Below are 57,671 nucleotides of genomic sequence, written 5' to 3'. Positions count from 1 at the left end.
TATGCATTAATTATACCCTAAGAACCACCTATTTATACCCTGTATAGGGGTTAATTTTTTAAAAAAGCGCGTGGGATACGCTTAGCCCCTATTTATACCCCAAATTGATTGAACAACTTAATCTACGGTTGTTTCCATAAATTAACATAACTTTGGTGGTAAATTTTGATAACCTTCCTTGTAAAGGGGATTGGGTATTGGAGATTGGCGACTGGGCATTGGGTAAGGGAAGAAATTTCTTGCCCAGTCTCCAATCCCCAGTACTTAGTACCCAACATAATCAATTTAGTTGCGGCGACTGGATGTATGGCTTACAAGATTGCAATTTTTAATATGAAGGGAGGAGTGGGCAAATCTGCTACTGCAACTAATCTGGCGGATGGCATTTCCCGATTTAAGAAAAAGAAAGTTTTGTTAGTTGATATCGATCCCCAAGGAACCTCTGGGGCTTCTCTTGGTATCGAAATTTGGAAACTAGAGACTCAACTGAAAGATGTCCTTCAGAGTGATTCGCCAATTGAGCGAAAGCAACGCTTCAAGCAAGCGATCGCAAAGGTATGCTCTCCCCAATTTGATGTCTTGCCATCGAATATAATGCTTGCGGTTGAGGAACTACAAATTTCTGGATTACCAGGGCGAGAGAATCTGCTGAAGCGAATGTTAAATGAAATTGACAGTGAGTACGAATTCACTCTGATTGATTGCCCGCCTAACATTGGTGTCTTCTCAATTAACGCGCTCAAAGCAAGTGATGGTGTTATTGTCCCTGTGGATATGAGCTATGTTGGGCTATTAGGAGTTCAAGGGGTAGAATATGCCTTTAATCTGGTGAAGAATTTTTTAGACCATCAAGTGAATGTTTTGGGTGTACTTGCCACTAAATTTGACGGACGGCAGAAAATCAGTAAAGATGTGTTGGCATCTTTACAAGAGCATTTTCCCGAACGGATGTTCAAAACAGTCATCCCCACAACTGTACGTATTTCAGAAGCTCCCAGTTTTGGGGTATCGATTTTTGAACACGATCCAAAAGGCGTAGGAGCAAAAGCATACAAAGACTTGATGAATGAAGTGCTAAAACGCATTTAAAATACTTCTGAGAACCACAGCCCCTAATTTTCAGTCACATTTGGTTACGACAACGTTGTCGGAAAAGTCTCAAGGAGTGATGAGTTTTTATGTCTAAACGAGGTCTCGGCAACAATCCTTTCAAAGCTGACTCGGCAGCAAGCATTTTTAGTCCAACTGAATTGGCTCGAAGAGAGCAGGAAAATTCTATAACCGTTAACATATCAAGCATTCAACTACCAACTCAACAACCCCGCCGCTACTTTGACCCGGAGAAATTGCAGCAGTTAACCGAGTCAATTAGAACTTATGGGATACTCGAACCATTACTAGTTCGCCCAATATCGGACAAGTCCTACGAGTTAGTCGCAGGAGAGCGCCGTTATCGGGCAGCAAAGGAAATAGGACTTCGTGAAATTCCCGTGGTCGTTAGGGAAATGACCGCTGTGCAGGCGATGGAACTGGCGCTGATTGAAAATTTGCAGCGAGAAGACCTCAATCCAGTAGAAGAAACAGAAGGAATCATCAACTTATTAGCGAATCAGCTGGATATTCCTTCCACAGAAGTTTCTCAACTCCTACATCGCCTAGCCAAACAAAGTTCCAACAACGTTGTCGGAAATGAAGAAACGCTCAATGTCGTTGAATCCGTCTTTCGCACCGTGGGGAAAATGAGTTGGGAATCCTTTGCTTCTCATCGCTTGCCTTTACTCAACCTACCTACCCCCATCCTAGAAGCACTTCGAGCCGGAAGAATTGAGTATACAAAGGCGAGAGCACTTGCCCGAATTAAAGACCCAGATTTACTGGAGGAGCTTTTAAACCGGGCAATTGCAGAAAAATGGTCGCTCAGTCAAATTCGTGTAGCGATTCAAGAGAAGACTCAATCAAGTCAGCCAAAAGAAATTTCCTTGAAACAACAATTTACTCAAATCTCTAAAATCTTGAACTCATCTGCGATTTGGGACGACCCTAACAAACGTCAGCAACTACAGCAACTGCTCAACGAACTTCAACAATTAGCAAAAGAAGTCACAGACAAGTAGAGACAAGGTAGGGGAGGCGGGAGAGGTGGGGATGCTACAAATCCATATCATTATTATGAGTCGGAGAGAATTGGTATTGCTGTTGTCTCGCTGCAGCTATTTCCGCCGGAGTGTCAAATTCGGTAGCCCTTGTCCCAAGGCGCAATTCCTGATACAACAGAACACCATCACCACCGCGATCGCTTAGAAGAACCAAGTTAACAATCTCAGCTGGTGCAACTTGTGCAAGCCGATTAACTACGTTAGCAACAAATTCATTAGATGCATTAGAACTATATAGATATTTGAGAAAAGCATCGACATCAACACTAGTCATTTCCGCAGGGTTTTTTACTCCGGTCTCAGAAAGAAAATCATCATATATAACGAGTTCGTTATCATTAAAACTTTCGGAACGAGCTCGCTCGATAATTGATTTAACCTGCTTCTCGTGTTTTTGTAATTCCATAAAAAAATCATCTTCAATAAGATTGATTTTTCCGAGCGATTTCCGATCGCAGGGTACTTTCAATTTCTTCAAGGAGACTCAGTGTTTGCAGCAGCTTTTGTTTCTGCTTTTGAACGGCTTGCAAATCTTCTTGTAGGTAAGTACCGTTTTTAATTGACGCACAATACGCTTGAAATTGTTGTGCCATTATTGGCTGTCCTGAAATAGCACTACTATCAAGTTCATCTAAACGCTGCCATTTTTTGATATGCTCTGCATCAATATGCAAGCTATCTGTTTCTGATATATAATCTCCTTCTAATCAAGTCCCTGCCGTCGCAACTGCTGGTTTTCTATAAATTCTTGTGCTGCTGACTCAGTCAGTACCATTTCACTTGAACCGTCTGGATTTTCAACAAACCCAACTTCTAAATAAAACGGTTTTGCTCCCATAAGCGATTGTGTTTTTACAATACCATTATATTTAAGTTTAACGCTCTCCTGAACAATTCCTTACTTGACCGCATCACCAGAAGTGGACAAACCCTTTATTTGGCTTCACCAATGAGAGTAAATGCAGCCCAGTGCCCAGGCTGAGGATATTGAGCCTTAGTATCCAACATTGCTTGACGTAACGCCTTAGCTTGATCTCGCTCCTTTTCAGGCTGGCGTTCAAGATTTTTGTAAAATTCAGTCATTAGATAGGTTGGGGAACTATCGAAGATAGACCACAAAGAAATCACTACGCTGGGAGCACCGGCTGCTAGTAAAGAACGAGAAAGTCCAATAACTCCATCCCCTGTAAGCCTCCCACTTCCAGTTGCACAGGCACTTAGAACAACTAACTCAGCATTGAGTCTGGTATCTGCCTGATGCCCCATGTTTAGAATTTCTTCAGCAGTTAGCAAACCGCTGTCATTAGCAGATGGAGCTAAGGCTATGGTACTTTGTAGTCCTTGCATGTCATCCAAAATACTGTGAGTTGCCAAGTGAATAATTCTTGCTTTTGGTAGCCTTTTGAGGATGACAGTTTTTATTGCTTGACTACCAGTAATTGCTTCGGCGTTGAACATATGAGCAATTTTCTCAGCTTCTGTTTGTGTGCCTGGTAGTTGAACTAACTGTTCAGGAGGTTCACCAGGGACCCAGGATATCTTAGGCATGGTAGGATTACCAACTACCACTATGTCTTTGGCTGATCTAGAAATTTGCTGTCGTCTTTGATGGGTTGTACCTAAAACTTGAATCGAAGGAGCAGTGCGAATAGTGTGTTTATCAATTAGGTATTTTCCATCTTTATCCACAAGGGCTGGAAAGGGAACTAAAAATAAATCTTCCTGTGGAATAAGAACGATATGAGAGTTTGAGTCTTTGGGTAGAAGGTCGGAGATTGGTTGAATAAGTATTCGATGAAGTTGACGTAACCCATCTACATTTACGTCACTGCCAGTAATTAAAGATTCCTTAATAGAGAGATGAGCTTGTATGACAAGTTCCTCTAAAGGATGAAGACCTTGTTGAAGAGACTTAAGGTCTACCTGGCGCAATTGCACATCACCTTTAGGACTCACCACCCATATGAAAAGCTTTGATTGCTTTCCTTTCTGTCTACCTTGAGTTATAAAATCTTCATAAATAATTGAGTATTCAATAAGTGTGGCATTTTGCTCTCTAGCAATTCGTTGAATTTGTTCAAATTTTATTGAGGATGTATTGGGTTGAGTAGTCTGCCGAGAGGTGAAACGTGTAGCTAAAAGCTCTAGCAAGGCTTGAGCACGACTTTGTTCAGCAACTTCTAGAGCAGCAGCAGGTTTATCTTGAAGAACTAAAACCTTTTGTAGTAAACGATAGGTACGAATCTGGTCGTCAAAAATGGACACTTTGTAGGTATCGTTATCTCCTAATTGTTTCCTAAGGGACTCCCAAACTTGCAATCCCTTGCGTAGTGCTCTCTCCGCCTCCGTAAGCTTATTAAAGCGAAATAAAATACTACCAAAATTATTTAAAGCCTGCCCTTCTAGTGGAAGGTCTTTTATCTCTCTTGCAATCGCCAATTGCTGCTGTATATAGCTGATGGACAAGTCATAATTCTCTAACTCACCATAGGCAACACCTAGATTTCCTAGAGATATTCCTTCGCCTTGACGATCTTTGAGGTTACGGGCAATAGATAGACTCTGCTGATAATATTCAATTGATTTATTATAGTTGGTGAGCCTATAGTAATTGTTACCCAAGTTTCCTAAAGCTTTGCCCTGTAAATCGAGGTCATTGAGTTTACGAGCAATTTCTAAACTGCTTTGAAGATAAGCGATCGCTTTTTCATACTCTTGGAGCGTTTGGAAGGTAGTACCCAAATTATTTAGCGCATTGCCTTCCATTTTGCGGTTCTTCAAATTACGTGCAATTGTCAAATAACGTTGATGAAACTCAAAGGCTTTGTCATAGTCACCTAATTTGTCATAAACAATTCCTAAACTTCCATTAGCTTGTCCTTCAGCACTGGGATTTTTAAGTTCCTGAGATATGGCGATACTCTGTTTAAGGATTTTAATTGCTTTAGCATAATTACCTGAATCACTATAAGCAATTCCTAAATTGTTTAGAGCGCTCTGCTCCATTAATCTATCTTTAACGCTAAGTGTAAGATCAAGCCATTGTTGATAATAGTTTATTGCTTTGTCGTAATTGTTTAAGGCCAGATAGGTGTTCCCCAAAATACTTATAATTCTAGTTATTATCTGATAATTTTCGTTTCCTTGAATAATTGAGAGACTCTGATTAAGATAATTAATTGCTTGCTCATAATCTCTAAGTGAGTAATAAGTTTCTCCTAAACCTCCAAAAATATAAGCTTCCAGTCTTTGATCATCAACCTTATTTAGAATAGGCAGACTTTGTTTAAAATAGTTGCTTGCCTTGTTGTAGTCTCTTAGTTGAAGATAGATATTTCCCAATTTTCCAAGGGTTTTTACTTCTGCACGATGGTCCTGAACCTTCTGGGCAATTAATAGTCGCAGCTTAAAATATTCAATTGCTTTAGTATAGTTTCCTAATTCTCGGTAAGCATTACCCAGGTTATCAAGAGCAACAGCCTCTCCCTGATGGTTTTGAAGTTTACGTGCTAGCAACAAAAACTGTTGATAGTATTCAGCGGACTTGCTATAGTTTTTTAGAAGATAGTAAGCAGATCCTAAACCTAATAGAGCGGAACTTTTCCCAGGGTTATCATCTAATCCTTGCGAAATAGTTAGTTGTTGCTGAAGGTAGTCAATTGCTTTGTTTGAGTCTTTTAGGGCCAAGTAAGTTGCTCCTAAACTTCCTAATACTCTCACTTCTAATATTCGATCCTTAAGTTCACGTGCAATTACTAAGCTTTGTTGATGATATTCAATCGCTTTAGCATTTTTCTTGAGAAAGAAGAAAGCGCTACCTATCTTGGCTAAGATTTGTCCTTCGAGCGAGCGAGCGCGAAATTCTCGTGCAATTACCAAATGTTGCTGGTAGTACTCAATTGCTTTGGCATTGTCCCCCAGTGAGTCATAAACGAGTTCCAATTCCTCTAGAACAGCTCCTTCTCCTTTGCGATCCCGAATTGTCTGCACAATGCCTAAAGCCTGTTGAAGGAATGGAATCGCTTTGGTATAGTCTTTTGCAACGGTGGCTAAACGCCCTAAATTGTAAAGGCTCTTCCACTTCAACTCACGGTTAGAGATTTCTTGGGCAATCATTAAAGCCTGTAAGAAAAACTCACTTGGTTGAGCAGTATTTCCTAGTCCTTGATAAGAAATACCTAGATTATTCAGCGCTCTTGCCTCTAATTCGCGATCTCTTATTTCTCTAGCAACAGCTAGGGTTTCTTGCTGATAATCAATTGCTTTTTTATAATCTCCTAGAGCATAGTAAATATTACCAATATTTTTTAATGTTTCTCCTTCTCCTTTTTTGTCTTTAATTTCTTTATAAGCAGCTAGAGCTAATTGAAAAAATTGCAGAGCAGTCTTAAATTGACCTTGTTTGAATTGTCTATTTCCCTGCTTTAACAGGTAATCTGCTTCTGTTTTTCGGGCTTCAGAAGATTGTGCCAAAGCATGAGATGTGAAGAGCCATACTGGAAAATAAAAAGGTAATGAGATCAAAGCAATCATTAAAAATGCTATTAGAGGTACAACTTTAGTTTTCATCTGAATAACAAAACAACTTTTTAAAGACGCATAGCTACAGATTTATTGGGGCATTATCGTTTATTAAATCACTAATTAACAATAAGGATCTGTATAGTTACTTTACCATCAGATTCAAACAACACTTCTTGAACTACATACAAACTCAGTTTTCCTCCTCTGGTTGAAACGCTTATTCCAGGTGGGAAAATGACTTCAGCACGTCCTTTGTTGACATCCTTTATTCTGATGTTACTGAGCAAAATTCCAGTCCAAGTTCTTTGCTCACCACGAATAGGAGGTAGATCATTTCCTCCTGGAACCGTTGGATCACCTTGCTGAAACTTCACCTTTTCAATCTGAGAAATAGCTATGGAGTGAGACTTTCCCCCCTGTGCAATTGTTAACTGTTGCTTCTGTGAATCAATAGCAGTTAACCGACCAGACCTAGACCCACCTTCTTTCAGCATGACCCTTGCTACAGGGGGAAAAGTCACGGCAAAAGATTGAATTTCTGCCTGATCTGCGTTTTTTGGATGCACTACTGAAATTTCTTTGGCAGAACCTAGAGTGTAGTAGACTACATTAAGTATAAAAGAGGTTAAGAATGAAACAGCTAGTACCTTAAAAAAGACTTTCATATTTTTAATACTGCTCCACGTTACTCAACATTTTTAGAGGAACTAATGGGACTTAAACATTTTTGAGGTCAAAACAAGCCTCAAACCTTTGCAAGGCAATAAAAATACACTAAATGCACAAAAATGGCTTCCAAATCATTGAAATTTACGGCTCCCTTTTCTCCATTGAGTTAGCCATTAGAGATTTAAAACAACACTTTGGTTTGGGTGATTATCAGTGTTATTTAGGAATAGCTATTGACCGATTTGTTCAATTAGCTTGTCTTGCTTATTGTGTATTTTATTCCAAATCCAAGAAATAAAACCCCATTGGATGACAAAAGTTTCGGCTTCGTGTTCGCTGTTCAGTTGTTCCCGCCTTCGTACAGGACTACAACATTTTACCATTGCTCAGGTGCTCTCCCAAAAGTCCGCTTTTGAAGCCGACTTGCCGTCACCTCACGTGAGTTAGACCAGATTCTTCGTTTAGCGGCTTAAAGCGACACTTGCAACTTTTTGATAATTAGCCCAGGAGTTTAATTTCTGGGTCAATTTCTGCAAAAGTATAGTTAAGTCACTCTTTAGAGAATAGAAAATCGCGTGTCTGAAACTCCTCAATCTACTAGTGAACCTATAATCCTGGGATCTTTCGCCGGTCTGGTTGGACTGCTGAGTATTGCTCTCTACTTCACAGGCTGGATTTATCGCTGGGCTTATTTTGGCTTCTTCCGGCTAGAATTGATAGCGCTTGATCTGCCTGTACAGTCATTTTTCTTTGTTCCTATCCAGGTATTTCTAGGAAACATCTGGGTATTTTTGAGGGCTATGTTAGCTATAACTTTTACAGTTTTTTTGATTAGAGCTACTTTATGGCTAGTTCAGCAACCCATAAATACTCAAGCAATCAGCAACTCGAATAGCTTAAAGTCTCGATTTGCTGGCTTTGTCCAGAGATTCCACAGATTATGGATCATCCGTAAGCTGAGAGCAGTTGTTCAAATTTTCCTCCCATCCCTGCTTAGAGATCTAATTGTTGTAGCCTGGATTTTAACGATCCTCTTCTGGATAGCCCGGTGGCAAGGTCTTGAAGATGCTCGACAAGCTGCAGTAAATGAGACATCTGCCCTACCTGTCATCACTTTGGTCAGCTCTGATAAAAATTTGGGTCTTGGGCGGAGTCCCCAGGATATAACCCTTGATCCTAGCTTGAAAAAGACTCGTGTTATTGGGGATATTGGATTGTTTGAAAAACTTCAAGGACTAGAAGTTAACGACACCACTGATCCAAAAAAACCTGTAGTCTGGCGTCTATTAATTAATCGTGCTGGCTGGCTCTATATCTTCCAGGCGCTACCTCAAAATGCAAACTCTTCTAGGCGTCCTCTGGTTTTGGCTGTTCGAGAAGGTAGTGGTGAGCAGTTGATGATTCTTAGCCCTACCGCTTCTGAGCTACCAAAACCTTAGGCATCATTAACCCTCTCCTAAGAGGATGTCTGAAAAGTTCTAAGAAAGTTATGAGAGTTACACAAGCTGTTTGAGCATTAAACGAATCATTGCGACAGTCTAGATAAGTCTTGGCCAGAGCAATTTGGACGTTGGCTGTGGCGAATCGTGACCCAAGGAGATTTTGGTACAAGCTTTGTTTACCAACGCTCGGTAGCATCACTTTTATGGGAACGAATACCAGCAACTTTGCTACTAGCAATCTCTTCCCTCATTGTAACTTGGGCGATCGCCATCCCCTTAGGTATCATTGCTGCGGTCAAACAAAATCAGTGGGTTGACCGCCTTTTTCAGGTGGTAACCTACATCGGGCAAGGTTTGCCCAGCTTTGTAACCGCCTTGTTTCTACTTATTTTCGCTCAATACACCTCACCTTTGTTTCCCGTGGGTGGTATGACTAGCATCAATCACAGTGAACTGACATGGTTTGGTAAAATGCTAGACATAGTTTGGCACATGATTTTACCAACCATTGCCTTAAGTATCACTAGCTTTGCTGGCTTGCAACGTATCATGCGGGGCGAGTTGTTGGATGTACTGCGACAAGATTACATTCAAACAGCCCGTGCAAAAGGCTTACCCGAAAACCGCGTGATTTACGTTCACGCCCTCCGAAACGCCATAAACCCCTTAATTACGATACTGGGTTTTGAACTAGCGGGTTTACTGGGCGGTGCGTTCATTGCCGAATATTTCTTCAGTTGGCCTGGTTTGGGAAGGTTAACCTTACTAGCAGTGCAAGCTCAAGATTTATATCTGGTGATGGCAAGTTTGGTGATGAGTGCTGTCTTGCTGAGTATTGGCAATTTAATAGCAGATTTGCTCCTCAAAGTCGCTGACCCCCGCATTCGCTTGGAAAATCTAAATTAATAAGTAGTTAGTGGTTAGTAGTGAATTATCAAAAAGCTCTTAACCACTATCCACTATCCACATATCCACTATCCATCTATGTTTTCCGAAATTTTTTACTTGGTAAGGTCAAAAGCAGACGGTCGCTATCTGGCGGCACGTCCCAATCCTGATAATGCTTCAACTTACCTACTGTTATTTCGCGAAAACTTTGATGCTATGAGCTACCTCAATACCCATGCAGGAGAAGTAGCAAACCGCTTTTCTGTAGAATCTATCCCTGGTTCTCAACTAAGAGGTTTGCTCCAACGTTGGAGTTTTAACGGGGTAGGTATTGTTTCCGATCCATTAATACCTAAGATTGAATTTTTACAGCACGGTTAAAAACCTTAACAACTCCTCAACACTCTCAGCCTAGGTTTCAATACGGTTCGTAGGTTGGGTGTTGAATGCCTTTATTAATTAACATTTGTTCTAAATTCGTAATATATAGCATATGTTTCTCCTGTTAATACCGCTTAAATTCTTCCAAAAAACTTTCTTTGAGTTCCTCTGGTAAGTGCCATCAGCTAACTTAATAAATCGAAACAAATTGAGGAGATCTTGCCTTTCATAGCTCGTTCATAAAGTTGTCTTGTGAGGTAAAGTTTCCAATCTTTGAGACTTTCCGATTCGTATCTCGGCGAGACCTTTAATAGTACCCATAGGGGTAATATCAAAATAAATTATGAAGTGGATAAATAATAAATATAAATCTTCAATACCTGCCGAAAAAGTAACAACAAAAAACAGTTTCACAAAAAACGGATGAATAAATATTATGCATTTATGTCACAACCCTCTGTGCTGCTTCGTCCCGCCCTACATTGCTGAAAACCTAAAAGATTCTGACAATCCTGGAGTTCGTCAGATAGCACTTGCATCACTTGGAAATGAGTACCGTACAACTCGCCGACTTCTCGGTACGTTACCAGCAGTGACTTCTTTAGCGGGGCTGATTGCTGGAAAAGAGCGGTATATATTCGATATGAAAGGGGATAGTGACCCTCTACCCGGTCAACTGGTGCGTAAAGAAGGCGATTTGCCCAGCCGAGATGAAGCAGTGAATGAAGCATACGATAACTCTGGTGATGTTTATGATTTTTACAAGGAGGTTTTCGATAGGGATTCACTAGACGATGCTGGATTTCCCTTGCGTTCAAGCGTCCATGTTGGTGATACCCTTGGCGGACCCATGTCCAACGCTTTTTTCAATGGTCAACAGATGGCCTATGGGGATGGCGATGGGAATTTATTTACTAGGTTTACCAAGTCACTTGACGTTGTGGGCCACGAACTAACTCATGGTGTAGTTAGTTTCACCAGCAATTTAGAATATTTTTTCGAGTCTGGTGCGCTTAATGAAAGTTTTGCCGATGTTATGGGTAGCTTAGTGACTCAATGGAAAAATCAGCAAACTGTCGATGAGGCTGACTGGTACATAGGCAATGAGATACTCGGACCTGGAGCAAAAATTAAGGGTATCCGTACCCTTAAGGCAGAGAAAGCCTACGAAAACGATCCAGATTTCGGCACAGATCCCCAACCCAAACACTACAAAAATCTGTACACAGGATCTCGTGACAGAATGGGAGTTCATATCAATTCAGGTATCCCGAACCACGCCTTTTATCTAGCGGCAACAAAGATCGGGGGCTATGCCTGGGAAAAAGCAGGGCCAATCTGGTACAAGACTTTGCTCGCTTTGAACAGGAAGAGCAAGATGAAAGACGCAGCAGAACAAAGCAAAGCGATCGCAGGCATTTTGTTTGGCAGCAATAGTCTTGAGCAACAGGCTGTTAAAGAAGCCTGGGATGCGGTTGGACTCCCAGTGTGAACAGTGCAGCTACGCCTGCCACCACGACCTAAAAACCGCCCGAATATGGTATAATAATCTCTGGCGGTTTTTAAGTACTTATAAAATTGTGTTCGGTCTATCTTTTTGACATAAATCTAAAATGAAACTTCAATAGAAATTACTCTTGAGCTAAGGTTGTCATCTTATGAGGCTAGCTTTTTACGAATCTGGATCGTATACGGGTTTAGTCAAGGGTTGCGCTCTCGATACGAGCACCATGAGTCAAGAAGAAGCCGAGCGCTTACAATCGCTTGTAGATCGAAGTGGGTTATTGCGCTCCCAAGAACTCCAGTCGTTAACTCGTGAGGCAGCAGATATGCTGACTTACGAAATCAAGGTAGAAATTGATAACACAGTCCACGAATTCATTTTTGACAAAAATAACTTGCCCGCCCAGTTCATTCCCCTATTGAAATACCTGCATGGCTGTGCCAAGATAGTACACCCTTAATAATCCCCTTGTTATTCGGTCATGAGTTGTGACCAAAAGAATGGGATGCAAGCCCCGTCCTAAAGGAGCGGCTTTTCTTGATTTCTAATGTATGTCAAAACAATAGATTTTCTCACGTAAAATGATGGTGCGTTAGCGTAAGCTCAACGCACCTGACAAAAATACAAGTTTTATTTCCCTTCGTCCGCTACAGATTGAGGTTCAAAACACAACAATTTCAAGCCCTACACAGGTGCTTTTTCTAACATTAACTTAGAACGCTTGAGACCTTCGGGAACGGGAACAGGGTACTCTCCGGTAAAGCAGGCAGAACAGAAGCTACCAGATTCTTCTCGCGTTGCTTCTATCATTCCATGCCAACTGAGATAGGCAAGGGAATCTACCTCCAACTGCTTGCCAATTTCTGCCACCGACTTGGTAGCAGCAATCAGCTGGTCTTGAGTATCAGTATCAATGCCGTAGAAGCAGGGGTGAGTGACTGGGGGAGAAGAAATTCGCATATGCACTTCCAATGCACCAGCATCACGCAAAGCTTTCACAAGTTTGCGGCTTGTGGTTCCCCTAACAATGGAGTCATCAATAATAACCACGCGTTTGCCGTACAGCACATCTTTAAGGGGATTCAGTTTCATGCGGATACCGGATTCCCGCATACTCTGTGTGGGCTGGATAAAGGTACGTCCTACATAGCGATTTTTAATCAGCCCTTCCGCGTAGGGAATATTAGAAACTTGGGAAAAGCCAATAGCAGCAGGAATACCGGAATCAGGAACACCCATCACCAAATCGGCTTCCATAGGAGACTCTTGAGCCAGTCGCCGTCCCAAACGCATTCTATAGCTGTACAGACTTTCGTTGTACATGACGCTATCAGGGCGGGCAAAATAAATCATCTCAAAAATACACAGCTTGCGCTGGGGTTGTTGAGCCCACTGAAAAGACGTCAAACCTTGGTCATCAATCCAAACAACCTCTCCTGGTTCTACCTCGCGCAGGTATTCAGCACCAATAATATCTAAACCACAAGTTTCAGAGGCAAGAACGTACTTAACTGGGTTCTCCTCCAGGGTACCAATCACAAGGGGACGAATGCCGTTGGGGTCACGAACACCCATAATCCCCTTGCTCGTCCCAATCACCAAACTAAAAGCTCCTTCGCAGCGGTGAAAAGCTCGAATTGCACCTTCCAACCAATTTTGACCGGCATTGACTTCTTCTGCGATCGCAAAAGCAATCATTTCTGAGTCTGTTGTGGTCACGAGATTGCAGTTTTTCTCAACCAATTCCTCACGCAGTTGTGCGGTATTGACTAAATTTCCATTATGTGCTAATGCCAAATAACCCAAGCGGGTTTCTACAACAGCAGGTTGAGCATTCACTTTGCGGCTAGAACCCGTTGTGGAATAGCGAGTATGACCGACAGCTATACTTCCCAACAAGTTTTCCAACACGGATTCGTTAAAGACTTGAGAGACCAACCCCATATCTTTGTAAAGATGGACTTGTTCGCCTTCAAAGGTGGCAATCCCAGCCGATTCTTGACCCCGATGTTGGAGAGCATACAATCCAAAGTAGGCTAGTTTAGCAACGTCTTGTCCGGGTGCGTAAACACCAAAAACACCACAAGCTTCTTCTTGCTTATCTGGGCGGTTTTCTTCGTTATTCATCGGGTTCTTCAGTGAATTTGGATGGTCGCTTGGAGAGGCAGGATGGTTGGGGATCATGGTAGCTTTGCTCCTGATGGGGGTGTTAAATCATTGGGGATATGCAAAAGGATAGTCTTAGAAAGCCTTAAAAAACTCTTAACCATCCATTAAAACAGTATCGCAGTCCTTCTCAGGAACGCCAATAGTTTGATTCGTTATGAAGTGGGAAATAAAAACGTTAGGAGTATGATTTTAATTCCTTAACCCTGCTTGCTCTAATTTAGTAACGCAGTGATTGCCCACCAATTCTGACTCTTAACTTTCCTAGCTGGAGGTGTTTTGGATGGTTAGACGCCTTTCAATCGCATTGAAATAGCGATCGCTCACATCATCTATGCTAACGCTGACTAAAGTTTGGTCATCAGATGTTAAAACCCGCAAACCTGTTTCGGATTTTCCAACCTTGCCAATTTTTTGCCAGTAATTAGCAACTTGTTCCCCTAAGAAAGTTTCCCAGGTTTCTTGATGTTCTAATGCAACAGAAACTACAATTCGCGCACCGCCCTCACCAAAAAGAACCTCATCCCAACGCCGCACAGGCATTCCGCTTACCTGTAGATTTGCTGGTAACTGAAACTTAATTTCTGCACCTAGTTTAGCTGCAATACAGCATTCAGCCAGGGTAACAGCAATTCCACCCTCAGCACAATCATGAGCCGAACGTATCCAACCTTGACGAATTCCCTCGCGGCAAACCTGTTGTACAAGACGTTCCAATTCAAAATCAACTCGCGGTGGTTTTCCTGCTACAGTACCGTGGATAGTTGCTAGATATTCCGAAGCACCCAACTCAATTTGAGATTCTATAGGTAATCCCAAAAGATAAATCACATCCCCTTGGGCTTGCCAAGCTTGACCGCAAATTTTGGTGAGTTCGGGAATCAATCCCACCATACCCACAACGGGAGTGGGATAGATTGGTTGTGGATTGCCTTCAGAATCAATAGTTTCGTTGTAGAGAGAGACATTACCACCTGTCACGGGAGTTGCCAGTTCGCGACAACCTTCAGCTAAGCCGCGACAAGCTTCTGATAATTGCCAGTAACCAATGGGCTTTTCCGGGCTGCCAAAATTCAGGTTATCAGTTACAGCTAAAGGTTCTGCCCCCACACAACTCAGATTGCGTGCAGCTTCAGCCACAACTGCCTTAGCCCCCTCATAGGGATCGAGGTAAACATAGCGAGGATTGCAATCTACTGTAGCCGCTACGCCACTTTGGGAATTGAAGATTGGGGATTGGGGATTGGAAATCCTCCCTCTGTCCCTCTCTCCCTCACTCCCCCTCTCCTCTTGGGGACGCAAGCGGATAACAGCAGCATCTGCACCACCTGGTAACAAGATAGTGTTATTCTGCACCTGATGGTCATATTGACGGTATACCCAACGTTTAGAAGCAATTGTGGGTACATCCAGTAAAGTCAGTAAGATATCATTCCAACTTTGCCACCCAGACTGAATTTCAATGCCAGCCACCGTACATGGAGGTAAAGACTCAACCGTCCATTCCCAAGCTTTGCGTGCATATTCTGGTGGTTCTGCCAACACTTCCCGAAGATACAGTGGCGTATTTTCTGCTAAAGCATGAGCCGGAATTTCTGCGGCGACGTTTCCTTGAAATAAAATCCTGACAATAGGTTCGGAAATCACAGTACCTGCAACTACTGCCTGCAATCCCCAACGATGGAAAATATCAATCAACTCTTGTTCGCGTCCCTTTTGGGCAACAAACAGCATCCGTTCTTGAGACTCCGAAAGCAGGTATTCATAAGGAACCATTCCCGCTTCCCTGACAGGAATCTTATCTAAATCAAATTCAATACCGACACCACCTTTGGCTGCCATTTCTGAGGTAGAACAGGTGATCCCAGCCGCGCCCATATCTTGTGCGGCGACAACAGCACCCGTGTTAAACGCCTCCAAGCAAGCCTCAATCAGTGACTTCTCTAAGAATGGATCTCCAACCTGTACTGCGGGGCGGTCGTCTACAGACTCATCACTCAGTTCTGCACTAGCGAAACTAGCACCACCCATGCCATCACGTCCCGTGGTAGAACCGACGTACAGCACTGGGTTACCTATCCCAGATGCACCAGATTTCACAATTTCTGGCGTTTCCATCAATCCCAATGCCATAACGTTTACAAGAGGATTGCCAGAATAAGCAGGGTCAAAGTAAACTTCACCACCAACTGTGGGAACCCCGACGCAATTACCATAGTGGGAGATCCCGGCGACTACACCACTAAAAAGCCGTTGTGTTTTAGCTTCTTCTAGAGAGCCAAAACGTAAGGAGTTTAAGACAGCAATGGGACGCGCACCCATTGTAAAGATATCTCGAAGAATGCCGCCGACGCCTGTAGCTGCGCCTTGAAAGGGTTCAATAGCTGAGGGGTGATTGTGAGACTCAATTTTAAATGCCAGTCGCAAACCATTATCTAAATCTACAACACCCGCATTTTCACCGGGTCCAACAAGAATGCGGGGTCCTGTGGTAGGAAACTGTTTGAGTAAGGGGCGGGAATTCTTGTAGCAGCAATGTTCCGACCACATTACCCCAAACATTCCCAGTTCAGCTTTATTGGGATGACGCCCTAACCGTCGCACAATTTCTTCATATTCTTCTGGCTTCAAACCTTCATCAGCGATTTCTTCGGGGGAAAAGGGGGCAGAGGAGATGCTGGTCATGGAAACGCACCAAGGGGACAGAGGAATATTCTAGCGATTTACTTGCGCTCTATACACATTTCTAGAAATGTAGCTAGTTCCTTCACCTTCTGACAAGTTCAAACTATGCCGCAGCTTGTTCGTGAATCTTCTCTTCTTCTGTTATTATCTTTACCCCTAGTTAAGTTGACTGTAAAACGTACTTCAGTAATTCTGCTGCTAGTCTAGCAACGATCTAGTGGTTACTCCCGAACCGTCAGAAGATTACTTATTAAAAACCGAAGTGGTTTGGGAGGTCAAATCTTATCCGAGACGTATTGCAATAGTCCAAATCGCTGCGGGCTTCGTTTGTGTAGCCTGAAATAAAAGTTTGTGAGAAAATAGTATGTTAGTAAAACATACTGAAGTATTTCCACTATTTCTTAACAAAACGATATGAATAGTTCAGTATTCTTTGTTCTTTTAAAGAACCTTGATATTATTGAAGAATTTTCAGTGTACCTGGAATATTATAGACGTAGTCAAACAGAGAGCTATATGTTTGCAAGTGTTGTTTCTATAACCACTACACTTTGCTGATGCCAATGATGGTTTATTTGAATCATCTGTGGAAATACGTAATTTCTCAAGCAACACTTAGGGTCATCAGGTGCATTTAAGTATTTCCAACATTTCAACAATGAAGACTATTTCATAAAATAGAACTTAATTAAGTAAAGCATAAAATTTTCAGTAATTACCAGTACGGTAATTCTATCTTCAGTGGGAATTTGGCAAGCTCAGGCTTCAAAATTCATTCACTGCTAGTAGCTGTTGTGCTTGCTTTAGTTCATGAAATTCTAGTTTTTTTGGGTGTTACTACAGTTCTACATAACATAATTGTTACAGATAGCCTATAGATTGGATTGGTGGTTGCTGATACAAAAGAAATCATAAAAATGCTAGGGAATCATTTTTAGCTTTACAAGTTTGATACCAGAAAATTGGAGAAAATATACTTACTACTTACGCGAATGAAACAGCTTTTTTAAAAGGATTAAACAATACTCCTTAGGCTTGTTGCCAATGGAAGCAAGCATCTTTACGAGCACTGCCTCTTTGCTTGCAATCTACAGGTAGCTACCCAATTGACCACCAATATGCGTGGGACTAGACCGCACAACTTGATTAATTCAACTAAAATGCGCGATCGCTACTTCCTGTAACACACCATTGTTCGTTATTTTAAGGCAAATGTACTAGTAGGAAGGGTCTATGCCGTACACTCAATGGCGGTGGGCAGTGCCCACCCTACAAACATCTACAAACATCTGTGTGCAAAGAACACCTGTCGCTTGGCGATACAGGAGTAGCTACTCCATTCCGCGCAGAATTTGTAGTTAAAGTTACTAAAATTTCAATAGAGTCATTATTATAGCGCTAAAAGTTAATTTGGTTGTTACAGTCGGCTTGAAATAATTGTGGTGATGAAAATCACGGGTACTCATGACGGAGATCCTATTCCCAACTGGGTCGAATTGGCACAATACATACAACTGAACTCTAGCCGAGTCATTAATAGGGAACACACTAATTGCCGACAGCCTTACCTGAAGACTGTCGGCTTTTTGTCATTTGTCCTTTGTTCTTTGTCATTTGTAATACTAATGACCAGTGACCGAGGACTAAATAAAATTTCCCCACAACCTGCTAGTCACCTGACAGAAAACCTGCCACAGCCACCACCAAGTGTGGGGAATGTATAGCTAATATATATGTATCAGTGAGGCTGAGTGAGAAGTACTACGACATTGCTTGGATGATGTAATCAAAGTACGGTGATGCTTCAGCGGCATCCTCTGCATTGAGCAAATCAAGGGAAGCTTTTTTCAGACAGTTAATGGCTTCTACCATTCCTGGTACGGGCACCCCAAGGGAGTTGTACATTTCTCGCACGCCAATTAAGCCAATTTTCTCAATTGGCTCTTTGTCACCAGCAAGTATGCCGTAAGTAATTAGGCGCAAGTACCAACCAAAGTCACGGATACAAAGAGCACGTTGGCGTTCACCGTAAGCATTGCCTCCTGGAGCAATGAAGTCAGGGCGCTTCTGCCAAAGCTGCTTTGTAGCTTCTTGAACTATCTTTTTTTCATTTTCGGCTAAAATTCCGACAATCCGTATCCGCTGTGCCCCAGTTTGCAAATACTCTTTGATATTCTTGAGTTCGCCACTGCTAGGGTAACGCAGTTCGTCATCGGCTTTGAGAATAACTTGGCTTACTACAGTCATGATTATTGCAATGACATCAATTATTTATTATTTGCTAGTTTAACGAGTCTTGTGGACATAAATAAAGGGGACAAGACAGACAAGGGATCCCAGAAGTAGGGAGACCTGGGGGACAAGGAGGACTTGGGGAACTTGGGGGACTTTGGGCAGCAATTACTGATGACCAATGACAAATGACCAATGACAAACGACTATGACTGAAACAATGTGGAAACAAGGTGAATTTATTGAAGTGGAGATCGCGGACTTGAACGATACGGGTGATGGCGTGGGACGCTGGAATGAACGGGTTGTCTTCGTACCCGATACGGTACCGGGCGATCGCGTTCTTGTCCGTCTGGTTCACGTCAAACCTACCTACGCTCACGGTCAGATTCAAGAACTGTTACAAAAATCAACACACCGGATTCGACCTAGCTGTATAGTTGCTGACAAGTGCGGTGGGTGCCAGTGGCAGCATATCAATTACGAATATCAGCTTGAGGCAAAGCGGCATCAGATTATTCAGGCTTTGCAACGAATTGGTGGTTTTGTTGAACCACCAGTAGATTCTGTGGTATTGGGTTCTGAAAGCTTGGGCTATCGTAACAAAGCCACATATCCTATAGGGATATCTCGCCGCGGTCAGCTTCAGGCGGGTTATTACCAAAAAGGTAGCCATCAATTGATTAACTTAAATCAATGCCCCGTACAAGATCCCCGATTAAATCCACTTTTAATGGAAGTTAAGCAAGACATCCAAAAGCGGGGTTGGCAAGTTTATAACGAAAGCGCTCACAAGGGTCTGATACGACATCTTGGTTTACGCATTGGTCGCCGTACAGGAGAGATGTTGCTAACTTTGGTGGTTAAAGATTGGGACATACCAGGAATGACAGAACAAGCCCAGGAGTGGTTGGAGCGCTATCCTCACTTGGTGGGAGTTTCTGTTAACCGCAATCCAGAACGTACCAATGCTATTTTTGGGGCGGAAACCCGCTGTATTGCTGGAGTTTCTTATTTGAGAGAACAATTCGCCGGATTGGAATTTCATGTACGACCCGATACATTTTTTCAAATTTATACGGAGACAGCAGAAGAATTATTACAAGTGATTGAGTCACAACTCAATTTACAGGGTCATGAAGTGCTACTTGATGCTTACTGCGGTATCGGCACATTAACTTTACCGCTGGCAAAAAAGGTAAAGAAAGCTACGGGATTGGAATTACAACCAGAGGCGGTGGAACAGGCAATTTTAAATGCACAGCGCAATGGTATTTATAATGTAAACTTTCACACTGGTGCTGTAGAAAAATTACTGCCCCAAATGGAGATTTCTCCAGACATAGTGTTGCTCGACCCGCCACGAAAAGGGTGCGATCGCGCCGTTATTCAATCCTTACGACAAGCGAAACCTCCTCGTGTTGTATACGTCAGTTGTAAAGTAGCCACTCTTGCGCGTGACCTAAAATTACTTTGTGAAGGTGGAGTATACACTCTGACACGAGTTCAAGGTGCTGATTTCTTTCCACAAACCGCTCATGTGGAAGCAGCAGCATTTCTTGAGCTATCAAACGCAAACTAAGTTTGCTTGTTCTTCATAAAAACTCAAAATAAAAAATAGTGGATCGGTATGCACTAGAAATGCTAATATGGAACTAAGCTAAAAATATGATTCCTTTTGTGCAAAACAGTTGAAACGGCAAAGCCTCTCTTGGAGTTATGAATCGAGTTGTCTAGCTTATACAGGACTAAAAAGAAGAGTAAGATGGCACTCTTTTTTACACAAGCATCTAAGTTGCTTAATCCCATATCTGGTGCATATCTAGATGTATCATGCCTAAGCAACTCATACGATTTAAGAGAGTCAATGCTCCCTAGCATTTTCAAAATTTAGTTCAACAGACGCAAGTTTGAAGGCAACACGACCACCTCACATTCGATCAGGGTGCCTGTGACAGCAAACTGATGTCTAGCTAACTCTGAAAGCTACGGGGTTATTTTTGTGATTAATATATCTCTCCGTCCAACAGGACGTAATTGGGGTACGATTAGTTTCGCCTCAACTCTATATCTCTGCCCAATATTGGATTTACTATTAGCGGAGATTCCAAGAAAGTTGCAAGCAGAACTGCGGCTGGGGCTTCAAGAAGCCCTAGTCAATGCAGCCAAGCATGGTAACAATCTAGATCCTGGAAAAAGAGTTGTAGTTCGATTTTCCTTAATTGACAACCAGTACTGGTGGGTGATAACAGACCAAGGCGACGGTTTTAGTCCCTCCGCGCCTGAGTATGAAGATCCTACAGAGTACTTACCACCAGATGAATCTGAAAACGGTCGTGGCTTATGTATTCTGCGTCAGGTTTTCGATCAAGTAGAGTGGAACAGGAAAGGTACAGAATTAAGGTTATGTAAACAATTAGAGCATAAAGGTAAATTAGCTCTGCGACGTTAATTATAAAAGAGTTAGTAGTTAGTGGCTACTGGTTAGTGGTACTTCCACCCCTACTAACTACTAACGACTAACTATTAACTACTCACTTTCCCATCTCCATGAGTTGGACAGGGTGGCGCAGAAATAGATTTATCTAGCCAGCCAGTTGCTTGTTGAAGCCTTTGTAAAGCTTCTTCAGGTTGCTCTTTAAGAAGAAAAACAAGAGCAGCAGCTATTTGTTCACTAGCGCGAACTTTGCGGTTAGACTTGAGGCGATGCCAATCGTTAGGAGAAATACTCAGCCTTTCCATAAGGGCTTGAGCTAGTTCAACATTACTAAATTGACTCAGTTGACTGGTTTTGGGCGACTGGGTTGATTGAGACATGATGAGACAAGCTTGTGAGGTGATATAAACCAAATTAGCGTGACTATTGGCAAAACCGCATAGAACACGAGCTGACTATTTATAAATGAAACCTTATAAAAAACCCTCAGAACAGCCGGATAACGAGGAAAACTCAGAGCAAGAATTTGAACAAGAACTTTTGGAAGTGGAGCAAGCACTTGCTTTGTTAAAAAAACGTTACAATCAAGTGCAAGCAGATCGAGCAGAGCAAAAAGAGTTGCAACAACAGATCCAAGAACTGCGTCGCAGCAAACAGACTGGATGGAAAACTGAGTTAAGGAATATTCAACAAAGACTCGAAGACCTAGAACTGAGATTGGAAAGCCAGTTGTTTTCATGGAATAGCTTCCAAGAACCTTTCTGGCTGGCGGTTCGCTTTGGGGGTTTGGGCGTTATCATAGGCTGGTTATTAAAGTAAATTTGCTGGATGATATGGTAAATCTACGGATTGCAGAAGTATTGCGAAATGGTCAACCTGATGAGTCTCTGGTAGTTCAAGGGTGGGTTCGTACAAAACGGGAGTTAAAAGGTTTTGCTTTTATTGAAGTTAATGACGGCTCATCCTTGGCTAATTTGCAAGTTGTAATCAATGAAGATTTGCCAGAGTACGAGGGTATTTTGAAACAACTGAACACGGGTGCTTCCGTGGAAGTTGCTGGAGTCTTGGTAGCTTCCCAAGGAAAGGGACAGCGTATTGAGTTAAAAGCTCACAACGTGAAAGTTTACGGGGAAGCCGATCCCGAAACATATCCCCTACAAAAGAAACGCCATTCCTGCGAATTTTACAAACAGAGATGATGATCGAAACACTAGCTCACCGAGATATGGGATCGCGTTTGGTGAGCTTTTTGTTAATTCTCTGTCGTGATTTTGGCGTGCCTTGTGCAGATGGAATCACAATTGATTTGAAGCTATCCCATCAGGCGATCGCAGAAGCAATTGGCTCGACTCGCGTTACTGTCACCAGACTCCTCGGCGACCTACGTGAGAAAAAAATGATTTCCATACATAAGAAAAAGATCACTGTCCACAAGCCTGTTACCTTAAGTCGGCAATTTACCTAAAACACTTCTAAGTTAGGAGTTCCGAGTTCTAAGTTCTGAATACAGAGTAAAATGAAAGTAACAAGAAATAAACGGCTCAGGGCTTATTGCTCAGAACTCAAAACTTTTCTTAACAACCCAGCACTGTCCTTAAATTTCTCCACAGATGATGGCTGGAAGTAGTAGGCTGTATCTGGAAGGATTTCGTCGGTAGCTTAAAGATGACCACCGGGTACATCCTAATATTGGCAATATTAATTTTGGGAGGCGTGATTGCCACAGTGGGAGACCGGATCGGCACCCGAGTTGGCAAGGCACGACTCTCACTTTTCAAGCTGCGTCCTAAAAACACAGCAGTCTTGGTTACTCTTCTGACTGGAACTTTGATTTCGGCATCAACATTAGCGATTTTATTTGCTGCTGATGAAGGATTGCGGAAAGGGGTATTTGAGCTTGAGGATATTCAAAAAGACCTTCGTCGCAAACGCGAAAGTCTTGATGCAACAACTCAGCAACTAGACAGCACAAGACAAGAACTAGAACAAGCTAGAAAAGAACAAAAAGCCCAAGAAGAACGTTTGCAACAAACCAATCAGTCCCTAAAAGAAGCAAATGCCAAGCAACAGGCAACGCAAGCTCAACTGAACCGCACGACAGAACAACTCAACCGTACTGTTAGCCAACAAGCTCAAACTCAAGCTCAACTTCAAAATACCGAAACCCAACTCGACCAAGTTGTCGCACGGTACAGACAAGCCATCACTGAACTCAAAAGTGTTGATGATGAGAAAAAAAAGCTGTTAGTAGAAATACAAAAACGTAAGATTGAGCGGGAAAGACTTTACGCTGAAGCCAAAGCTGCCATCGGTCAAGCGCAACAAGCTATTGAAAAACGGGATCGCGAACTAGCTAAACGACAGCAAGCTATTGAACAGCGAGACCGAAAAATGCTTGAACTGGATCGGCTGATTCAAGAACGCAATCAAGCTATTGCGGAACGAGAAACAGTTATTTCTCAAAGGGAATCTCGACTGAAAGAACTGGAAACACAACAGAACGAACTGGAACAGGAAGTCGCAAGGCTGGAAAAATTTTATCAGTCCTATCGCGAACTGCGTTTGGGAAAACTTGCCATCATTCGCGGTCAGGTTCTTGCAGCAGGCGTACTTCGCGTTGACCAACCTCCTGCAGCTCGTGCTGCAATTGCTCAACTGCTACAAGAAGCTAACCGAAATGCCAGCCAGGAATTAACCGAACCCGGTACAAATCAAGAAAATACACCGATACTGTACGCTACAAGAGACCAAGTTGAACAATTAAGCAAGCAAATTGATGATGGTCGAGAATACGTAGTCAGGGTTTTTAGTGCCGGTAACTATGTTAGAGGCGAAAAGGGCATACAGTTTTTTGCGGATGCGACGCTAAATCAAAAAGTTTTTACAGGAGGAGAGGTACTAGCTGCAACAACAGCAGATCCAAAAAATATGACTACATATCAAATACGGCAGCGGCTGGAATTGCTGATTTCCGCTTCTCAATTTCGCGCTCGGAGTGCTGGAATACTTGAGAGTATCCAAATAGATAGCACTATCTATCGCTTTATTGCCCAATTGAGGCAGTATGACCAGCCATTGGAAATCAAAGCTATTGCAGCAGAGGACACTTACACAGCCGGACCACTCAAAGTGAAACTGGTAGCACTTCAAAACGGACTCATTGTTTTTAGTACTTAAACAAACTTAAGGATAATATTAAAACAAGACCTGCAATGGCACGTCTCTACAACCAACGACTCCCAACCAATCACAAACAGCCAATGACTAATGACTAATCCTGATTTTTCACCAACACAACCAGTCATTTTGGGCTTCGATCCAGGTCGAGATAAGTGTGGTTTAGCTGTGATGGGCTTGGATCGGCAACTCTACTATCACGAAGTTGTACAATCTTCAGGGGCGATCGCTGCTATTGTTAAGTTGCGCCAAAAATTTCCCGTTTCCTTGTTGGTTATGGGAGACCAAACAACGGCTAAAAGTTGGAAACAACAACTACAGCAAGAGTTCACAGATCCGTTGAATATCATTTTAGTCGATGAACGATATACCAGCCTAGAAGCACGCGATCGCTACTGGGAGATGTACCCACCGAAAGGATTAACTAAGTTGCTACCACAAGGGATGCGACAACCACCAAGACCAATAGATGATATTGTTGCTATCCTGTTGATTGAACGATATTTAAATCGGTTGACTGAAGTCACTCACTGAAATGAGGCATGAGTCCTTTGTCTTTTGTCATTGGTAAGGATTTCGAGTAGGTTGACATTTCCCAACACAGTTTTATTTATTTCTGTCTACTTACTTAATTAAGATTACAGTTGAGCCCGAATAGTAAATGCGTAGTCTCCGCCCGGTTCGAGTTGGTAGTCTCGTTGCTCTAAAAACCGACCTAGCGGTTCTTTGATTAAAGCACGTCCTTGAGAAGGCTTCACTGCCAGTTCCCCGCGACGGAAATGCCATTGGAACTGCCACTCAAAATCACCTGCTCTGACTTCACCTTCAAGAAAGCCCTGTTGCCAGGATTGGCGGATGATCCTAACATGGGCAGTAGTTTCTGGTAAACGCTTGGCACTCACAACGCTTAATGTCAAGTTTGAGATGAGAGCTAACTTCTTATAGCTTTACATTAACTCAGCATACCTCTAAATATATCGATGGTAGTAATTAAAGAATATCAATGTTTTATAACATTCAAAATTTCTACCGCAAAAATAAACTCCCCTGAGTTGTGGGAGAATCATCTTCATCTGTCTTGTATAAGTATTTCCTCCCTAGTAAGCTCAGAAACCCGATTTCTCAAAGAAGTTGGGTTTCTCGTGTCTTATGAATAATTTCGATCTGCTATGAAAGTTTTAATAGTAGGTACCTATTTGTCAAGTAATTGCCATCATTTCTACACACCATTTTCATATGACTGTGTCATATTTTTAAAAGTCAAATAATGTTAATTCACAAAAATAACAAAGATCTTTTTGAGAATTTTATATTCTAAAGCTAATTAAAAGAAAACTTTAAACAGGGTTATGTATGTGAATTTTCAAACTTACCTAAATTGACAACGCCTCTAATATTAAGTTGTTAGATTTCTGTGTGGTAACTCTTTACACCTAGCTCTTGACTGTTCCCCGTTAAGAGTTACCGAATTGGATAAAATGCAAGGCAAAAAAGACAGTTGAATGAAAAATCCAGTAGTTATCTTAGGAATAGGATGGCTGCTTTTTGATTTCTTTATTTAAATTCATTGTGAATTTTTTTAAGCGAAAAGCATACAAAAACTTTAAATTTTTCAGTCATAAACGAATACAAATTTAATGAATTATGACTAATAATAATAATCACGTAAGTAAGTAAAAGCTCGGTTAAGGTAATTTGAGTTTGAGATGAATTACTACGGCTCAAACTGAAATTTCGTTACTGACAAAAAACGTCCGTGGTTTAAGTTCTAGTTAACTTAGCCAATTTTTGTATGACCAATAAGACTTTGCTAGGAGAAATGCTGTCAGTATTTTTTCTAAGACGTTGCGTGGCTGTGAGATAAGGAATGTGTTCCTTATCAAAAATGAAATTGCCTGTCTCATCTCCAGCGATATTTCGCTTCATTTTGCATGGATAAATTGTGCTTCACAGAAAATTAAGTTAACTAAGTTGAGGAATATAATTACAATGCAACTCTACACACCTATTGAGATAGAACGCTTCCAACAAGACCTACCCTATTTAATTGAGATTCAACAATGGGTTAAAAATTTTTTGACAAAACCTCACCCAAATTTGGGTAGATCGGGACCTGTATGCCCTTATGTACCTCATGCACTCAGGACAAATAGTATTCAACTAGGGGTAATCCGCGCTCAAAATTTGCAGTTACAGGAAATTGAACAATTAGTTTTAGGCTATAAAGATATTTTTTTAAAACTAGAGCCACAGAACAAAGAAGCTGAAATAGCCAAAACTATTCTCCTGATTTTTCCTGATATTAAGCTAGAAGATACCTCTCGCCTGATTGATAATGTACAGAAAAAACTCAAAGGATTTTTTGTAGATTCAGGGTTGATGTTAGGGGAATTTCACAAGCGAAATTATAGCCCTGGTTTGCACAACTCCAATTTTTATCCCCTTCAAAGCCCCATACCCATTTTAGCTATTCGCTATATGGTGGAATCAGATTTACCTTTTCTTGTGAACACTGATAACTTAGAACTTCGCATTAAGTATCTCAACGCTTATCTCAAACGTTTTGAAAATGAAAATAAAGACAGTAAAAATGTCAAAAATGCCCATCACGCTTTGGCATTAGCACAAGAGCAAATTCAAAATGAGAAGTTATTGGACTTATGTTGCGATCGCTCATAAAATTCTTTGATTTCAACATAAATCAAGAGAGATTTGGCTAATTTCTGAAATTTATCAAAATTTTGTTTTTCCTAGAAATCGTGTTATTCTCGTTAGAATCTGTATCCCCATGAGCAATACCAGAAAAATTGTATTTTTTGATGACAATACCTCAACAATAGAAAAAATTTGTCAAGTACAACAGGACAATCAACAGACTCAAAGAGATAACCCCTTAGAGCAATGCATTCATCAAATATTTGAGGCTCAAGTAGAGCGCTCGCCGGATGCTGTTGCTGTTGTATTTGAAAACCAACAACTCACTTACCGACAGTTAAATCAGCAAGCCAACCAACTGGCATATCACCTACGTGAATTGGGGGTAAAAAAAGAAGTTTTAGTTGGTATTTGTGTAGAACGTTCTTTAGAAATGGTAGTAGGGCTGCTAGGAATTCTAAAAGCAGGAGGGGCTTATGTACCACTCGATCCAGCATATCCTGAAGAACGTATAGCCTTCATCATGGAGGATACTCAGACACCAGTACTGCTTACGCAAAAGCACTTAATTCATAAATTACCTGCTTGTAAAGCACAAATTTTTTGTTTGGATAGCGATTGGGAACAAATAGCCCGGAACAGCCAAGATAATCTTGAACAGGAAACAACACCTGACAATCTGATTTACGTCATTTATACTTCTGGTTCCACGGGGCAACCCAAAGGGGTGATGATTCCTCACCATGGAATATGCAACCAACTTTACTGGAGGCAAACAAGTTTTGGATTAACTCAAGCAGATAAAGTTCTGCAAACGATTTCTTTTAGCTTTGACCCCTCAGTGTGGCAGATATTTTGGTGTTTGTCGTTTGGAGGGCAGTTAATTTTGCCTCATCCCACCGGACATCAAGACACTGGGTATTTAGTTAAGACCATTGTTGAGAAACAAATTACCGTTCTCGCCCTAGTGCCTTCTATACTTCGCGTGTTGCTAGAAGAAGAGGGAATTGAGAAATGTCAAAGCCTTCGCCACGTAACTTGTGGTGGAGAAGCCTTACCCATTGAATTGGTAGAACAATTTTTTGCCCGCCTAAATTTGGAAAATGTTCTGCATAACTGCTACGGTCCTACTGAAGCTTCTATTGATGCGACTTTCTGGACTTGTCAGCGCGGAACTCAAGGGATTTTTGCTCCTATTGGTCGCCCAATTAGTAATGCAAGGATTTACATACTAGATGAAAACTTGCAACCCGTACCCACTGGCGAACCAGGTGAATTGCATATTGGTGGTGTAGGATTGGCACGGGGTTATTTCAACCGTCCCGAACTAACAGATGAAAAATTTATTCCCAACCCTTTTAACAAAGCAACAGTCAAAAATGCTTTTAGGTTGCCTTGTTCGGATCGACTTTATAAAACCGGGGATTTAGTGCGTTACTTACCTGATGGGAATCTTGAATTTCTTGGTCGTATTGACCATCAAGTCAAGATTCGGGGCTTCCGTATTGAATTAGGAGAAATTGAAGCTAAACTCGGTACACATCCAGCCGTGCAACAAACTTTAGTTATGGCGCGAGAAGACGTTCCGGGAAACAAACAACTAGTGGCTTATGTTGTGGTATCTCCTCAACAAAATTCCACACAACCTCCCAGCCATAATGAGTTGCGCCTTTTTTTGCAGGATAAGTTGCCTCAGTACACGATCCCTGCCAGATTTGTCTTTTTAGATACCATGCCATTAAACCCTAATGGTAAGGTAGACCGCCATGCTTTACCTGCGCTAGATAAAGGAAGTTACAGTAAAAACAATTTTGTTGAACCTCGCACTCTCATTGAGAAGGTTTTGGCAACGATTTGGGCAGAAGTTTTGGGTTTGGAAGCCATCAGTATCCATGACAACTTTTTTGAATTGGGTGGACATTCACTGCTTGCAACCCAGGTAGTATCTCGGTTATGTCGGGCTTTGGGTGTAGAAATTAAGGTACAGTTACTGTTTGAGAAACCAACGATTGCGAATTTAGCTGATGCGATCGTGGCTATTCAAAACCAAGGTATCGATCTGTTGGAGAATCACACAATTCCCCGATTAGCCAATGGATGCTCGACCCCTCTGTCCTTTGCTCAGCAGAGAGTTTGGTTTTTGGAGCAGTTGGAGCCAAACAGCCCAACTTACATTATCTCTCAAGCATTTCGCTTGCAGGGGGCATTGGATATAGGCGTCTTGCAGCAGTCTTTAGACGCAATTGTTACCCATCATGAAGCACTGCGGACAAATTTTATGACCTCGGTTGATGGTAGCCCCATACAAGTTGTTCGGGAACCTCGTTCTGTGGAACTGAAAGTTATTGATTTTACACGGCATCAAAACAGGGAAACTCATTCTCAAGTGCTAGATGAGTTGAATCGGGAAGCGCATCGTCCGTTTAACTTATCATCTGATTTGATGTTGCGAGCAGCTTTGTACCGTGTAGATTATCAAGAATATGTCCTTTTGCTGGTCATGCATCATATTGCTTCTGATGGCTGGTCAATGGGGATTTTATGGCAACAGTTGGCAACAGTGTATGAGGCTTTCTCGAAGAACTTGCCAAATCCCTTGCCAAAACTGCCCATCCAGTATGCTGATTTTGCAATTTGGCAGCGTCAACAGTTATCGGGTCAAGTTCTCAAGCAGCAGTTAGACTACTGGAAAGACCAGCTAGCAGGTGCAAATACTGTACTGGAGTTACCGACCGACAAACCGCGTCCTCCAGTGCAAACTTACCGAGGAGCAATGCAATCTTTGATACTACCCCAAACTCTAGCAGCATCTTTGACAGTGCGATCGCAGCAGGAAGGCGTGACCCTGTTTATGACGTTACTTGCAGCATTTGGGACACTTTTACACCGTTATACCGGACAAGAAGATATCCTTATTGGCTCTCCCATTGCAGGTCGCAATCGGGCTGAACTTGAAGATTTGATTGGATTTTTTATCAACACCGTAGTTTTACGGATTAACTGTTCTGAAAATCCCAGTTTTTCTACCCTACTTAATCGCGTGCGTCAGATGGCATTGGGAGCATATACCCATCAAGATATGCCTTTTGAAAAACTAGTGCAAGAACTACAGCCAGAAAGAGATACCAGCCGCAACCCATTGTTTCAAGTGTGGTTTAATATGCTGAATTTAAAGGATATTAAACTGGGATTGCCCGGTTTGACTGTAGAACCTCTTTCAATGCCAGAAGCCTCTTCTAAGTTTGACTTAACCTTGTATGTGACAGAACAACAGCAAGGAATCAAACTGGAATTAGTTTACAATGCTGACCTATTTCTACCAGAGCGAATGGTGGAAATGCTCCATCAGTTCCATCATTTGCTCCTTCAGATTGGGGAAACTCCACAACACAATATTTCTTCTCTATCACTGGTGACTCCCAAAGCTGCATTACTGTTACCAAATCCTCAGCAAAAACTTTCCGTACACTCAGAAGCAGCCGTTCATACTAAATTTTCTCAACAAGCCCAAAGAGTACCACAAAACCTGGCAGTTGTAGATGCACGAGTTGCTTGGACTTACGCGGAACTCGAAACACTAAGCAACCAATTAGCTCACTATCTGCTAGCAAATAACATTCAAACTCAAGACGTAGTTGCTATTTACGGACAAAGAAGTGCCTTATTAGTTATAGCAATTCTGGGTGTTTTGAAAGCAGGTGGCGCTTTTGTCATTCTCGATCCGGCTTATCCCACTTCTCGCTTGATTGATTGTCTTGAACTAGCCCAACCTCGTGCTTGGTTGCAGGTTGCTTCAGATTCTCAAGTTCCGACTGCACTTTTTGAGGGTGTAGAAAGTGTTTGTCACTGCTGTTGGGAAATTTCTTATGACTCAATCTTGACAGGATTGCAAAGTTATCCCAATAGTGAGCCACAAGTGAGAGTAGAACCAGATGATTTAGCTTATATTGCCTTTACCTCTGGTTCTACAGGTAAACCTAAGGGTGTTAAAGGTAGCCACAGACCTCTATCTCATTTTGTGCAATGGCATCAAAAGACTTTTGGTTTGCGCGAGTCAGATAGATTTAGCATGCTTTCTGGTTTATCTCATGACCCTTTGTTAAGAGATATTTTCACACCCTTGTCCTTAGGGTCAACTTTATGCATTCCGCAACAAGAAAAGATTGAGGCATTAGGTCAGCTAGCTGATTGGATGCGGGTTATGGGAATTAGTGTTGCTCATTTAACACCAGCAATGGCACAACTGCTGACAGCAAACAGCGAAAGCCAGACTACAAACTTACGTTATGTATTTTTTGCTGGTGACGTGCTTGCGCCACAAGATGTCACAAAAATCCGTCGTTTTGCTCCCAAAGTCACTTGTGTCAATTTTTATGGTGCTACTGAAACACCCCAAGCTATGGGTTACTTTGTTATACCTGAAGATTGTGGTGTTGATAGCCCAGTCTCCAGTTCCTATTCCCCAATCCCTAAAACGATACCTCTGGGTCAAGGTATTGAGGATGTACAATTACTTGTTTTGACTCAGACATTACAGTTAGCTGGGATTGGCGAGATAGGAGAGATTTACGTTCGCACTCCTTACCTGTCTTCTGGTTATATTGGCAGTGATGCTTTAACCCAAGAACGTTTTATTGTCAATCCATTTACCAAGATTGCTACAGACAGACTTTATAAAACAGGAGACTTGGGACGTTATCTACCTAACGGTAACATTGAGTTTTGCGATCGCATTGACAATCAAGTCAAGATTCGTGGCTTCCGGATTGAGTTGGGAGAAATTGAAGCTGTTTTGAGCCAATATCCCTCCGTTCAAGAAGTTGTAGTTCTGCTGAGAGAGGACATTCCCGGAGACAAGCAGTTAGTTGCATATGTTGTTCTTAAAGAAAAACAAATTTCTACAGCCAACGAACTGCGGCAATTTCTCACGTCCAAACTTCCTAGCTATATGATTCCAACGTCCTTTGTTATGCTAGAAGCGCTACCCCTAACGCCTAATGGTAAACTCAATCGCGCTGCCCTTCCAGTACCTGAAGTAGAAAAGAAAACCTTTGTTGCTCCTCGTAACGAGTTAGAACGTGAGTTGGTAGAAATTTGGGAACAAGTTTTAGGTATTCAGCCAATTGGTGTGAAAGATAACTTTTTTGAGCTTGGAGGGCATTCTTTATTAGCAGTTAATTTATTCGCGCAAATTGAACACAAATTTACCCAAAAACTTTCTCTTGCTACCCTCTTTCAAGCAGGTACAGTGGAAGCCATTGCCAAAATACTTGTTCAGTGTAAGGAAGAAGAATTTGCTCAGTGGTCGTGCTTGGTACCAATTCAACCCAAAGGTTCTGAACCACCCTTGTTTTGCGTTCATCCCCTTGGTGGAGAAATTTTGTGTTACTACTCTTTGGCACAGCATCTTGGTTTAGATCGACCGTTTTATGGGATACAACCACAAGGAATCGATGGAAAACTGCCTTTCTTAACCAAAATAGAAGATATGGCAGCACTCTATATTCGAGAAATTCAGTCTATTCAACCAAAGGGTCCTTATTTTCTGAGTGGTTATTCTTTGGGTGGTATTATTGCCTACGAAATGGCACAGCAACTTTATTTACAAGGTGAAGAGATTGGTATACTTGCTATGCTTGATACCTGTTTTCCTGGGTCTAGCAGTCGGTTGCCATTCTTTAAACGAATATTAGTGCATTTGAGTAATTTATTAGAACAGGGACCTGCATACTTGTGGCAAAAGTTGGGTGGTTGGGCGAAATGGACTCAACACAATATCACAAATCAGTATTTGGAATATTTGAGAATGAACGAACCTTTGCCTCAAAATGATTTGCACATAGCACTGATGGATGCTAGCGTAGAAGCTGCCAAAAACTATACTTTTAAAAAATACGCGGGTTCAATGGTTCTTTTGCGGACTTCTGACAAAAATCGAGACAAGGAAAAAGGAGTCGGTATGCAATACGATCCGCAATTCGGTTGGGGTAATGTAGTGACGGGAGAAATAGATGTTCATCTGATTCCCGGTTCTCATCTCACCTTGTTTGAGGAACCTCATGTTGACGTTCTAGCGGAAAAATTGCAGAATTGTCTGAAATCCAAAGTCTAAATTAAGAAGTAAGTCGGCACAATAAAACATAACTATGTAGACTTCTGTTAAGAGTTACTCCTAGTACACAATTAACCAGACAAACTTCGATATTAAGTGACATCTAGCTCCGTCTTGGTTTTCTTTTTTAGAGAACGAATAAACTCCCGAATCACATCCGACTGTGTTCTTTCTACGGCATTGCAATACTCAATCAGAATTTGTCTTTCTTCATCATTAATCCTGACGTTTAAAATATGTTTTGGCATAGGAGGCTTGTCTTGTAATTAAATTTGCATTACAATAAGTATATAGCATAAAGAGAATCTGTTGTGTTTGCCATTAAGAGAAAGTTAAAACTAAATAAATTAGAAGAAGCGTTAATGGCTCAACACACAGGTTTCTCTCGCTGGGTTTACAACTACGGGCTGCCACTAACAGCCCTAACTCCTATTGGTGTTTATTTACGACGACCTACTTAATATTCAGCCCGCGCAAGCGGGCTTTGTTTGTTTCACCCCAAACCTTTAGTCTGAGGGAATTGAATTGTCCTGCCCAGATTTTGGATTTGCGATGAATCCAAAATCCAAAATCCCGTCACAGATTACCGATTGATTGCGGCTGCTTCTCGCGCTGCAGCTGCTTGATCTGGATGAATACCCAAGCGGGTGAGATTAATCCTACCTTTGTTGTCAATCTCCCGCACTTTGACAATCACTTCATCGCCAACAGCTACTTCATCCTCAACCTTGCCAACACGATAGTCAGCAAGTTGGGAAATGTGAATCATACCTTCTTTTCCGGGTAAAAATTCTACAAACGCACCAATTGGTATAATCCGAGTCACACGACCTACGTAGACATCACCTTCATTAAGCTTTCTGGTCATGCCTTGGATAATGTTACGTGCTTTTTTCGCCTTATTTTCATCAACGGCGGAAATTGTTACCGTACCATCATCTTCGATGTCAATTTTTGCTCCTGTTTCCTCTGTGATACCCTTAATCGTCTTGCCTCCGGGTCCAATCACCAGACCAATCATATCCGGGTCTATCCGGATGGTCATGAGACGTGGGGCATAAGGCGACATTTCCGGACGCGGTTTATCGATTGTCTGGAGCATTTTCTCCAGAATGTGCAACCGTGCTGCTTTTGCTTGATGGACAGCTTGAGCAATCACCTCTAGAGACAAACCGGAGATTTTCATATCCATTTGTAGGGCAGTAATCCCGCTATCTGTCCCAGCAACTTTAAAGTCCATGTCGCCTAAAAAGTCCTCGATCCCCTGAATATCCGTCAGAACTCGGACTTCGTCACCTTCCTTAATCAGACCCATTGCCGCACCACTGACGGGTTTGGAGATGGGTACGCCAGCATCCATTAATGCCAGTGTAGATCCGCATACTGAACCCATTGAGGTAGAACCGTTGGAAGAAAGCACCTCCGATACTACCCGAATTACGTAGGGGAATTGTTCTTTGGATGGGAGTACGGGCAACAAGGATCTTTCTGCAAGTGCTCCATGACCAATTTCCCGACGTCCCGGCGCACGCAGGGGCTTGGTTTCCCCTACGGAGAACGGTGGGAAGTTATAATGATGCATATAACGCTTTTGTTGGTCTTGTTGCAAGTCATCACTTAAGTACTGCATATCTCCTGGTGTCCCAAGAGTACACGCAGATAGCACCTGAGTTAGCCCCCGGTTGAACAAACCACTGCCGTGAACTCGCTTTGGCAAAAGATCTACTTGACAAGAAACCGGACGAACTTCGTCTAGCTTGCGCCCATCAACACGAACGTTGTCTTCGATAATTTGGCGGCGCATGAACTTCTTGGTCAGTTCTTTAAAGTTATTGTCAACTGCCTTATCTCCACCAGCTGCAACGCGAACTGGGTCATCTTCTGACAGTTCCGCGATCGCATTTTCAATGGATTCCTTCACAGCATCCAAAGCTGCATCGCGCTGTGTCTTGTCCAAATCAAATTGTGACAGGATTTTCTTAATATCTTCGGTTGCCCGCTCGCGTATATAGTTCTCTAAGGTTGAGTCTACCTCTGGAGGTTCCTGGGTTGGGATTTCCAAACCCATTTCAGCCATCAAGTCTTCCTGTGCTTTAATCAAGTCTTGCACAGCTTCATAGCCAAACTCAATTGCCTCAATGATGTCCCTTTCTGGCAACTGATTGGCTCCTGCTTCCACCATTATGACACCTTCTGGGGAACCAGCAACGACCAAATCCAGGTCTCCGGCTTCAATTTCCGCGTAGGTGGGGTTAATAATAAAATCATCGCCTACCAAACCAACCCGGACTGCCGCCATTGGTCCATTAAACGGTATTTTAGCGATAATTGTAGCGATGGAAGCACCAGTGACTGCTAGAACATCGGGTGGTACCAACTCATCCATTGAGAGGGTTAAAGCCACAATTTGCAAGTCATCTCGCAACCACGAAGGGAACAACGGACGCAAAGGACGGTCAATAAGACGGCTAGTGAGAATTGCTCTTTCTGGCGGGCGTCCTTCTCGACGCAGCATGCCTCCAGGAATTCTACCTGCCGCATACAGTCTTTCTTCGTAATCTACTGTCAGAGGGAGGAAATCAATGCCGTCTCTGGCTTCAGAACGCTATATATATAGATTGGGCAAATCTCCCAACAAAATATCAGACCAAGAATAACCCGTATTACCCAAAGGAGAACCAGGCAACCATTCTACCGTCCCGTGCATTCCAAAATGTACCACTGCATCAGCTTGAAACTCATTTTGCAGCCATTTGTAGAAAGCAGCGTACTGGGGGTGAGGGGTTAAATCGCGTTCAAACATCAACCGCATGGGGTCACCCTGTAACCCTAAAGGTGGCTGTACACCTATCCAAACATTTCCCAACTGAACCCCACCAATGTGAAATTCATCCCCATAAGTTTTAATACCCGTTCCCGTTAGGGATTGCCATTGTTTCTCAATACGGGATGTGCGGAGATATCCCAACCATTTTTCTAAAGTGCGGACGTTAACGGAGGAGGGTAGGAAATTTTCCGTCTCTTCCAATCTTAAGTCGTCCGCTTCTTTGACTTGGCGAATCAACTCTTCCCCATCTTCTGGCAAATCCCCAACAGTATAACCTTGTTCTTTCAGTGCTTGAAGGAATTTGAGGAGACTTCGCGGTACATTAAGCAATGCGGCTGTTCCAACAGCTCCGTAACCAGGGGGAAATCCATAAAGAATAATTGCAATCTTCCTTTCAGATGCTGGTGTTTGTCGTAGATTAATCCAGCTTTTCACCCTACCAATGAGCCGTTGCACCCTTTCTGGCACGAGATAAATATTTTCTCCTACCAACCCACCAAGGGGAACAGTATCAATTGCCCCATCTAGTTCCGGTAATGCGTATAAAACAACACTTTGCAAACCACCGATACCTTGGCGCGTCCAAGAGTGAATATCTTGAATAAGCAGTGGTGCAGCAATCATGTACGGTACATTTTTAGCAGTGAGGATGCGTTTTGCTACCTCTACCTGACGCCCAGCTTCCATTGAACCTGCGGGACCACCGACCAGGGGAAAGCCAATGGTTGACACGATCGCATCTACTTTAACTGCTTCCGGAGACAGGGAGGGAGTTTCTACATAACCCATCTGTCGTTGCTGGGTTTCATAATCACTTGTCATCCAATCCCGCACAGCGACATGACCTTCGACACCATTAATAAAGATGGGCAAAGGTATCAAACCAGCTTCTTCAAAACGGCGAATCAGTTGGGGAATATAAGGTTGTTTTGTAATAACGTGTTTGCGGTATAAGAGTATTCCTACTATTGGTAAGTGGGGATTGGAGAATGGCACTTGAGAGAACTTTCCCTCACTCCCCCTCTCCCTCTCTCCCTCTCTCCTCTTCTTTTGATACCACTCCAAATAGTTCTTAGGGGATTCAAAATAACCGGAGTAGTCGGGATGCAATAACCCCATATTTGGGGTTTCAATTGGCGGGGGAATATCCCCAATTTTCAACCCCAAGTATTTTTCTGCTAACGTCCAAAATAAAGCCGCAACGTTTTCTTGTCCGCCTGCATTCCAATATCCATATATAATCAGCCAGTTACGCAAGTCTTGCACTTTTTGCACCGGCACAAATTTCAATAGCTTTGGTCCTATTTTCAAAAAGCTGATATAACCAGCTAGCTTGTCTTCCTCCCGTCCGCCACTAAATTTGTCAAGGATGAATTTCACTGGTTTGGGCATTCCTTTGGGTTTATCCCCAATGGCAAAAGCACCCAGTTTGGTTAAACTCATCAATTCCAATGCTGACTCAAAGACCAGGCGGATGGGAATGCTTGAGATGCGATCGCGCAACCACAACACTTGGTCATAATCAAATAACAAGCTGCCAAAAAATACATCAGCGTTATGAAGTGCTGCTTCCACCTCAGTACGCTTGGTGGTAATGTCGCGATCGCTAAATACCCGAATATCTAACTCATTCACACGAGAGGTAGCTAAAAAAGCTGCCTTTCGGTATAAGTCAGCGTTAAATGATTCAAACCCTGCAACCAGGACAATACGTTTCATGCCTGAGATTGAAAGCTTTTTCAAGTTTTACATCTACTATTTTAAATATTTTTGTCTTATATCGCTTGTTTCTTTTTTCACAATTTTCTTTATGTTAACAATAACACCTTGTATTGAATTAGTAAAAAATATTTCACGAACCGTATTTTAAGCAAGATTATGTTGCCTCTTTCCGGGTAATTTAGGTGAAACTCTCCTAGTTTCTTTAGAAATAATGAGCGATTATGCAAAGATATGAGACAGCAATAAACATCAATGATGTTGGAAGATAAAATTGTATCTAATGGCTCATACTAGTTCATTTTTTATTGATTATTTGCTGAGGTCAAGAAGATGAAATTTGGAATTGATATTGGACACAATTGTCCTCCAGATACAGGGGCCAGAGGAATACAAATTGAAGATAATCTAACTTTAGATATAGGCACGAGAGTCATATCTAAGTTAAAAAATTTAGGGCATGAAGCCATCTCGTGCAAGCCATCAGAAGCGAGTACGGTGAGAGAATCTCTCGCCCAAAGATGCCAAACAGCAAATACTGCCCGAGTAGATATTTTTGTCTCTATCCATTTTAATGCTTTTAACGGTCAAGCAAATGGGACAGAAGTGTTTGCAATGAGTGATGCTGGCAGAGAAATTGCAGCATCTGTCTTAAATGAAATCGTCAAATTAGGATTTGAAAATCGTGGTGTAAAAAATGGCAGTCACCTATATGTGATTAGAAACACCAATATGACAGCAATTCTGGTCGAGTGTTGCTTTATTGACTCGCAAAAAGATATGGAACTGCTGAATGTAGAAGCCATGTCAAATGCGATCGTTAAAGGTCTAACTGGTCAAACCAGCCTTGGGAATTCTCAACCAAAAGCAGAACAAAATACAGTTCTCTCAACTCTCGATATTCAAAAAGTTTTAAATCGACTCAAAATAACGGATGCAGAGGGTAAACCTTTAGTAGAAAATAACATCTCTAACTCGGAGACAAAATCTGCTATCAAAAAATTTCAAGAAATTACCGGAATTCAAACCACGGGAATTGCTGGCAACACTACAAATCAGGTAATTAATGATATTTTAGCGAAAACAATAATTAGGCTTAATCATGCGGATGGTGCAGTTGTTAGATATTTGCAATACCGTGTCAATGTTGATATTGATGGAATTTATGGTTCGCAAAGTGAATCAGCAGTAAAAAAATTTCAACAGAAAAATGGTTTAGTTGCTGATGGAATTGTGGGACCCTTGACTTGGCAAAAACTCATTGGATAATTCCTATTTCAGTCGTCCCTTGTCCTTTGTCATTAGTCATTAGTAAAATTTGTAGGGTGGGCACTGCCCACCAATATTCAACAATGATGGACAAAACTTACCCAACACTATCGCATAAATTTTTACCTTAATGTAAAGCGGTGCTATTACAATGTCATACTGTTGTATTCAGTAGCATTAAATGAAGCTTTTGCCTTGTCTCAACTTTGAGATATTGCTCTTGTAAGGGTTGCCACTGCTGCCACAGCTGGTAACGATTTTCTGCCAAGACATTAGCAACGGTGGGAAGGTGAGACTGAATATCTGATTTCAAAGCGTGAGTTAACCACTCTGCTAGAACTACACTATCCTGCATTCCTCCCAAAATTTCTTGGACATTTTTTATTTCTGCAATATATGCTGAGTAAGACTCATCATATATGTCAGTAAATAATTCCATTTGGTAGCGCAAGCGTTTGGCTTGTTTCCGCAAGCTGTGAAGGGTTTCCCCACTTTCTATCAATTCTTCCTCAACCTTCGCTGCTTTCCAGTCTCTAGGAATCACAATCTTTGTTTCCTGTAATTCGGTTCCCACTAACCAGCCCGGATGCAGAAAGAATGCGCTCATCTCGGGTAGAAGTAAATCTGGTACCACTTGCTCAATCGCCAGAGATGCTAGTGGTTGATAAGATGGTTCTTTCAACCACTCGTGCAACGTCTCTTTTAAAGACTTGTAACGCTCATCCTTGAAAGTTGCTTTTACGTCTGAGAGTGCATTTTCACGTTGTTCGCTCAAAACGTCTAAAGCTGTCTCTAAAGATTCTTGTTCTTTACGGGGTAAATGTTGTTTGCGAAGGTTTTCCAAAGTTTCTTTGAGCACGTCTAAATCTCTCAGGCTGCCCAGACGACGTGCTATTTTACCAATATTTTTATCATTTGCTGGTTTGGGCAAATCCAAAGCCGGAGCAAACCTAGTCACCGCAGTGCGTAAGCGACGCATTCCCACTCGCATTTGGTGCAGTGCTTCTGGATCTTTATCTTTTTTCACTGCTCCTTCCCATTTTAAAGTTTTCTTAAGGTGTTTTTGAATTGCTGAGTGAGCGCAGCTACCTAGAGTTTTTTTTACTTTAGGTTTTGAAGCTAATATCATAGTGCTTTAATACGTCTAAATACCAATATGTAACGGTCTGAAGTTATTGAATAGTATCATTACTTAACAATATATACCTGTTTTTTGATATTTATTTATATTATCTTCTCAAGAGTCAATATTCTTCTTACTAATGTTTGATTTTACTATATTGGCAACTCGTCCCTAGTATTCTTTTTCTATGCCTCCCGGTTAACCATAGGAAAGATGCTTAAGCTGATTCATATAATTTGTTACAATTTTTCTTTAGCGATCGCCTAACCTCAGTATCATATATAAAAAAAACATAAAATATTCCCAGTTGCCACGCATGGGAAGACAGCGCATCTACGAAACTAAAAATATTTTACATTTAAGTTGTTTGAGCTACGTATTAGGGTGATATCAAATGCAAAACATACCTTCTTTAATAAATCAAGTTCTACTTACATTTAGTGACGATAACTTTAAAGCACACCGAGAAGACCTCTCTGCCGTGCTGCTTACGTCAGACAAACATCTTTGGCTTGGTTCCGACGAAACATCAACTCTCGAACGTCTTTCTGCAATCGATAATAGTAAATTTGCGGAACACAAACAATTTCATGTAGCAAATTTTATTAGTTTACCAGCACCAGAAGACGAAGAGATTGATATCGAAGGGCTGGCTTATAACGATTATTACCTATGGCTCGTTGGTTCTCACAGCTACAAACGGAAAAAAACCAAATCGGACAAATCAGATGAAAAAAATATTAAGAGACTGGCAAAAGTTCAATCGGAACCAAATAGATATATCATAGGGCGTATTCCTCTTGTAAATGGTGATTTGTTCTCATCTTGTCCTCACCCTACCAATCCCGAGGTAGAGTTGTCTGCAGCAAAACTAGAGGTTACTAACAAGGGGAACCAGCTAATGGAGGCATTAGCAAATGACCAACACTTGGGATTTTTTGTTCAAGCAGCAATTCCAGGTAAAGACAACGGCTTTGATGTTGAGGGAATAGCTGTTTACCAGAACAAAATTTTTCTAGGTTTGCGCGGTCCTGTCTTGCGTGGTTGGTCTATAATCCTAGAAATCGAGTTAGAGGATTCCGCTCCCGGACTCATGAGATTGCGAACTCTTGGAGAAGGAGAGCAAAAGTATAAAAAACACTTTCTCTTTTTAAATGGTTTGGGAATACGGGATTTATTTTTGCACGACAAAGATTTTTTGATTCTAGCAGGCCCAACAATGGATTTAGATGGTCCGGTGCAAATTTACCGTTTGGCAAATGGAGTGAATTTGCCAGAAAATAGGTTACACTATCCAGAAGTTTTGCTTGATATTCCTTATGGCAATAGAGACGACCATGCAGAAGGAATAACAGCATATCAAGATATAGCCGGGGTACCTTCAATTTTGGTGGTTTATGATTCTCCAAATAAAAATAGACTCGTAGGGGATGCGAGCGCTATGGCAGATGTGTTCAAACTGGAATAATAAGAAAGGATGAAGTATAAAGGATGAAGTATAAAATCTGAAATCAGAAGTATGAAGTAAATCTCATCAAGAAATTGCAGAATCGTATCAGTCTATCAACCTATTTTTCACCCTTTATCCTTTATCCTTCATCCTTATTACAAGTTAGTGGAAATCGCCTGTACGGGACAAGTGGGAATACACTGTTCGCAGACGATACAGCGCGATCGCGTGAAGATCAGCTTGTAACTTTGCGGATCTAGGTTAAGGGCTTCTGTGGGACAAACTCCAGTACACAAACCACAGTGAACGCATAAGTCCTCATCAATCACGATTTCCCCTAATGCCTGAGAAACGGTGATATTTTGCGATCGCATCCATTCTATTGCTGCTTCCAACTCATCAATGTCTCCCGATAGTTCTACCACCAGTTTACCAATTTGATTTGGGGCAACTTGAGCGCGGATGATATTTGCAGCTACGTTGAAGTCTCTTGCCAATCGGTAGGTGACTGGCATTTGGACAACACGTTTGGGGAAAGAGAGGGTAACTCGTTTTTTCACGTTTCTTTCTACTGATTGTTCAAAGAACGTAGGGGCAAACTCTATTCTAGAGTTGTCGCCCTCGGAACCACATCTGACATCAAGAAAGAAGGCAAGCAAGTTAAACTTAAGATACCAGCACTTAATAAGTTTTAATAATTTTGTTATGAGTAAGGATTCATCTGTTAACTCTCCAGACAAATCTGAATCCCCTATAGGGGCACGCTTGAGAAACTTCGTGGTTGCAATAGTTGCGATCGTCCTTAGCGTTGTCTTAGTCGTGGGACTGCGAACAGAGACAACCTCTGCTTCCCTGACACAGTTAGATGAGCAATCTACACCGTTAGACGTGGCTTTGGCTAACGGCAAACCATCATTGATGGAGTTCTATGCTAACTGGTGTACTGTCTGCCAAAAAATGGCACCAGACATCGCGCAACTAGAACAACAGTATGCTGACAAAGTGAATTTTGTCATGCTGAATGTCGATAATACCAAGTGGTTGCCAGAAATGCTGAAGTACAGAGTAGATGGTATTCCCCATTTTGTCTATCTCAATCAGAATGGAGAACCTATCGCACAGGCAATTGGTGACCAACCTCATACCGTTATGGCAAGTAACCTAGAGGCTCTAGTGGCTAATTCTCCTCTACCATACGGTCAAGCCAGTGGCAAAGTTTCCCAATTTACTGCACCAGTTACACCAACAAGCAGTCAAGACGATCCTCGCCGTCATGGCAGCCCGGTCATTGATTAATTTGCATTTGATACCTTATCGCCCAAAGCTTCCAGCCTTGGGCTTAACAACTATTCCTCTTGTGATTCCAAAATACCGGCGCGGATAACGAGTTGGGGCCAAATCAGCAAGAAAAAGCCCATCCACGTTAATACAGGTACACAGACTACAATAGTTAACCAAATTGTTTTAAATAATACCCAGCTACCACCAATTAACATTATACCTGTGAGCAAAATAGACCAAGGTTGGCACCACCAAGGTTTATATTTCCAAGGATTCATAGAGTTGTTCTGAGACATTTCATTCACGAACCATTAGCAAAAGAATATTACATTAGTAAAATAATATACGCAATTGTCTTGAACTGACTCCAGTTAATACCGTTTCTTTGTGAAGCTGCAATGTCTTTTCCCCCCGCCTAACTCTGTTCCCCTTTGCGAAGCTACGGTGGTGGTGTACAAGTTGGATTTACCCCCGTTATAAAGGGGGGTAACACGAAATCAAATTCCCTCTCCTCTATAAGAGGAGGGCTTAGGGTGGGGTAAATTTGTTCTAACACCAGGATACGTTTTACCTTTTTACCTTGAGTTACCTATTTGGTCAACTTTAATTTAGGGCTTTGAGATTTTAGAACATATGAGAATCATACATTTCTCATATGTTGCTTTTAACACCAAATCTGCTTGTTATTTGTTACAAAGTGAATAGATTTTCATCAAATTGCCCTTTCTTAATATATATCATGAGGGAATTGAGCGATAACACCATCTTTCTTCAGAGAAAAAGAGAAAATTGCTTATTTTATTTGATTTGAAGTTAACTTCTACAACTAATCATTAAAAAAAGCTACTATTTGCCGAAAAACCTTAGCCAAACAATTTTATGTAAATGAATAAACGTATTTCTCAATTTGCAGTAGCCTTTGTTATTTTCACGGGGTGCAGTGTCTTGATTGGTTGGCAGCTTGACATTCCTTTACTTACGATGGGCTTTCCTAATGTATCCTATGGGACGAAACCCAACACGGCTTTATGCTTCTTGCTAGCAGGCATATCCCTGGGATTGTTGAGGCTAGAACAACTTCCAAGGTGTCTCTATCAAATTGCCCAAGGATGTGCTTTACTGACATCAAGCATTGGCTTACTTACATTTATTCAGTATTTTTTCGGTTGTGATTTTGGTATTGATGAATTTCTATTTGAACAGGGAAAATCATCAGTAACTGCTCTCCACCTAGGGCGCATGGGAGAACTTGCAGCGCTCAACTTTTTCCTGTCTGGTATTGCCCTCTTACTGCTGTCACAAAAAAATCGGCAGAGGGTTTGGTTGCATCAAAGCCTCTGCTGTATCGTGCTTGTGACCGCAATGGTTATACTACTTGGTTATCTGTTTGAAATTAGTATTTTCTATCATTTCATAGTCCACACAACACCAACGGCACCTTACACAGCTGTAACGTTTATCGTCCTATGCCTTGGAATTTTATTGACCCATCCAAACCAAGGAATAATGAGGGCTTTAACTAGCTCTTCAATGGGTGGAGTGCTTGCACGACGATTGTTACCTTGGGCGATCGCTCTTCCACCTGCTATCAATTGGATAACTTTGCATGCAGCAGAACTCCAGCCTTCCAAGCATTCATTTATTCATGGATTGCAAACCGCGATCGTCATGACTATATTCTCAATGCTTATTTGTTGGAATGCTTATGCCATAGATTGCGTAGAAACTCGTCGTCTGAAAACAGAGCAAAGACTCTGGGAATCAGAACAACAATTCCGACGTGCTGTGATGGATTCTCCACTACCTATTATGATTCATGCCGAAGATGGAGAAATTTTACAAATTAATCACGCTTTGTCTGATATCACGGGATACCAACCGGAAGATATCCCAACAATTGACCGTTGGACAGAACTTGCTTATGGACAACGCCCAAAATCTGTCAAGGAAACTCTTGAGAGTCTCGACAATTTAGATTGCCGAATGGCAGAAGGGGAATGTACCATTTATACCTGTAAGGGAGAAACGCGTATTTGGGATTTTTATTCTGCTCCTTTAGGTAAAACTTCAGATGGCAGGCGATTGGTACTGAGCACTGCAATTGACATTACAAGACGCAAACAAGCAGAAGAAGCTTTCTTGGAAATGAATTGCATTTTGGAAAGGCGTGTGAAGGAACGGACGGCTAAACTCGCAGAAATGAACCTGCGTCTGCAATGTGAACTCCGCGATCGCGAACGGGTGCAATCAGAACTGAGGTCTATGAGCGAACGCTTGCGATATTTACTGACGGGTAGCCCTGCAGTCATTTTCAGTTGTAAACCCTACGGGGATTATGGCGCTACCTTCATCAGCGAAAACGTAACCGAATTGCTTGGTCACAAGTCAGAAGACTTCTTAGAAAACTCAGATTTTTGGAGCAGTCATGTCCATCCAGAAGATATTGAACACATCTGTAGCGGAATAACGCAGCTCTGCGAAAGAAATTATCACTCTCATCAATATCGGTTCCGTCACGCCGATGGAGAATACCGTTGGCTTCAAGCTCAAACAAAGTTAATTCGGAACAAGATAGGCGAGCCTGTTGAAATTGTAGGCTATCTCGTGGACATTTCCGAACGCAAAGCACTGGAAATGGAGGTTGCTCAAAAGCAACAGTTATTGAATAGTTTTATCTCTTGTTCGCCCCTAGGTATTGCTATTTTTAATAGTCAGATGCAGTATACTCTTGTCAATGACACCTTGGCAGAAATCAATGGCGTTTCTGCCAAAGAACATATAGGTAAGTATCCGTGGGATATTTTAGTCAATTTGACTCCAGCACCAGAAGATATTAGTCAACAAGTCCTCTCCACCGGTCAACCCGTGCTGAATGTAGAAATAACTGGAGAAACTCAAAAACTTCCAGGTGTACTGCGGACATGGTTGGTATCTTACTTTCCCATCTGTAACCAAACGAGTCATCCCTTTGGTGTTGGGGTGATGGTTGCTGAAATTACAGAACGCAGGCAAGCAGAACTGGCTCTCACTGACCGTGAGGCAATGCTGCGGGCAATTGGTGATAACTTGCCTAATGGTGCAATCTACCAAATTGCCCGCGAATTAGATGGGAGCGATCGCTTTCACTATATTAGTGCAGGTATAGAAAATCTTTTTGAAGTTCAAGCTAAAGATGCCTCAAGGGATTCGAGTCTTCTCTACAATCAGTTTCTAGAAAATGACTACCAAAAGTTCTTACAAGCAACTGATGAATCGATGAGAAGTTTGTCAGTTTTTGATATTCAACTCCGGATACAAACACCCAGTAAAAAACACAAGTGGCTGCATTTTCGTTCAACACCCCGCCGTTTTGAGGATGGACGGGTTATTTGGGATGGGTTAGTTGTAGATGTAACTGATATGAAACTGGCAGAAGAAACTTTTCGCTGGCAGGCTGAAAAAGAGAAGTCTCTCAATCAAACCGTTCGGAAACTTTATCAACAAGTTTATACAGCCAATCAGAAGCTCCAACGCCTTGCTACACTAGACGACCTCACTCAGATTGCCAATCGACGCCGTTTTGACGACTACCTCAAACAAGAGTGGCAGAGGCTCGCACAGCAGCAAGCTCCTTTATCCATAATTTTAGCAGATGTCGATTATTTCAAGTGTTATAACGACACCTACGGTCATCCTGCTGGTGATACTTGTTTAGTGCAGATAGCTCAAGCAATCTCTCGTGCTGTTAAACATCGTCCAGCGGATTTAGTAGCACGCTATGGCGGCGAAGAATTTATCATCATCCTACCCGACACTGACGCTGATGAATCAGTACTTGTGGTTCAATCTATCCAAAAAGAGATCGGAGAGCAAAATCTCCCTCACGCTGCTTCTAAAGTAGCACAACATATTACTCTTAGTTTTGGTATTGCTACGACTTTTCCCTGTCAAAGCCGTCGCGAGCAGACCGTAATTGAAGCAGCCGATAGGGCATTATATCAAGCAAAAAAAGAACGAAATTGTTACCACAGTATTGCCCTGGGCGAGTCAAAAAAATAACAGTGAAAAGTCATCCAACCAGGACTAGTTTAGACATGGCAAAATAAAGATAATTAATAATATAACCAAGCGCATCGCGAGCTACGCTACCGTGGCTTCTTTGTATCATGAGCTACTGCCTGAATCCCTTTTGTCCAAAGCCCCAAAATACGAATGATGGAAAGTTTTGCCCGACTTGTGGTTCCAAACTATTCCTTAAGGAACGTTACCGTGCAATTAAACCAATAGGGCAAGGAGGTTTTGGCAGAACCTTCTTGGCAGTTGATGAGGATAAACCATCCAAACCGCGCTGCGTGATTAAGCAATTTTACCCCCAAGCCCAAGGTACAAGTACAGTGCAAAAAGCAGTTGAGTTGTTTACTCAAGAAGCAATGCGCTTAGATGAATTGGGCAAACATCCACAAATTCCAGAACTGCTTGCTTATTTTACACAAGACGATCGGCAGTATTTGGTACAAGAATTTATTGATGGGATGAACTTAGCCCAGGAATTGGCGGCAAAAGGCGCTTTTAATGAAGCGGAAATTCGGCAACTGCTGAATGATTTATTGCCCGTGTTGCAATTTTGTCACCAAAGACAAGTCATCCATAGAGATATCAAACCAGAAAATATCATTCGGCGTAGATCCTCCGTTTCAAAGGGGAATGGAGATCTTGTTCTAGTGGATTTTGGTGCTGCCAAAGAAGCCACTTACACTGCCCTCAACAAAACTGGCACTAGTATTGGTAGCCCGGAATATGTTGCCCCCGAACAAATAAGAGGAAGGGCTGTTTTTGCCAGCGATATATTCAGTTTAGGTGTGACTTGCATTCATCTACTCACTCAGTACTCTCCCTTCGACTTATATGATATCAATCACGATGCTTGGGTTTGGCAAAAGTATTTAAAAACTTCAGTTAGCAAAGAGTTAAGCCGAATTTTGGACAAAATGTTAGAAACTGCTATTGCTCGACGCTATAAAACAGTTAGTGAAGTTCTCTCAGATTTAAATCCACAGCAGCAAATTGCGCCAATCATCTCACCTACACCTGTCACCCCATCACAGAATGCACATACATCAATTTTTGTCAACCAATCTGCTGACCCTATTGCAAAAGAATTACAGGAAATGAAAACCAAGTTTCTTGGTGGTAACAATGGTAGCAATTCTAATAATGTGAATACTCAATTTCAGCCTACACAAAAATCTCAGCTTTCTAGCAAAAGTGCTATTGATGAGGAATTAGAAGAATTAAGAGCTAAATATAAAAAGGAGAATGGTTAGTGGTTAGTTGTTAGTGCTTAGTGGGAAAAAGGAGAAGGGTTGGTGGTTAGTTGTTAGTAAGAAAATCGTAGTTCACAAACATTACTACTAACCACTAACTACTAACTACTAACTACTAACTACTAACTACTAACTACTAACTACCCTCAGAACAAGTACACAACTGAAAAGGGCATTTTAGCCGTTCTTTTCAGTAATGGGTACCCATTCAGTGTGGAAGACACCGGCTTTATCCACACGTTCGTAGGTGTGTGCTCCAAAGTAATCGCGTTGTGCTTGAGTCAGGTTTTGAGGCAGGCGATCGCGACGGTAGCTATCGAAGTAATCCAAAGATGCGCTGAATGCTGGTACGGGAACACCCAATTTCGCAGCAGTTACCAACACATCTCGCCAAGCATTTTGCCTGTCAAGAATGGTCTGCTTAAATTCAGGAGCCAATAGCAGGTTGGGAAGCGTTGAATTTTCGCCAAAGGCATTTTTAATCTTATTCAAAAATCCTGCACGAATGATACAGCCGCCCTTCCAAATGCGTGCCAATTCACCCAGTTTCAAACCCCAGTTATATGTTTGAGAAGCTTTGGATAGCAAAGCCATTCCCTGAGCGTATGAACAGATTTTCGAGCAATAGAGGGCATCTCGTACCTTGTTGATAAACTCTTTGGTATCTCCGTCATACTTGCCCGTAGGTCCTGTCAGAATCTTGGAGGCAGCGATCCGTTCCTGTCTGTAGGAGGACATAATTCGACCATTCACTGCGGCGATAATGGTCGGTACGGCAACGCCCAATTCCAAAGCAGTTTGTACTGTCCAACGTCCCGTTCCCTTTTGACCTGCAGAGTCAACAATCAAATCTACTAGGGGTAAATGTGAATCTGGATCGATATAAGGGAAGATATTGGCAGTAATTTCAATCAAGAAAGAATTGAGTTCGTCTGTGGTGTTCCACTCACTAAAAACTTCATGGAGTTGATTGTGATCCAGTCCTGCAGCATTTTTCAGCAAGAGTAAATCTAAATTATCTGGCTCATCATCTACTATCATGAGCTTGAGTTTGTCTGGCTCTGTATCAGTCATATTCGACTTAAATTCTCAGATATTCTCATGGCAAAGATGGTATTTCTTGTCTCCCACATGGTAATTAAAACTACCATAACAAAAGCAATGGTAAATTCAACCCCCTAGGGCTAAAATTTAGGTTTCAAAAAGAAAAAGCTATAATTAGCAAGTATCCTGCCTGTTAAGTATAAGTCAATTAAGTATATGGCAGTGTTACTAAGCCACAATCTTTACTCAGGGGATAAAACTTATTTATAGTTTCTCTAAATTTTAGAATTTGGATTTATGTTTATCCGACTAGCCCGGAACGCAAAGCCCGAACAGCAGCTTGGGTACGGTCATCGGCACACAGCTTATTCAGTATATTTCGAACGTGAGTTTTAACAGTTCCGACTGTAATGTAAAGTCTTTCTGCAATCACTGCATTGCTACATCCTTCTACAATCAACTGCAAAACTTCCAATTCCCTTTCTGTCAGAGTGTATGCATCAATGGGTTCCTCCTGTTGAATATCAACAGATTCTGTGCTAACTGCAATAGATTTAGTCTCGGGTAATGTCACTTCAGGCTTGTGTGGATTTTGCCGTGCTTGTTGCAAAACAATCCGAGCGATCGCCGGGTCGATCCAAGCATTACCATTGAAAGTAACGCGAACTGCTTCCAACAAATTATCAAACCTAATATCTTTCATGCAGTAAGAGTCAGCTCCTGCTGCAAAAGCTGCCAACACGGCGTCTTTGTTATCTTGTAGCGTTAAAATCAATACCTTTGTTGCTAACTGTCCCCCATTTTCGGTAGATTTCACCTCTTTTGTTAACTCAATACCGTCTTTATCTGGTAAACCTATATCTACAATAGCAATATCGGGTTGTAATGTTTTTAACATTTTGAGACCCTCAGTGGCATTGTTGGCTTCCCCTACAATTTCAATTTCCTCTTTTTGCAGTAGTGCTGTCCTAATCCCCACACGGGTTAGATCGTGATCCTCAATCAAAGCAACACGAATTTTAGCCATGTCAATTCCCGCCCTTAAACTTTTCACTGTAAAATTGAGTGTACTAAAAAGTCTTAAAAGATGCAGTTTACAGATGACACCCAAAAGACATTTGGAAGTCTTTCCAGTAGGCTAGCATGAGAGGCAAGCTATTCCCAGTTACGCAAGAATTCTATCAAAATTTCTCTTATACTCCCGCACCCTGGTGAGATGGCGCAAGGTCAGTGTGGGTAGTTTACAGGCATTCGTCAGCCCACTATTTCGTCAGGTAGCCACTCCCCACCTGAGGTTCCCACTTACAAGTGCAAGATACAAGCCTCCCTTACCTACAAGTACTGGCTTTCTCTCATGAATTTTCCGGACAAGAGGAAAATTCTTGCGGAAATAGGTTAAAGTTGTGTTTCGCAAGCACTGCTCCTCCTAAAGACTCTATCTTTAGTTTTAAAACTCGGGCGCTAAGCTCGCGGAAATAACTAGCTAAGCTATTGTTCTATATAATTTGCAAATGAAGCTCTCATAAAATAAGCTATGTCTGAACGCAACAAAGCGTTTTCAATATTAGGGCTACCAGTTCATGTGATGACTAACTATCCAAACTGGTTGCTAGAACGCCTGCAACAGGGTATGGGAACTCATGTGGTAACGCTCAATGCAGAAATGACTATGCAGGCAGAGCGAAATTCCGCCCTCGCTAAAGTTATTCAGGATGCTGAGTTAGTCATTCCTGATGGCGCAGGGGTAGTTCTTTATTTACAATGGCTGTTGCGGCAAAATGTTCAAAGAATTCCAGGTATCGAACTTGCAGAAACACTGTTATTAGAACTTGGAAAACGTAACTCTGATGCAAAAGTCTTTTTCTATGGCGGAGCACCAGGGGTAGCCGCAAAAGCTTCAGAGTTTTGGATTTCTAAAATTCCAAATTTGAATTTAGTCGGCACCCATTCCGGTTTTCATTCAAAAGAAGAAGAAGAAAAGTTGCGACAAACTCTCACCCAATTACAGCCACAGCTGATTTTTGTTGGTTTGGGAGTGCCACGTCAAGAGTTATGGATTACTCAGAACCGCCATTTGTGTCCCAATGCCGTATGGATTGGTGTTGGCGGCAGTTTTGATATTTGGTCGGGTTTGAAAACTCGCGCCCCCGCCTGGTTGGGAAATAACAACCTAGAATGGCTGTATCGACTTTATCAAGAACCTTGGCGCTGGCGACGAATGTTAGCTTTGCCTGAGTTTGCCATCAAAGCTTTTGTTTACAGGTTTTTTCACTCACAAGTTGGAGTTAGTAGTTAGTAGGGGCGCTCTTATCTTGCACCCGTCTACTGACCCCTCACCACTCACCACTCACAAAAAATTTACGTTTTTTATTGTGATATTCCCAGGCAAAACCTGGGAATACTTATTTTGTACTGACTTCTATTGTCTTCTTTATGAATCCTTTACGGCTTCATAAATTTAGTCCCTGGTACGAGAAATAAAGTGCCATCCAAATGTGATGTGAGGAGTGTTTGAGCCAAATGAAAACTGCTGTAACAATACAAGAAACTACTGACCAATCGGTTCGCATTCAAGACAGCAAAACTGAACTTCCTAATAACAATGCTGCAGTCGTAGTACAATTACGGTCTGTTTCAAAAACCTATGCTAACGGCTGTCACGCTCTTGTAGACGTGAATTTGGAAGTCAAAAAGGGAGAGTTTTTATTTATTACAGGAGCTAGTGGTTCTGGAAAATCCACTCTTTTGAAACTGCTGTATGGAGATGAGATACCAACACAGGGACAAGTGATTGTAGATGATTGTAACATAACGAGTTTGCGCGGCGATCGCCTATCTGTGATTCGGCGGCGTATCGGCGTTGTGTTTCAAGATTACAAATTGATTCCCCAGAGAACAGTTGCGGAAAATGTCACAGTCGTCTTACAGGCTCAGGGGTACACTCGCAAGGAAATTCAACGGCGTTTGGAACCTACTTTGAAATTGGTAGGTTTACTTTCTAAAGCAGACTGCTTTCCCGATCAACTTTCTGGAGGTGAGCAACAACGGGTTAGTATTGCACGAGCCATAGTAGGAACACCACCAATTATCTTAGCTGATGAGCCTACTGGGAACCTCGATCCCGATAATTCTTGGCAAGTCATGCAGATTCTTCAAAAATTAAACTCTTTTGGAGCAACGGTTATTGTGACAACTCACGATGAACAGTTAGTACGCAGATGCAACCGTCCCGTGGTGCAGGTTCAACATGGAAGGTTATATAGAAGGAGTTAGTGGTTAGTGGTTAGTGGTTAGTGGAAAGCTACTAACTACTAACTACTAACTAATAACAAAAACTGAAATCATCAATGGTGAATTGACCATCAAAAGCGCAAAAGGTAACACGGTAAATGTCGGTTGCTGAGACAGATAATAGGGTGTTGGGAGGCACAATGGAATCAGAATTGGCAAGATTAGCACCTGGTAGTATTGTTTGAGTGAGCAGTTGACCATCGCGATCGTATGCTGAAAGCAACAGCCGCTGTGAACTTGTGACAAAGGCGCTAACAAAGTGGACGGGACGCAAAAATGTTGCTTCTAACAATCCACTCTTAGGCGCTCCCATCAACACCATCAACCCAGAATGAGTAGGAAATGCTGGATTTGAAGGCTGTATTGCTATACAATTGCTAAATGTGACACCCCACTCCTCGTACTGGTTATCCACAACTTCAAAACATCTCAAATCCTCCAAATTTAAATAAATACACGTAGGCACATCAGCTACTCTATCCTTCACTGCTGGCTTTGTCTGGTCGCGTGAAGCCGCAAATGCGATTTGATTTGGGAAATCAAAGTCGCTAATAGTAAATTTATGGTCTTCAACACTCGGCTGTCGATCCGAGGCAAGACTAGCTTGCTTTACCACAACACCCCGCCTTGTCATTATCTAGAGAACAGTTAGATTATTAATTACATAGAATGTCATTTAGAGAATAAAGTGTGAAGTATGAAGTATGAAATCAAGACAAAATTTTCAAGTATAAAGGATGAAGTCTTTCAACCCTTAGACTTTATTTTTTTCTGCTACACTTTTTTGTTCATCCTTCAGACTTCACCCAGTCATTTTCTCTTCTGACCTGCGTTGAACAGTAGGTACAAAAGCTAGTTCACCCACAAGTAGCGTGCAATCTGAAACTACAGCTACTAAATAATTCCAACAAGCAATTGCACTGTCCATCACGCTCAAGCATATCAGTAATGTTTCTGATAGCCTAACACAAATAGTTACTACAAGGATTCACCCTTCAGTACGATATATTACCAGTAACTAAGTTGTTATAATGATATTCATGTGTTGAAAAATCTTTACGAGTAGAAAAAAATACAAATCTTTATAAGTCACTTAGTGTATAGATTTTACAAGGATGAAGGATGAAGGGTAAAGGATAAAAAATAGATTGATAGATGTATATAAGATTCGTAATTGATTGATGGAATTTAGTTTCGTTCCGCAACCAGGGAATGGTTTTGTTGGGTTTCGTTCCGCAACCAGGGAATGATTCTGTTGGGTTTCGTTCTGCAACCAGCAACCAGGGAATGATTCTGTTGGGTTTCGTTCCTCAACCCAACCTACGATTCTTCATCCTTCATCCTTAATCCTTTATCCTTACTTCAAGTTTGCCTTGTTTCCAGCCTTGGTAAATTGGTGTTTTGCTGCCTTGAGCATTTTGGTAAACAGCGTAATGATTGCGCCAGTCATGAAAAATTCCATTTCGCCAAACTTTTGGTAATCCTTGACCTTGATGTTGAAGTTTCACTTTTCCCAAAACACCTTGATACTCAATAGTTTTATCGCTAATTTGACTTAGGTTGAGGCGGGTTTTCTTAAGTACAGACTGCTGAAACTGATGCCAATCTCCGTGAGTTTCTTTCTCTCCTATTTCTAAAGCAAATCCGCTGATAATTGTGTCACTACCTACCGCTGTTAAGATTTGTTCTTCAGGATACTTCTCGCGAATTTTCTCGGTAGCTGAACTGTTTATGCCTTCAAGATTTAAATGAATGGGTGTCAATGCCAACCAAGTTTTTTCGTAGCGGATAAAAGTCACGCCGCCCTTGCTTTCGACCTTGGCAGACTTAGGTAGAAAAAATTGAAATGGTGCCTTGGGTTTATCGTTGAGCCAAATAATTAAATTACGGTACTGGGCAATGGTGTTGCTACCAATGGATGAAGAAGAGATTTGAGTGGGATCTGTTCCCGTTGCGGCTATAAAATAATCAACACCACGCTTAGAATTGAATGCCATCATCTTGAAACCGTTCCAATCTCCGCCAGAACCTTGGGCTAATGTCCCTATTTGGAAAGTGTTTCCGAAATATAGAGTTTCGTGAAATTCAGGTGCAACGTCACCGCCCGGTTTCCAATTCTCGTATGTAGGTTTGGAATTGAGTAATTCGAGTGGCTTTTGAAATTGCTTCCTTGCCAAGGCAACAACTGCCGAAGGTGGGCGATAACTGCTCGTTATCAAATGTACCAAGTCAGGGGAGGGATTGGGGTCTGCAAGAGGTGAATCACCAAAATACAAACCTAATTCATGGGTTGCAAGAGAACACCACACACAGTTGCCCTGGCTGTAATCGCGCTTGGAAGGACCACCAAATCCACCCCGCCAATATTTCAACGCCCCAGAGGTTATGTACCAATCCAATGCAGATTTTGCCAGAGATTTCATCTCCGGGTCTTTGGCAAAGTCGTAAAGATTGACATAGGTTGTGATGGCATGTCCCAAGTAGTTTTCTGAATCCCATTCGCCCTGACCTATTTGGTAGAGGGTACGAACATTTCGTCTGATACGTTCTTTGTAAATTTTGCGTGTTGCTTCGTTTCCTGTTTCTTCGGCAAACAAGTACGCGGAAATTTCACGCATTGCTTTTAAATTATCTGTGTTGCGACAGTCCACCCAGGTATCGCAGTTATCCTTTGCCCAAAACTGCTGTCGGTTGGGAAAACGCCGCGTGAGAGGGTCTACCTCTGTCCAAACCTGCATCGCCTGTTTCATCCGGTGGCGGTAGGATGGCTCAAGATATTTGCCGAAGTAGAAGTATTTGCGAAGCTGACCTTTGAGGGTGAAGCCAGAGTAGAAGTCAATTCCTAAAGTGTGAGCGTGACTTTTGGTATCTGCATCTTCTGATTGTAAGAAGGAAATTGCTTTCTCTCGGTTTCCGGCAAGAAAATCAATCATTGCCTTGGGATAGGATTTTTTTTCACTTTCAAAAGATGTTGTGCCGTAGTTACTTCCTGAAAGTTTTGTTAGGACTTGTTTTGACCGCAACTGAAATTCCTTTTCCATTTGCGGTGTCCACTGATTTTCTGCCTTAACAAGGGTGCAGCTATTAAGAAGACATATTAAGGAAATGACAATAGTTTTGATAAATTTTAGGTTCATAATTAGTTAGTGGTTAGTAGTTGGTGATTAGTAGCTACTAACTCCTAACCACTAACCGCTGACAGACCCGCGTTAACTTATTTATCCTTGAGTCTGACATCAATGACACTGGCGTTAAAATTGTAGTTGAAGCCGTCTAATTCAATGGGCATCCCAATTTTGACTTTACTGTTACCTAACACTGGTCCCTCTTCGGTGACTTTGGCTTTGCCTTGTACGGTCAAAAGCATATCAGTGCTAAAGTTGTTAGACCTTGTATCTGGCAATTCTTTTACAGAACCATCAGGTTGAGGAACCATGAGGGTTCTAGGAAGGAGTTGAACTGATTTAATATCAATCGTTCCGTAGGGTTGGTTTCGGATAATTACTTTAGTTTTACCGCCTTTTTCAAACCCTTTTGAGTATAACTGTTCGGGGTCGCGTACATTTAATCCCCGAACAACTAAGTCTACTTCGATGGGTACTGCTTGACTACCTACTTGGGCAACGGAACCAGAACCGCCAGGGAACAAAAAGATGCCGAAGACAACGAGCAGAATCACGAGTAAAGCACCGAAATCAAGGATGCTAATTTTACCAAATAAACGACCTTTGGAATCTAAAATAGCCATAACAAGTTTTTTCTGATAATGGTAGCAGTATATTTTAGTGAAAATGCAGCACTTTTACCTATTTCGCAGCACGAAAAGTCATTGGGTGCTGTGGTCATGCGACAGTGTATCACAACTTCTAAAGTTGGGAAGGTCTTTTTGCTGTTTTAAGTTGCTGCTATGGTAGACGATTTCTTCCAATTCGGCATTTATAACTGTACGGTTGCCTTACGGTCAACACGACATATTTTGGTAATGAGTTCAGAATGCAACTCATAAGAAGGGAAATTCGTCACATAGTTTTACTTCTACCAAAAATTTCTTAAAACCGGATCGTTATGAATAGGAACCGCTTTTCTACAAACTCTCGTTATTTTCGACGTACTTGGTTTTATCCGTTAATTTCCTTAGCAGTTGCTTTGGCTTTGTGCCTGACTACACCAGCTAAAACTTGGGCTGGGATTGACCGTTGGTTACCCACCCTTATACAAGGCGTACAAGTTATTCAGCTTTCTAACATATCTCCCCGTCAAGAGGTTGAGCTTGGCAAGCAGATGAATCAACAGTTAAGCCGTGAAGTGAGGCTAAGCCGTAATTCCGCAATCAATGATTATGTGGAGCAAATTGGAAGAAGGCTGGCTGCTAACAGCGATCGCTCCGATCTTCCTTTCACCTTTCAAGTTGTTGAGGATGACAGTATTAATGCTTTTGCCACTACAGGAGGGTTTGTATACGTTAACACGGGGTTGCTAAAAGCTTCAGACAATGAAGCAGAACTGGCTAGCGTTATAGCTCATGAAATTGGTCATATAGGTGGAAAGCACTTGGTAAAACAGATGCGGCAAAGAGCAATTGCAGGTGGTTTGGCATCAGCAACTGGGTTAGATCGCTCTCAAGCAGTGGCGATTGGTGTAGACTTAGCCCTGAACCGTCCGCGCAGCCGTGAAGATGAATATGATGCCGACAAACGAGGATTGAGAACTTTAACACGCAGTGGCTATGCCCCATCAGGCATGGTTTCTTTTATGCAAAAACTTCTGAAACAGGGTTCTGGTACTCCCTCTTTTTTGAGCACTCACCCCGCAACGAGCGCTCGCATCAAGGCTCTTGAAAATGCTATAAAAGCTGAACCTAGCAATGGAAATGCTGGTTTGGATAGTGCTGCTTATCGGGCAAATATTAAAACATTATTACGTTAGTCGTGACTCATGGGTCATTAGTCAAGGATTCTTGACTAATGACTATGCTCGTCGCCTGTGGCATCGTCCAGCGTCGATTTTGCCTGGATCGATAATGGTCACCGCATCCGACAATGGTAAGATACGGAGACTGTTGTTGAGGACGTTGACTTGATAGACCAGTTGGTTTGTCACATCCAGCCCCGTCAGCCAACCACTTCGGGGATGATAAGCCCCTGTATCGATATCCAACCACCCTTGTCCTTGCGCTAGCTCACCGGGGATGACATCGGGTAGAGTGAAGGTGATTGTATGACCGACGATAATTAACTTATTCGGAAAATAAGGTTTTTCCATGCTGTGAAACTTGTCTCGCACCCAGCAAATCTGATCGGCAGTTTGTTCTACTAGGGGGATTGAGGGATCGACAC

Annotated in this window: 44 protein-coding genes and 6 pseudogenes (1 of these 50 only partly in view); 26 read left to right on the top strand and 24 right to left on the bottom strand. The window is 42.0% G+C overall.

The features are described 5' to 3' along the window. Positions 1-165 precede the first annotated feature (165 nt). Both ACYRY3_RS19840 and ACYRY3_RS19835 read left to right on the top strand, forming a co-directional pair. A complete protein-coding gene (locus ACYRY3_RS19840; RefSeq protein WP_460203329.1) occupies positions 166-1,089 on the top strand; it encodes a ParA family protein in 924 nt (307 codons plus the stop codon). Positions 1,090-1,178: 89 nt separating this feature from the next. Beyond that, positions 1,179-2,114, top strand: a complete 936-nt coding sequence (locus ACYRY3_RS19835) for a ParB/RepB/Spo0J family partition protein (RefSeq protein WP_460203328.1) — start codon at positions 1,179-1,181, stop codon at positions 2,112-2,114. A 34-nt stretch (positions 2,115-2,148) separates the two neighbouring features. On the opposite strand, the gene ACYRY3_RS19830 is transcribed toward ACYRY3_RS19835, so the two are convergent. The 6 genes from ACYRY3_RS19830 to ACYRY3_RS19805 form a co-directional block, all read right to left on the bottom strand. After that, entirely contained in the window at positions 2,149-2,562 is a 414-nt protein-coding gene (locus ACYRY3_RS19830; RefSeq protein WP_460203327.1) for a hypothetical protein, read from the bottom strand. 13 nt (positions 2,563-2,575) lie between these two features. Continuing rightward, positions 2,576-2,830 (bottom strand): hypothetical protein, encoded by a 255-nt coding sequence (locus ACYRY3_RS19825; RefSeq protein WP_460203326.1) that lies wholly within the window; start codon positions 2,828-2,830, stop codon positions 2,576-2,578. A gap of 29 nt (positions 2,831-2,859) precedes the next feature. Beyond that, positions 2,860-2,994, bottom strand: a complete 135-nt coding sequence (locus tag ACYRY3_RS19820) for a hypothetical protein (protein WP_460203325.1) — start codon at positions 2,992-2,994, stop codon at positions 2,860-2,862. Positions 2,995-3,089: 95 nt separating this feature from the next. Continuing rightward, the gene (locus tag ACYRY3_RS19815; RefSeq protein WP_460203324.1) at positions 3,090-6,725 is read right to left on the bottom strand and encodes a CHAT domain-containing tetratricopeptide repeat protein; all 3,636 of its coding nucleotides are present in this window, start codon (positions 6,723-6,725) and stop codon (positions 3,090-3,092) included. A gap of 71 nt (positions 6,726-6,796) precedes the next feature. After that, positions 6,797-7,345: a hypothetical protein gene (locus ACYRY3_RS19810; protein WP_460203323.1), complete on the bottom strand. Its 549-nt coding sequence runs from the start codon at positions 7,343-7,345 to the stop codon at positions 6,797-6,799. Positions 7,346-7,579: 234 nt separating this feature from the next. Next, on the bottom strand, positions 7,580-7,732 hold the full coding sequence (locus ACYRY3_RS19805) for a hypothetical protein (protein ID WP_460203322.1): 153 nt from the start codon (positions 7,730-7,732) through the stop codon (positions 7,580-7,582). 192 nt (positions 7,733-7,924) lie between these two features. Here ACYRY3_RS19805 and ACYRY3_RS19800 point away from each other — a divergent pair, with 192 nt between their 5' ends. From ACYRY3_RS19800 to ACYRY3_RS19780, 5 genes and pseudogenes are all read left to right on the top strand, one after another. Beyond that, positions 7,925-8,788, top strand: a complete 864-nt coding sequence (locus ACYRY3_RS19800; protein WP_460203320.1) for a hypothetical protein — start codon at positions 7,925-7,927, stop codon at positions 8,786-8,788. 99 nt (positions 8,789-8,887) lie between these two features. Next, positions 8,888-9,697: pseudogene (locus ACYRY3_RS19795) on the top strand (ABC transporter permease); the annotation flags it as partial. 78 nt (positions 9,698-9,775) lie between these two features. Further along, entirely contained in the window at positions 9,776-10,060 is a 285-nt protein-coding gene (locus tag ACYRY3_RS19790; RefSeq protein WP_460203319.1) for a hypothetical protein, read from the top strand. Positions 10,061-10,496: 436 nt separating this feature from the next. Beyond that, positions 10,497-11,552, top strand: coding sequence for a M4 family metallopeptidase (locus ACYRY3_RS19785; protein ID WP_460203318.1), 1,056 nt, complete (start codon positions 10,497-10,499; stop codon positions 11,550-11,552). A 166-nt stretch (positions 11,553-11,718) separates the two neighbouring features. Next, on the top strand, positions 11,719-12,024 hold the full coding sequence (locus ACYRY3_RS19780; RefSeq protein WP_460203317.1) for a protealysin inhibitor emfourin: 306 nt from the start codon (positions 11,719-11,721) through the stop codon (positions 12,022-12,024). 224 nt (positions 12,025-12,248) lie between these two features. On the opposite strand, the gene purF is transcribed toward ACYRY3_RS19780, so the two are convergent. Beyond that, complete coding sequence (purF, locus tag ACYRY3_RS19775; RefSeq protein WP_460203316.1) at positions 12,249-13,748, bottom strand: amidophosphoribosyltransferase; 1,500 nt, start codon at positions 13,746-13,748, stop codon at positions 12,249-12,251. A gap of 246 nt (positions 13,749-13,994) precedes the next feature. Next, the gene (gene purL, locus ACYRY3_RS19770; protein ID WP_460203315.1) at positions 13,995-16,415 is read right to left on the bottom strand and encodes a phosphoribosylformylglycinamidine synthase subunit PurL; all 2,421 of its coding nucleotides are present in this window, start codon (positions 16,413-16,415) and stop codon (positions 13,995-13,997) included. A 1,445-nt stretch (positions 16,416-17,860) separates the two neighbouring features. On the opposite strand from purL, the gene ACYRY3_RS19765 reads away from it, so the two are divergent. Continuing rightward, complete coding sequence (locus ACYRY3_RS19765; RefSeq protein WP_460203314.1) at positions 17,861-18,139, top strand: hypothetical protein; 279 nt, start codon at positions 17,861-17,863, stop codon at positions 18,137-18,139. A 37-nt stretch (positions 18,140-18,176) separates the two neighbouring features. On the opposite strand, the gene ACYRY3_RS19760 is transcribed toward ACYRY3_RS19765, so the two are convergent. After that, positions 18,177-18,662, bottom strand: a complete 486-nt coding sequence (locus ACYRY3_RS19760) for an allophycocyanin (RefSeq protein WP_460203313.1) — start codon at positions 18,660-18,662, stop codon at positions 18,177-18,179. 193 nt (positions 18,663-18,855) lie between these two features. Between ACYRY3_RS19760 and rlmD the strand changes: the two genes are divergently transcribed. After that, positions 18,856-20,229: a 23S rRNA (uracil(1939)-C(5))-methyltransferase RlmD gene (gene rlmD, locus ACYRY3_RS19755; RefSeq protein WP_460203311.1), complete on the top strand. Its 1,374-nt coding sequence runs from the start codon at positions 18,856-18,858 to the stop codon at positions 20,227-20,229. 420 nt (positions 20,230-20,649) lie between these two features. Then, positions 20,650-21,099: an ATP-binding protein gene (locus ACYRY3_RS19750; RefSeq protein ID WP_460203310.1), complete on the top strand. Its 450-nt coding sequence runs from the start codon at positions 20,650-20,652 to the stop codon at positions 21,097-21,099. A 74-nt stretch (positions 21,100-21,173) separates the two neighbouring features. Here the strand turns inward: ACYRY3_RS19750 and ACYRY3_RS19745 are convergent, their stop codons facing one another. Beyond that, positions 21,174-21,464, bottom strand: a complete 291-nt coding sequence (locus tag ACYRY3_RS19745; protein ID WP_460203309.1) for a DUF6439 family protein — start codon at positions 21,462-21,464, stop codon at positions 21,174-21,176. A gap of 85 nt (positions 21,465-21,549) precedes the next feature. Between ACYRY3_RS19745 and ACYRY3_RS19740 the strand changes: the two genes are divergently transcribed. The 5 genes and pseudogenes from ACYRY3_RS19740 (at position 21,550) to ACYRY3_RS19720 (ending at position 24,795) form a co-directional block, all read left to right on the top strand. Beyond that, positions 21,550-21,903: a sll0565 family protein gene (locus ACYRY3_RS19740; protein WP_460203308.1), complete on the top strand. Its 354-nt coding sequence runs from the start codon at positions 21,550-21,552 to the stop codon at positions 21,901-21,903. Between the two features lie 14 nt (positions 21,904-21,917). Continuing rightward, positions 21,918-22,274 (top strand): annotated as a pseudogene (locus ACYRY3_RS19735) (OB-fold nucleic acid binding domain-containing protein); the annotation flags it as partial. Continuing rightward, a pseudogene (locus ACYRY3_RS19730) lies at positions 22,262-22,549 on the top strand (helix-turn-helix domain-containing protein); the annotation flags it as partial. The pseudogenes ACYRY3_RS19735 and ACYRY3_RS19730, both read left to right, overlap by 13 nt. A 200-nt stretch (positions 22,550-22,749) precedes the next feature. Next, positions 22,750-24,261: a DUF3084 domain-containing protein gene (locus ACYRY3_RS19725; RefSeq protein WP_460203307.1), complete on the top strand. Its 1,512-nt coding sequence runs from the start codon at positions 22,750-22,752 to the stop codon at positions 24,259-24,261. 90 nt (positions 24,262-24,351) lie between these two features. Then, positions 24,352-24,795 carry a pre-16S rRNA-processing nuclease YqgF gene (locus tag ACYRY3_RS19720; protein WP_460203306.1) on the top strand — a complete coding sequence of 148 codons (444 nt, stop codon included), beginning with the start codon at positions 24,352-24,354 and terminating at the stop codon, positions 24,793-24,795. A gap of 104 nt (positions 24,796-24,899) precedes the next feature. Here the strand turns inward: ACYRY3_RS19720 and ACYRY3_RS19715 are convergent, their stop codons facing one another. Both ACYRY3_RS19715 and ACYRY3_RS19710 read right to left on the bottom strand, forming a co-directional pair. Next, positions 24,900-25,163: a DUF3146 family protein gene (locus ACYRY3_RS19715; RefSeq protein WP_460203305.1), complete on the bottom strand. Its 264-nt coding sequence runs from the start codon at positions 25,161-25,163 to the stop codon at positions 24,900-24,902. A gap of 859 nt (positions 25,164-26,022) precedes the next feature. Continuing rightward, positions 26,023-26,187 (bottom strand): hypothetical protein, encoded by a 165-nt coding sequence (locus tag ACYRY3_RS19710; protein ID WP_460203304.1) that lies wholly within the window; start codon positions 26,185-26,187, stop codon positions 26,023-26,025. Between the two features lie 63 nt (positions 26,188-26,250). Here ACYRY3_RS19710 and ACYRY3_RS19705 point away from each other — a divergent pair, with 63 nt between their 5' ends. Continuing rightward, positions 26,251-26,940, top strand: a complete 690-nt coding sequence (locus ACYRY3_RS19705) for a DUF6875 domain-containing protein (protein WP_460203303.1) — start codon at positions 26,251-26,253, stop codon at positions 26,938-26,940. A gap of 109 nt (positions 26,941-27,049) precedes the next feature. Then, positions 27,050-33,028 carry an amino acid adenylation domain-containing protein gene (locus ACYRY3_RS19700; RefSeq protein ID WP_460203301.1) on the top strand — a complete coding sequence of 1,993 codons (5,979 nt, stop codon included), beginning with the start codon at positions 27,050-27,052 and terminating at the stop codon, positions 33,026-33,028. A gap of 92 nt (positions 33,029-33,120) precedes the next feature. On the opposite strand, the gene ACYRY3_RS19695 is transcribed toward ACYRY3_RS19700, so the two are convergent. Continuing rightward, positions 33,121-33,276, bottom strand: a complete 156-nt coding sequence (locus ACYRY3_RS19695) for a CopG family transcriptional regulator (RefSeq protein WP_460203300.1) — start codon at positions 33,274-33,276, stop codon at positions 33,121-33,123. A 63-nt stretch (positions 33,277-33,339) separates the two neighbouring features. On the opposite strand from ACYRY3_RS19695, the gene ACYRY3_RS19690 reads away from it, so the two are divergent. Beyond that, a complete protein-coding gene (locus tag ACYRY3_RS19690) occupies positions 33,340-33,489 on the top strand; it encodes a helix-turn-helix domain-containing protein (RefSeq protein ID WP_460203298.1) in 150 nt (49 codons plus the stop codon). A gap of 122 nt (positions 33,490-33,611) precedes the next feature. On the opposite strand, the pseudogene ACYRY3_RS19685 reads toward ACYRY3_RS19690, so the two are convergent. Both ACYRY3_RS19685 and ACYRY3_RS19680 read right to left on the bottom strand, forming a co-directional pair. Next, a pseudogene (locus ACYRY3_RS19685) lies at positions 33,612-35,633 on the bottom strand (polyribonucleotide nucleotidyltransferase); the annotation flags it as partial. A 3-nt stretch (positions 35,634-35,636) separates the two neighbouring features. Next, positions 35,637-37,574 (bottom strand): annotated as a pseudogene (locus ACYRY3_RS19680) (cobaltochelatase subunit CobN); the annotation flags it as partial. Positions 37,575-37,907: 333 nt separating this feature from the next. On the opposite strand from ACYRY3_RS19680, the gene ACYRY3_RS19675 reads away from it, so the two are divergent. Then, positions 37,908-38,843 carry an N-acetylmuramoyl-L-alanine amidase gene (locus ACYRY3_RS19675; protein ID WP_460203297.1) on the top strand — a complete coding sequence of 312 codons (936 nt, stop codon included), beginning with the start codon at positions 37,908-37,910 and terminating at the stop codon, positions 38,841-38,843. Positions 38,844-38,997: 154 nt separating this feature from the next. On the opposite strand, the gene ACYRY3_RS19670 is transcribed toward ACYRY3_RS19675, so the two are convergent. Beyond that, the gene (locus tag ACYRY3_RS19670; RefSeq protein WP_460203296.1) at positions 38,998-39,972 is read right to left on the bottom strand and encodes a CHAD domain-containing protein; all 975 of its coding nucleotides are present in this window, start codon (positions 39,970-39,972) and stop codon (positions 38,998-39,000) included. 388 nt (positions 39,973-40,360) lie between these two features. Here ACYRY3_RS19670 and ACYRY3_RS19665 point away from each other — a divergent pair, with 388 nt between their 5' ends. Next, positions 40,361-41,434: a DUF3616 domain-containing protein gene (locus ACYRY3_RS19665; RefSeq protein WP_460203295.1), complete on the top strand. Its 1,074-nt coding sequence runs from the start codon at positions 40,361-40,363 to the stop codon at positions 41,432-41,434. A 137-nt stretch (positions 41,435-41,571) separates the two neighbouring features. Here the strand turns inward: ACYRY3_RS19665 and ACYRY3_RS19660 are convergent, their stop codons facing one another. Next, entirely contained in the window at positions 41,572-41,976 is a 405-nt protein-coding gene (locus tag ACYRY3_RS19660; RefSeq protein ID WP_460203293.1) for an NIL domain-containing protein, read from the bottom strand. Between the two features lie 145 nt (positions 41,977-42,121). Here ACYRY3_RS19660 and ACYRY3_RS19655 point away from each other — a divergent pair, with 145 nt between their 5' ends. Next, positions 42,122-42,712 carry a thioredoxin family protein gene (locus ACYRY3_RS19655; RefSeq protein ID WP_460203292.1) on the top strand — a complete coding sequence of 197 codons (591 nt, stop codon included), beginning with the start codon at positions 42,122-42,124 and terminating at the stop codon, positions 42,710-42,712. A 50-nt stretch (positions 42,713-42,762) separates the two neighbouring features. Here the strand turns inward: ACYRY3_RS19655 and ACYRY3_RS19650 are convergent, their stop codons facing one another. Continuing rightward, entirely contained in the window at positions 42,763-42,993 is a 231-nt protein-coding gene (locus tag ACYRY3_RS19650; protein ID WP_460203291.1) for a DUF6737 family protein, read from the bottom strand. Between the two features lie 589 nt (positions 42,994-43,582). On the opposite strand from ACYRY3_RS19650, the gene ACYRY3_RS19645 reads away from it, so the two are divergent. Beyond that, complete coding sequence (locus ACYRY3_RS19645) at positions 43,583-46,735, top strand: diguanylate cyclase domain-containing protein (protein ID WP_460203290.1); 3,153 nt, start codon at positions 43,583-43,585, stop codon at positions 46,733-46,735. 107 nt (positions 46,736-46,842) lie between these two features. After that, positions 46,843-48,000: a protein kinase domain-containing protein gene (locus tag ACYRY3_RS19640; RefSeq protein WP_460203289.1), complete on the top strand. Its 1,158-nt coding sequence runs from the start codon at positions 46,843-46,845 to the stop codon at positions 47,998-48,000. A gap of 177 nt (positions 48,001-48,177) precedes the next feature. Here the strand turns inward: ACYRY3_RS19640 and ACYRY3_RS19635 are convergent. Both ACYRY3_RS19635 and ACYRY3_RS19630 read right to left on the bottom strand, forming a co-directional pair. After that, positions 48,178-49,002, bottom strand: a pseudogene (locus ACYRY3_RS19635) (NADP(+)-dependent, decarboxylating phosphogluconate dehydrogenase); the annotation flags it as partial. Between the two features lie 343 nt (positions 49,003-49,345). Continuing rightward, positions 49,346-50,071 (bottom strand): response regulator, encoded by a 726-nt coding sequence (locus ACYRY3_RS19630; protein ID WP_460203288.1) that lies wholly within the window; start codon positions 50,069-50,071, stop codon positions 49,346-49,348. A gap of 507 nt (positions 50,072-50,578) precedes the next feature. Here ACYRY3_RS19630 and ACYRY3_RS19625 point away from each other — a divergent pair. Together ACYRY3_RS19625 and ftsE are read left to right on the top strand one after the other, a co-directional pair. Then, positions 50,579-51,340: a WecB/TagA/CpsF family glycosyltransferase gene (locus ACYRY3_RS19625; protein WP_460203287.1), complete on the top strand. Its 762-nt coding sequence runs from the start codon at positions 50,579-50,581 to the stop codon at positions 51,338-51,340. A 224-nt stretch (positions 51,341-51,564) separates the two neighbouring features. Next, positions 51,565-52,317 (top strand): cell division ATP-binding protein FtsE, encoded by a 753-nt coding sequence (ftsE, locus tag ACYRY3_RS19620; protein WP_460203286.1) that lies wholly within the window; start codon positions 51,565-51,567, stop codon positions 52,315-52,317. Positions 52,318-52,366: 49 nt separating this feature from the next. On the opposite strand, the gene ACYRY3_RS19615 is transcribed toward ftsE, so the two are convergent. From ACYRY3_RS19615 to ACYRY3_RS19605, 3 genes are all read right to left on the bottom strand, one after another. Next, positions 52,367-52,969, bottom strand: a complete 603-nt coding sequence (locus ACYRY3_RS19615) for a hypothetical protein (protein ID WP_460203284.1) — start codon at positions 52,967-52,969, stop codon at positions 52,367-52,369. Positions 52,970-53,678: 709 nt separating this feature from the next. Further along, positions 53,679-55,376 carry a hypothetical protein gene (locus ACYRY3_RS19610; protein WP_460203354.1) on the bottom strand — a complete coding sequence of 566 codons (1,698 nt, stop codon included), beginning with the start codon at positions 55,374-55,376 and terminating at the stop codon, positions 53,679-53,681. Between the two features lie 173 nt (positions 55,377-55,549). After that, positions 55,550-56,083, bottom strand: coding sequence for a DUF4330 domain-containing protein (locus tag ACYRY3_RS19605; RefSeq protein ID WP_460203283.1), 534 nt, complete (start codon positions 56,081-56,083; stop codon positions 55,550-55,552). A 317-nt stretch (positions 56,084-56,400) separates the two neighbouring features. Here ACYRY3_RS19605 and ACYRY3_RS19600 point away from each other — a divergent pair, with 317 nt between their 5' ends. Beyond that, positions 56,401-57,261 carry a M48 family metallopeptidase gene (locus ACYRY3_RS19600; protein WP_460203282.1) on the top strand — a complete coding sequence of 287 codons (861 nt, stop codon included), beginning with the start codon at positions 56,401-56,403 and terminating at the stop codon, positions 57,259-57,261. 42 nt (positions 57,262-57,303) lie between these two features. On the opposite strand, the gene ACYRY3_RS19595 is transcribed toward ACYRY3_RS19600, so the two are convergent. After that, positions 57,304-57,671 carry the 3' portion of a metallophosphoesterase family protein gene (locus tag ACYRY3_RS19595; protein WP_460203281.1) on the bottom strand. It continues 391 nt past the right edge of the window, so only the last 368 of its 759 coding nucleotides appear in the window; the start codon falls outside the window, past its right edge — the gene reads right to left on this strand; its stop codon occupies positions 57,304-57,306.

Source organism: Scytonema sp. NUACC21 (assembly GCF_054684315.1).
This window is presented reverse-complemented; position numbering and strand designations above follow the sequence as displayed.

What these genes read in the sequence shown, in the direction of transcription:
- ACYRY3_RS19820 (WP_460203325.1), bottom strand. Translation starts at nt 2,994, where the DNA reads ATGGGAGCAAAACCGTTTTATTTAGAAGTTGGGTTTGTTGAAAATCCA.
- ACYRY3_RS19650 (WP_460203291.1), bottom strand. Translation starts at nt 42,993, where the DNA reads ATGTCTCAGAACAACTCTATGAATCCTTGGAAATATAAACCTTGGTGG.
- ACYRY3_RS19815 (WP_460203324.1), bottom strand. Translation starts at nt 6,725, where the DNA reads ATGAAAACTAAAGTTGTACCTCTAATAGCATTTTTAATGATTGCTTTG.
- ACYRY3_RS19705 (WP_460203303.1), top strand. Translation starts at nt 26,251, where the DNA reads ATGCAACTCTACACACCTATTGAGATAGAACGCTTCCAACAAGACCTA.
- ACYRY3_RS19625 (WP_460203287.1), top strand. Translation starts at nt 50,579, where the DNA reads ATGTCTGAACGCAACAAAGCGTTTTCAATATTAGGGCTACCAGTTCAT.
- ACYRY3_RS19710 (WP_460203304.1), bottom strand. Translation starts at nt 26,187, where the DNA reads ATGAAGCGAAATATCGCTGGAGATGAGACAGGCAATTTCATTTTTGAT.
- rlmD (WP_460203311.1), top strand. Translation starts at nt 18,856, where the DNA reads ATGACTGAAACAATGTGGAAACAAGGTGAATTTATTGAAGTGGAGATC.
- purL (WP_460203315.1), bottom strand. Translation starts at nt 16,415, where the DNA reads ATGACCAGCATCTCCTCTGCCCCCTTTTCCCCCGAAGAAATCGCTGAT.
- ACYRY3_RS19780 (WP_460203317.1), top strand. Translation starts at nt 11,719, where the DNA reads ATGAGGCTAGCTTTTTACGAATCTGGATCGTATACGGGTTTAGTCAAG.
- ACYRY3_RS19725 (WP_460203307.1), top strand. Translation starts at nt 22,750, where the DNA reads ATGACCACCGGGTACATCCTAATATTGGCAATATTAATTTTGGGAGGC.
- ACYRY3_RS19720 (WP_460203306.1), top strand. Translation starts at nt 24,352, where the DNA reads ATGACTAATCCTGATTTTTCACCAACACAACCAGTCATTTTGGGCTTC.
- ACYRY3_RS19745 (WP_460203309.1), bottom strand. Translation starts at nt 21,464, where the DNA reads ATGTCTCAATCAACCCAGTCGCCCAAAACCAGTCAACTGAGTCAATTT.
- ACYRY3_RS19805 (WP_460203322.1), bottom strand. Translation starts at nt 7,732, where the DNA reads ATGGTAAAATGTTGTAGTCCTGTACGAAGGCGGGAACAACTGAACAGC.
- ACYRY3_RS19655 (WP_460203292.1), top strand. Translation starts at nt 42,122, where the DNA reads ATGAGTAAGGATTCATCTGTTAACTCTCCAGACAAATCTGAATCCCCT.
- ACYRY3_RS19835 (WP_460203328.1), top strand. Translation starts at nt 1,179, where the DNA reads ATGTCTAAACGAGGTCTCGGCAACAATCCTTTCAAAGCTGACTCGGCA.
- ACYRY3_RS19610 (WP_460203354.1), bottom strand. Translation starts at nt 55,376, where the DNA reads ATGGAAAAGGAATTTCAGTTGCGGTCAAAACAAGTCCTAACAAAACTT.
- purF (WP_460203316.1), bottom strand. Translation starts at nt 13,748, where the DNA reads ATGATCCCCAACCATCCTGCCTCTCCAAGCGACCATCCAAATTCACTG.
- ACYRY3_RS19665 (WP_460203295.1), top strand. Translation starts at nt 40,361, where the DNA reads ATGCAAAACATACCTTCTTTAATAAATCAAGTTCTACTTACATTTAGT.
- ACYRY3_RS19790 (WP_460203319.1), top strand. Translation starts at nt 9,776, where the DNA reads ATGTTTTCCGAAATTTTTTACTTGGTAAGGTCAAAAGCAGACGGTCGC.
- ACYRY3_RS19615 (WP_460203284.1), bottom strand. Translation starts at nt 52,969, where the DNA reads ATGACAAGGCGGGGTGTTGTGGTAAAGCAAGCTAGTCTTGCCTCGGAT.
- ACYRY3_RS19760 (WP_460203313.1), bottom strand. Translation starts at nt 18,662, where the DNA reads ATGACTGTAGTAAGCCAAGTTATTCTCAAAGCCGATGACGAACTGCGT.
- ftsE (WP_460203286.1), top strand. Translation starts at nt 51,565, where the DNA reads ATGAAAACTGCTGTAACAATACAAGAAACTACTGACCAATCGGTTCGC.
- ACYRY3_RS19765 (WP_460203314.1), top strand. Translation starts at nt 17,861, where the DNA reads ATGAAAATCACGGGTACTCATGACGGAGATCCTATTCCCAACTGGGTC.
- ACYRY3_RS19645 (WP_460203290.1), top strand. Translation starts at nt 43,583, where the DNA reads ATGAATAAACGTATTTCTCAATTTGCAGTAGCCTTTGTTATTTTCACG.
- ACYRY3_RS19740 (WP_460203308.1), top strand. Translation starts at nt 21,550, where the DNA reads ATGAAACCTTATAAAAAACCCTCAGAACAGCCGGATAACGAGGAAAAC.
- ACYRY3_RS19810 (WP_460203323.1), bottom strand. Translation starts at nt 7,345, where the DNA reads ATGAAAGTCTTTTTTAAGGTACTAGCTGTTTCATTCTTAACCTCTTTT.
- ACYRY3_RS19695 (WP_460203300.1), bottom strand. Translation starts at nt 33,276, where the DNA reads ATGCCAAAACATATTTTAAACGTCAGGATTAATGATGAAGAAAGACAA.
- ACYRY3_RS19785 (WP_460203318.1), top strand. Translation starts at nt 10,497, where the DNA reads ATGCATTTATGTCACAACCCTCTGTGCTGCTTCGTCCCGCCCTACATT.
- ACYRY3_RS19700 (WP_460203301.1), top strand. Translation starts at nt 27,050, where the DNA reads ATGAGCAATACCAGAAAAATTGTATTTTTTGATGACAATACCTCAACA.
- ACYRY3_RS19630 (WP_460203288.1), bottom strand. Translation starts at nt 50,071, where the DNA reads ATGGCTAAAATTCGTGTTGCTTTGATTGAGGATCACGATCTAACCCGT.
- ACYRY3_RS19675 (WP_460203297.1), top strand. Translation starts at nt 37,908, where the DNA reads ATGAAATTTGGAATTGATATTGGACACAATTGTCCTCCAGATACAGGG.
- ACYRY3_RS19830 (WP_460203327.1), bottom strand. Translation starts at nt 2,562, where the DNA reads ATGGAATTACAAAAACACGAGAAGCAGGTTAAATCAATTATCGAGCGA.
- ACYRY3_RS19670 (WP_460203296.1), bottom strand. Translation starts at nt 39,972, where the DNA reads ATGATATTAGCTTCAAAACCTAAAGTAAAAAAAACTCTAGGTAGCTGC.
- ACYRY3_RS19600 (WP_460203282.1), top strand. Translation starts at nt 56,401, where the DNA reads ATGAATAGGAACCGCTTTTCTACAAACTCTCGTTATTTTCGACGTACT.
- ACYRY3_RS19605 (WP_460203283.1), bottom strand. Translation starts at nt 56,083, where the DNA reads ATGGCTATTTTAGATTCCAAAGGTCGTTTATTTGGTAAAATTAGCATC.
- ACYRY3_RS19640 (WP_460203289.1), top strand. Translation starts at nt 46,843, where the DNA reads ATGAGCTACTGCCTGAATCCCTTTTGTCCAAAGCCCCAAAATACGAAT.